The organism is Geodermatophilus sabuli, assembly GCF_900215145.1.
Taxonomy (GTDB): Bacteria; Actinomycetota; Actinomycetes; order Mycobacteriales; family Geodermatophilaceae; genus Geodermatophilus; species Geodermatophilus sabuli.
The window spans coordinates 281756-338853 of sequence record NZ_OBDO01000001.1 but is presented as its reverse complement, the minus strand read 5'-3'; the positions used below and the strand labels follow the sequence as shown (position 1 = coordinate 338853).

At 73.7% G+C, this 57098-nt stretch carries 52 protein-coding genes, 3 tRNA genes and 4 pseudogenes (2 of these 59 running past the window's edge); 21 read left to right on the top strand and 38 right to left on the bottom strand.

The window, feature by feature from the left end:
• The 3 genes from selB to CRP39_RS26575 all read right to left on the bottom strand — a co-directional run.
• Positions 1-876: the 5' portion of a selenocysteine-specific translation elongation factor gene (selB, locus tag CRP39_RS01705; protein WP_097205051.1), read on the bottom strand. The gene continues 888 nt to the left of window position 1, outside the view; only the first 876 of its 1764 coding nucleotides appear in the window; it begins with the start codon at positions 874-876; the stop codon falls past the left edge of the window.
• Positions 877-881: 5 nt separating this feature from the next.
• On the bottom strand, positions 882-2192 hold the full coding sequence (selA, locus tag CRP39_RS01700) for an L-seryl-tRNA(Sec) selenium transferase (protein ID WP_097203800.1): 1311 nt from the start codon (positions 2190-2192) through the stop codon (positions 882-884).
• Positions 2193-2230: 38 nt separating this feature from the next.
• A tRNA-OTHER gene (locus CRP39_RS26575) sits at positions 2231-2326 on the bottom strand.
• 76 nt (positions 2327-2402) lie between these two features.
• Here CRP39_RS26575 and selD point away from each other — a divergent pair.
• The 6 genes from selD (at position 2403) to CRP39_RS01670 (ending at position 6131) form a co-directional block, all read left to right on the top strand.
• Positions 2403-3410 carry a selenide, water dikinase SelD gene (selD, locus tag CRP39_RS01695; RefSeq protein ID WP_216359571.1) on the top strand — a complete coding sequence of 336 codons (1008 nt, stop codon included), beginning with the start codon at positions 2403-2405 and terminating at the stop codon, positions 3408-3410.
• Between the two features lie 83 nt (positions 3411-3493).
• Positions 3494-4459 (top strand): zinc-binding dehydrogenase, encoded by a 966-nt coding sequence (locus CRP39_RS01690; protein WP_097203799.1) that lies wholly within the window; start codon positions 3494-3496, stop codon positions 4457-4459.
• A 35-nt stretch (positions 4460-4494) separates the two neighbouring features.
• A complete protein-coding gene (locus CRP39_RS01685; protein WP_097203797.1) occupies positions 4495-4956 on the top strand; it encodes a YbaK/EbsC family protein in 462 nt (153 codons plus the stop codon).
• Positions 4957-4981: 25 nt separating this feature from the next.
• Positions 4982-5290 carry a hypothetical protein gene (locus CRP39_RS01680; protein WP_097203795.1) on the top strand — a complete coding sequence of 103 codons (309 nt, stop codon included), beginning with the start codon at positions 4982-4984 and terminating at the stop codon, positions 5288-5290.
• A 62-nt stretch (positions 5291-5352) separates the two neighbouring features.
• Complete coding sequence (locus tag CRP39_RS01675) at positions 5353-5586, top strand: helix-turn-helix domain-containing protein (RefSeq protein ID WP_097203794.1); 234 nt, start codon at positions 5353-5355, stop codon at positions 5584-5586.
• Between the two features lie 2 nt (positions 5587-5588).
• The gene (locus CRP39_RS01670; RefSeq protein ID WP_097203792.1) at positions 5589-6131 is read left to right on the top strand and encodes a Clp protease N-terminal domain-containing protein; all 543 of its coding nucleotides are present in this window, start codon (positions 5589-5591) and stop codon (positions 6129-6131) included.
• Between the two features lie 24 nt (positions 6132-6155).
• Here CRP39_RS01670 and CRP39_RS01665 read toward each other — a convergent pair whose 3' ends face one another.
• Both CRP39_RS01665 and lepA read right to left on the bottom strand, forming a co-directional pair.
• Positions 6156-6812: an MOSC domain-containing protein gene (locus tag CRP39_RS01665; protein ID WP_097203790.1), complete on the bottom strand. Its 657-nt coding sequence runs from the start codon at positions 6810-6812 to the stop codon at positions 6156-6158.
• The gene (gene lepA, locus CRP39_RS01660) at positions 6809-8653 is read right to left on the bottom strand and encodes a translation elongation factor 4 (RefSeq protein WP_097203789.1); all 1845 of its coding nucleotides are present in this window, start codon (positions 8651-8653) and stop codon (positions 6809-6811) included. Before lepA ends, CRP39_RS01665 begins: the two co-directional genes overlap by 4 nt.
• 182 nt (positions 8654-8835) lie before the next feature.
• Here lepA and rpsT point away from each other — a divergent pair, with 182 nt between their 5' ends.
• Positions 8836-9102 carry a 30S ribosomal protein S20 gene (gene rpsT / locus CRP39_RS01655; RefSeq protein ID WP_097203787.1) on the top strand — a complete coding sequence of 89 codons (267 nt, stop codon included), beginning with the start codon at positions 8836-8838 and terminating at the stop codon, positions 9100-9102.
• Between the two features lie 102 nt (positions 9103-9204).
• Here rpsT and holA read toward each other — a convergent pair whose 3' ends face one another.
• The 7 genes and pseudogenes from holA to nadD all read right to left on the bottom strand — a co-directional run bounded on the left by holA (position 9205) and on the right by nadD (position 16809).
• On the bottom strand, positions 9205-10197 hold the full coding sequence (gene holA / locus CRP39_RS27330; protein WP_245853489.1) for a DNA polymerase III subunit delta: 993 nt from the start codon (positions 10195-10197) through the stop codon (positions 9205-9207).
• 496 nt (positions 10198-10693) lie between these two features.
• A pseudogene (locus CRP39_RS27325) lies at positions 10694-12067 on the bottom strand (ComEC/Rec2 family competence protein); the annotation flags it as partial.
• Positions 12068-12756: 689 nt separating this feature from the next.
• The gene (locus CRP39_RS01645) at positions 12757-13680 is read right to left on the bottom strand and encodes a ComEA family DNA-binding protein (protein WP_097203785.1); all 924 of its coding nucleotides are present in this window, start codon (positions 13678-13680) and stop codon (positions 12757-12759) included.
• Between the two features lie 140 nt (positions 13681-13820).
• Positions 13821-14723 (bottom strand): DegV family protein, encoded by a 903-nt coding sequence (locus tag CRP39_RS01640; protein ID WP_097203784.1) that lies wholly within the window; start codon positions 14721-14723, stop codon positions 13821-13823.
• A gap of 69 nt (positions 14724-14792) precedes the next feature.
• The gene (locus CRP39_RS01635) at positions 14793-15530 is read right to left on the bottom strand and encodes a histidine phosphatase family protein (RefSeq protein ID WP_097203782.1); all 738 of its coding nucleotides are present in this window, start codon (positions 15528-15530) and stop codon (positions 14793-14795) included.
• On the bottom strand, positions 15527-16063 hold the full coding sequence (gene rsfS / locus CRP39_RS01630) for a ribosome silencing factor (RefSeq protein WP_097203780.1): 537 nt from the start codon (positions 16061-16063) through the stop codon (positions 15527-15529). Before rsfS ends, CRP39_RS01635 begins: the two co-directional genes overlap by 4 nt.
• A complete protein-coding gene (gene nadD / locus CRP39_RS01625; RefSeq protein ID WP_245853483.1) occupies positions 16060-16809 on the bottom strand; it encodes a nicotinate-nucleotide adenylyltransferase in 750 nt (249 codons plus the stop codon). Before nadD ends, rsfS begins: the two co-directional genes overlap by 4 nt.
• 383 nt (positions 16810-17192) lie before the next feature.
• Here nadD and CRP39_RS01620 point away from each other — a divergent pair, with 383 nt between their 5' ends.
• Positions 17193-17762, top strand: a complete 570-nt coding sequence (locus CRP39_RS01620; protein WP_097203776.1) for a dihydrofolate reductase family protein — start codon at positions 17193-17195, stop codon at positions 17760-17762.
• 243 nt (positions 17763-18005) lie between these two features.
• On the opposite strand, the pseudogene CRP39_RS28290 reads toward CRP39_RS01620, so the two are convergent.
• The 4 genes and pseudogenes from CRP39_RS28290 to CRP39_RS01600 form a co-directional block, all read right to left on the bottom strand.
• Positions 18006-18407, bottom strand: a pseudogene (locus CRP39_RS28290) (transposase); the annotation flags it as partial.
• A gap of 136 nt (positions 18408-18543) precedes the next feature.
• Positions 18544-19995 carry a vWA domain-containing protein gene (locus CRP39_RS01610; RefSeq protein WP_172442241.1) on the bottom strand — a complete coding sequence of 484 codons (1452 nt, stop codon included), beginning with the start codon at positions 19993-19995 and terminating at the stop codon, positions 18544-18546.
• Positions 19995-20882, bottom strand: a complete 888-nt coding sequence (locus tag CRP39_RS01605; RefSeq protein ID WP_097203767.1) for an AAA family ATPase — start codon at positions 20880-20882, stop codon at positions 19995-19997. The genes CRP39_RS01610 and CRP39_RS01605 overlap by 1 nt, the downstream gene beginning before the upstream one ends.
• 66 nt (positions 20883-20948) lie before the next feature.
• Positions 20949-22223, bottom strand: a complete 1275-nt coding sequence (locus tag CRP39_RS01600; protein ID WP_172442239.1) for a glutamate-5-semialdehyde dehydrogenase — start codon at positions 22221-22223, stop codon at positions 20949-20951.
• Positions 22224-22297: 74 nt separating this feature from the next.
• Here CRP39_RS01600 and CRP39_RS01595 point away from each other — a divergent pair, with 74 nt between their 5' ends.
• From CRP39_RS01595 to CRP39_RS01580, 4 genes are read left to right on the top strand one after another with little or no spacing between them, the layout of a single operon-like run.
• Entirely contained in the window at positions 22298-23254 is a 957-nt protein-coding gene (locus tag CRP39_RS01595) for a metal ABC transporter solute-binding protein, Zn/Mn family (RefSeq protein WP_097203765.1), read from the top strand.
• A complete protein-coding gene (locus CRP39_RS01590; protein WP_097203763.1) occupies positions 23251-24036 on the top strand; it encodes a metal ABC transporter ATP-binding protein in 786 nt (261 codons plus the stop codon). Before CRP39_RS01595 ends, CRP39_RS01590 begins: the two co-directional genes overlap by 4 nt.
• A 1-nt stretch (position 24037) precedes the next feature.
• Complete coding sequence (locus CRP39_RS01585) at positions 24038-25060, top strand: metal ABC transporter permease (RefSeq protein WP_097203762.1); 1023 nt, start codon at positions 24038-24040, stop codon at positions 25058-25060.
• On the top strand, positions 25057-25464 hold the full coding sequence (locus tag CRP39_RS01580) for a Fur family transcriptional regulator (RefSeq protein WP_097203760.1): 408 nt from the start codon (positions 25057-25059) through the stop codon (positions 25462-25464). Before CRP39_RS01585 ends, CRP39_RS01580 begins: the two co-directional genes overlap by 4 nt.
• A gap of 3 nt (positions 25465-25467) precedes the next feature.
• On the opposite strand, the gene CRP39_RS01575 is transcribed toward CRP39_RS01580, so the two are convergent.
• On the bottom strand, positions 25468-25914 hold the full coding sequence (locus CRP39_RS01575) for a MarR family winged helix-turn-helix transcriptional regulator (RefSeq protein ID WP_097203758.1): 447 nt from the start codon (positions 25912-25914) through the stop codon (positions 25468-25470).
• Between the two features lie 72 nt (positions 25915-25986).
• Between CRP39_RS01575 and CRP39_RS01570 the strand changes: the two genes are divergently transcribed.
• Positions 25987-26646 carry a maleylpyruvate isomerase family mycothiol-dependent enzyme gene (locus tag CRP39_RS01570; RefSeq protein WP_097203757.1) on the top strand — a complete coding sequence of 220 codons (660 nt, stop codon included), beginning with the start codon at positions 25987-25989 and terminating at the stop codon, positions 26644-26646.
• Positions 26643-26948 carry a hypothetical protein gene (locus tag CRP39_RS01565; protein ID WP_097203755.1) on the top strand — a complete coding sequence of 102 codons (306 nt, stop codon included), beginning with the start codon at positions 26643-26645 and terminating at the stop codon, positions 26946-26948. The genes CRP39_RS01570 and CRP39_RS01565 overlap by 4 nt, the downstream gene beginning before the upstream one ends.
• A 10-nt stretch (positions 26949-26958) precedes the next feature.
• Here CRP39_RS01565 and def read toward each other — a convergent pair whose 3' ends face one another.
• The 11 genes from def to folC all read right to left on the bottom strand — a co-directional run bounded on the left by def (position 26959) and on the right by folC (position 39649).
• Positions 26959-27444 (bottom strand): peptide deformylase, encoded by a 486-nt coding sequence (def, locus tag CRP39_RS01560; RefSeq protein ID WP_097203753.1) that lies wholly within the window; start codon positions 27442-27444, stop codon positions 26959-26961.
• Between the two features lie 13 nt (positions 27445-27457).
• Positions 27458-28591 carry a glutamate 5-kinase gene (proB, locus tag CRP39_RS01555; RefSeq protein ID WP_245853480.1) on the bottom strand — a complete coding sequence of 378 codons (1134 nt, stop codon included), beginning with the start codon at positions 28589-28591 and terminating at the stop codon, positions 27458-27460.
• Complete coding sequence (gene obgE, locus CRP39_RS01550; RefSeq protein ID WP_097203751.1) at positions 28588-30075, bottom strand: GTPase ObgE; 1488 nt, start codon at positions 30073-30075, stop codon at positions 28588-28590. Before obgE ends, proB begins: the two co-directional genes overlap by 4 nt.
• Before the next feature lie 152 nt (positions 30076-30227).
• Positions 30228-30485, bottom strand: a complete 258-nt coding sequence (gene rpmA / locus CRP39_RS01545; RefSeq protein ID WP_097203749.1) for a 50S ribosomal protein L27 — start codon at positions 30483-30485, stop codon at positions 30228-30230.
• Between the two features lie 7 nt (positions 30486-30492).
• Positions 30493-30804 carry a 50S ribosomal protein L21 gene (gene rplU, locus CRP39_RS01540; protein WP_097203748.1) on the bottom strand — a complete coding sequence of 104 codons (312 nt, stop codon included), beginning with the start codon at positions 30802-30804 and terminating at the stop codon, positions 30493-30495.
• Between the two features lie 226 nt (positions 30805-31030).
• Positions 31031-34354, bottom strand: coding sequence for an Rne/Rng family ribonuclease (locus CRP39_RS01535; RefSeq protein WP_245853474.1), 3324 nt, complete (start codon positions 34352-34354; stop codon positions 31031-31033).
• A 258-nt stretch (positions 34355-34612) separates the two neighbouring features.
• On the bottom strand, positions 34613-35380 hold the full coding sequence (locus tag CRP39_RS01530) for a TIGR03936 family radical SAM-associated protein (RefSeq protein ID WP_097203746.1): 768 nt from the start codon (positions 35378-35380) through the stop codon (positions 34613-34615).
• The gene (locus CRP39_RS01525; RefSeq protein ID WP_097203744.1) at positions 35380-37329 is read right to left on the bottom strand and encodes a TIGR03960 family B12-binding radical SAM protein; all 1950 of its coding nucleotides are present in this window, start codon (positions 37327-37329) and stop codon (positions 35380-35382) included. Before CRP39_RS01525 ends, CRP39_RS01530 begins: the two co-directional genes overlap by 1 nt.
• 108 nt (positions 37330-37437) lie before the next feature.
• On the bottom strand, positions 37438-37860 hold the full coding sequence (gene ndk, locus CRP39_RS01520; RefSeq protein WP_097203742.1) for a nucleoside-diphosphate kinase: 423 nt from the start codon (positions 37858-37860) through the stop codon (positions 37438-37440).
• Positions 37861-37871: 11 nt separating this feature from the next.
• Complete coding sequence (locus tag CRP39_RS01515) at positions 37872-38276, bottom strand: DUF4233 domain-containing protein (RefSeq protein ID WP_097203740.1); 405 nt, start codon at positions 38274-38276, stop codon at positions 37872-37874.
• Complete coding sequence (folC, locus tag CRP39_RS01510) at positions 38273-39649, bottom strand: bifunctional tetrahydrofolate synthase/dihydrofolate synthase (protein WP_097203739.1); 1377 nt, start codon at positions 39647-39649, stop codon at positions 38273-38275. The genes CRP39_RS01515 and folC overlap by 4 nt, the downstream gene beginning before the upstream one ends.
• Before the next feature lie 42 nt (positions 39650-39691).
• Between folC and valS the strand changes: the two genes are divergently transcribed.
• Positions 39692-42289, top strand: coding sequence for a valine--tRNA ligase (valS, locus tag CRP39_RS01505; RefSeq protein ID WP_097203737.1), 2598 nt, complete (start codon positions 39692-39694; stop codon positions 42287-42289).
• A gap of 84 nt (positions 42290-42373) precedes the next feature.
• Here valS and clpX read toward each other — a convergent pair whose 3' ends face one another.
• The 6 genes from clpX to CRP39_RS01475 form a co-directional block, all read right to left on the bottom strand.
• On the bottom strand, positions 42374-43645 hold the full coding sequence (gene clpX, locus CRP39_RS01500; RefSeq protein ID WP_097203736.1) for an ATP-dependent Clp protease ATP-binding subunit ClpX: 1272 nt from the start codon (positions 43643-43645) through the stop codon (positions 42374-42376).
• Positions 43646-43920: 275 nt separating this feature from the next.
• Positions 43921-44550: an ATP-dependent Clp protease proteolytic subunit gene (locus CRP39_RS01495; protein ID WP_097203734.1), complete on the bottom strand. Its 630-nt coding sequence runs from the start codon at positions 44548-44550 to the stop codon at positions 43921-43923.
• Between the two features lie 19 nt (positions 44551-44569).
• Positions 44570-45205, bottom strand: coding sequence for an ATP-dependent Clp protease proteolytic subunit (locus CRP39_RS01490; protein ID WP_425432540.1), 636 nt, complete (start codon positions 45203-45205; stop codon positions 44570-44572).
• Positions 45206-45512: 307 nt separating this feature from the next.
• Positions 45513-47000, bottom strand: coding sequence for a trigger factor (tig, locus tag CRP39_RS01485; RefSeq protein ID WP_097203733.1), 1488 nt, complete (start codon positions 46998-47000; stop codon positions 45513-45515).
• 136 nt (positions 47001-47136) lie between these two features.
• Positions 47137-47210 (bottom strand) — tRNA-Pro (locus CRP39_RS01480).
• Between the two features lie 83 nt (positions 47211-47293).
• Complete coding sequence (locus CRP39_RS01475; protein WP_216359569.1) at positions 47294-48460, bottom strand: MFS transporter; 1167 nt, start codon at positions 48458-48460, stop codon at positions 47294-47296.
• Positions 48461-48583: 123 nt separating this feature from the next.
• Between CRP39_RS01475 and CRP39_RS01470 the strand changes: the two genes are divergently transcribed.
• Together CRP39_RS01470 and CRP39_RS01465 are read left to right on the top strand one after the other, a co-directional pair.
• Positions 48584-48657, top strand: a tRNA-Gly gene (locus CRP39_RS01470).
• A 260-nt stretch (positions 48658-48917) separates the two neighbouring features.
• Positions 48918-49208: a transposase gene (locus tag CRP39_RS01465; RefSeq protein ID WP_172442237.1), complete on the top strand. Its 291-nt coding sequence runs from the start codon at positions 48918-48920 to the stop codon at positions 49206-49208.
• Positions 49209-49296: 88 nt separating this feature from the next.
• Here the strand turns inward: CRP39_RS01465 and CRP39_RS01460 are convergent.
• The 3 genes and pseudogenes from CRP39_RS01460 to CRP39_RS01450 all read right to left on the bottom strand — a co-directional run.
• Positions 49297-49709: pseudogene (locus tag CRP39_RS01460) on the bottom strand (IS5 family transposase); the annotation flags it as partial.
• A 252-nt stretch (positions 49710-49961) separates the two neighbouring features.
• Positions 49962-51827: an alpha-amylase family glycosyl hydrolase gene (locus CRP39_RS01455; protein ID WP_097203728.1), complete on the bottom strand. Its 1866-nt coding sequence runs from the start codon at positions 51825-51827 to the stop codon at positions 49962-49964.
• 4 nt (positions 51828-51831) lie between these two features.
• A complete protein-coding gene (locus CRP39_RS01450) occupies positions 51832-52863 on the bottom strand; it encodes a DUF3616 domain-containing protein (RefSeq protein WP_097203726.1) in 1032 nt (343 codons plus the stop codon).
• A 254-nt stretch (positions 52864-53117) separates the two neighbouring features.
• On the opposite strand from CRP39_RS01450, the gene CRP39_RS01445 reads away from it, so the two are divergent.
• From CRP39_RS01445 to CRP39_RS26280, 3 genes are all read left to right on the top strand, one after another.
• The gene (locus CRP39_RS01445; RefSeq protein ID WP_097203725.1) at positions 53118-53354 is read left to right on the top strand and encodes a type II toxin-antitoxin system VapB family antitoxin; all 237 of its coding nucleotides are present in this window, start codon (positions 53118-53120) and stop codon (positions 53352-53354) included.
• Positions 53351-53680, top strand: coding sequence for a type II toxin-antitoxin system PemK/MazF family toxin (locus CRP39_RS01440; RefSeq protein WP_097203723.1), 330 nt, complete (start codon positions 53351-53353; stop codon positions 53678-53680). Before CRP39_RS01445 ends, CRP39_RS01440 begins: the two co-directional genes overlap by 4 nt.
• A gap of 586 nt (positions 53681-54266) precedes the next feature.
• Entirely contained in the window at positions 54267-54932 is a 666-nt protein-coding gene (locus tag CRP39_RS26280) for a hypothetical protein (RefSeq protein WP_143426508.1), read from the top strand.
• A 752-nt stretch (positions 54933-55684) separates the two neighbouring features.
• Here the strand turns inward: CRP39_RS26280 and CRP39_RS27320 are convergent.
• Positions 55685-55930 (bottom strand): annotated as a pseudogene (locus tag CRP39_RS27320) (IS3-like element ISAar45 family transposase); the annotation flags it as partial.
• 851 nt (positions 55931-56781) lie between these two features.
• Between CRP39_RS27320 and CRP39_RS01435 the strand changes: the two are divergent.
• A protein-coding gene (locus tag CRP39_RS01435; protein ID WP_097203721.1) for a PGPGW domain-containing protein crosses the window boundary here: on the top strand, positions 56782-57098 show its 5' portion. It continues 133 nt past the right edge of the window; the window shows 317 of its 450 coding nt (coding positions 1-317); its start codon is at positions 56782-56784; its stop codon lies off the right edge, out of view.

The window sequence follows — 57098 nt, the reverse complement described above, 5'->3', positions numbered from 1 at the left end:
GCCGACGTGGACGACCGCCTCGGCCGGTAGCCGCGCCTCGTCCCCGGCAGCCCGTCCACCGCCCACGTCCAGGGTGACGTCGACGTCCACGGTGGAGCGGAACGCGCCCGGGGTGAGCAGCGCGTCGCCGCGTGCCAGCTCCTCCACCGCGACACCGCGCAGGTTCAGCGCCACCCGCGCGGTGGCCTCCGCGCGCTCGACCGGTCGCCCGAGGGACTGCACGCCCCGGATGCCGACCTCCCGGTCCCCCAGCTGCAGGCGGTCGCCCGGCGCGACGGTGCCGGCGGCGAGGGTGCCGGTGACGACGGTGCCGGCGCCCTTGATCGGGAAGGCACGGTCGATCCACAGCCGCACCGGGGCACCGCGGTCCGGCGCGGGCAGGCCGGCCAGCAGGGTCTCCAGCGCCGCCGCGACCTCGGGCACGCCGGCACCGGTGGCCGCGCTCACCGCGAGCCCGGGCACGTCGCCCAGGGACGTGGCGGCCAGCCGCTCCCGGACGTCGGTGAGCACCGGCGCGGGGTCGGCGAGGTCGGCCTTGGTGACGGCGAGCAGGGCGTGCCGGACCCCCAGGGCGTCGAGGACGGCGACGTGCTCGGCGGTCTGCGCCGACCAGCCGTCGTCCGCGGCGACCACGACGAGGGCCGCCGGGACCGAGCCGACGCCCGCGAGCATGTTGCCGATGAACCGCTCGTGACCGGGGACGTCGACGATCGCGAGACGGCGGCCCGAGGGCAGGGTGGTCCAGGCGAAGCCGAGGTCGATGGTGAGCCCGCGGCGGCGTTCCTCCTCCCACCGGTCGGGCTCCATCCCCGTCAGCGCGCGGACCAGCGTGGACTTGCCGTGGTCGACGTGGCCGGCGGTCGCGATGACGTCCATCCCCGTCACGCCGCGTCCTCCGCGACGGCCAGCACCGCGCCGGCCAGCGCGTCGTCGGCCGCGGGCGGCAGGCTGCGCAGGTCGAGCAGGGTGCGGTTCCCGGCGACGTAGCCGACCACCGGCGGCGTCCCGGCGCGCAGCGGCTCAGCGAGGTCGCCGGGCAGGGAGACCGCTGCGCTCGGCAGCGGGTGCTCCGGCGCCCCGCCACCCCCGACGCGGGCCTCGGAGTCGACGGCCACCGCGTCGAGCCCGGCCGCGGCGAGCCGGGCGGCGAGGGCCGCGGCCCGCCGGCGCAGCCCGGCGAGGTCCGCGGCGAGCATCTCCTGCACCGGCGGCAGCGGTCCGCGCAGCGTCGCCTCCAGGGCGGCCAGTGTCGTCTTGTCGACCCGCAGGGCGCGGTAGAGCGGGTGCCGGCGCAGCCGCTGCACCAGGTCGGCCCGGCCGAGCACCAGCCCGGCCTGCGGTCCGCCCAGCAGCTTGTCGCCGCTGGCCAGCACGAGGTCGGCGCCGTCGGCGAGGGTGGTCTGCAGGTCCGGCTCGTCCGGCAGCGCCGGGTGCGGGCGCAGCAGCCCCGAGCCGACGTCGGCGACCAGCGGGACACCACTGCCCGACAGCGCGGCGGCGAGCTCGGCCACCGGCACGGCCCGGGTGAACCCGCGGACGACGAAGTTCGACGGGTGCACCTTCAGCACCGCGCCGGTCTCCTCGTGCAGGGCGTCGCGGTAGTCGTCGAGGGTCACCCGGTTCGTCGTCCCGACCTCGCGCAGCCGGGCGCCGGTGGCCACCAGCAGCTCGGGGATGCGGAAGCCGTCGCCGATCTCGACCAGCTCGCCGCGGGCGATGACCAGCTCCCCGCCGAGCGCGGTGGCCACCAGGGCGAGCGCGGCGGCGCAGTTGTTGACCACGATCGCCGCCTGGGCCGCGGGCACCGCGGCGAGCAGCGCGGTGATCGCCGCCGCACCGCGGGGGCCGCGGCGACCGGTGACCAGGTCGAGCTCGACGTCGGTGGTGCCGCCGGCCGCCGCGATCGCCGCGACCGCGGCCGCGGACAGCGGGGACCGGCCGAGGTTGGTGTGCACCAGCACACCGGTGGCGTTGAGCACCGGCCGCAGGCTGCTCGCCGTCGGCGGCAGGCCGGCCAGGACGGCGGCCACGGCGTCGCCGGGCCCGACCTCGCCGTCCCGGATCCGCTGCTGGACCTCCTGGACGGCGGACTTGACCAGCTCGCGACCGAGCCGGTCGACGGCGGGTGCGAGCTCGGGGTCGGCGAGCAGCGTGTCGGTGCGGGGCACCTGCCGCCGCGGGTCGGCGCTCATCGCTGCGGAGCGTAGGCGCCGACCCGCGTGCAGGTGGATGGCGGAGGCGGACGGGAATCGAACCCGCCTGACCGAGCTGCTCGGCCACGTCGGCTTTAGAGGCCGCGGGGGCCACCAGGCGCCCTGACGCCTCCGCCGGACAGCCTAGGCCCTGGTCGGGAGGCCCACGCGGTGGCGCGGGCCCCGTCGGCGCGGGGATACGGTCGGGCCGTGACGACCGCGCCCGCCCGCATCCGGCTCACCCAGTACGCGCACGGAGGTGGGTGCGCCTGCAAGATCCCGCCCGGCGAGCTCGAGGCCGTCGTCGCCGGGCTGACCGCCACCGGGCCGCGCGACCCCGCCGCCGAGCTCGTCGTCGGCCTGGACGACGGCGACGACGCAGCCGTGGTCCGCATCGCGGGCGGGCAGGGTCTGGTGCTCACCACCGACTTCTTCACCCCGGTCGTCGACGACGCGTACACCTTCGGCCGGATCGCCGCGGCCAACGCGCTCTCCGACGTCTACGCGATGGGCGGCACCCCGGTCGTCGCGGTCAACCTGCTCGGCTGGCCGCGGGACGTGCTGCCCGCCGAGCTCGCCGCGGAGGTGCTGCGCGGCGGGCTGGAGGTCGCCCAGGAGGCCGGCTGCCACGTGGGGGGCGGGCACTCGATCGACGACCCCGAACCGAAGTACGGGATGGCCGTCACCGGTGTTGTCGACCTCGACCGGCTCATCACCAACTCCGGCGCCGTCGCCGGGACGCCGCTGTCCCTGACCAAGCCCCTCGGCGTCGGCGTGCTCAACAGCCGGATGAAGGCGACCGGCGAGGTCTCCGACGAGGCCGTCGCCGCGATGACCACGCTCAACCGGGACGCCGGGCGGGCCGCGGTCGCCGCGGGCATCCGGGCCGGCACTGACGTCACCGGCTTCGGTCTGCTCGGCCACCTCTACAAGATGGCGCGCGCCAGCGGGGTGACCGCGGTGGTCGACGCCGCCGCCGTCCCCTACCTGGCCGGGGCGCGGGAGGCCCTGGCCGACGGCCACGTCTCCGGCGGGACCCGCCGCAACCTCGACTGGGTGCGCCCGCACACCGACCTGTCCGCGGTCTCCGAGGACGAGGCCCTCCTGCTGGCGGACGCGCAGACCTCGGGCGGGCTGCTGCTGGGCGGCGAGGTGCCGGGAGCGCCGGTGATCGGCGAGTTCGTGCCCCGCGGGGAGCACGTCGTCATCGTCCGCTGACCTCCCAGCTGCCGGTTCCCGCGGGAACCGGCAGGTGGGAGGTGCCGTCGCAGCCGTCGGTGACCTCGGTTACGTTGCGGGGCATGCTCGCTGCCTTCGTCTCGACGCCCGCCCCGAAGGACCCGCTCTCCGTACTGGAGATCGGTGAGCGCCCCGAGCCGGAGGCGCCCGACGGCTGGACGACCGTGGCGGTCAAAGCCGCGTCGCTGAACCACCACGACCTGTTCAGCCTGCGCGGGGTCGGCCTGCCCGAGGAGCGGATGCCGATGATCCTCGGCACCGACGCCGCCGGGCTGGACGAGGACGGCAACGAGGTGATCGTGCACGGCGTCGTGGCCAGCCCGGGCTGGACCGGTGACGAGACGCTGGACCCGAAGCGCTCCCTCTTCTCCGAGCTGCACCAGGGCACCATGGCCGAGCGGGTCGCCGTGCCGCGGCGGAACCTGGTGCCCAAGCCCGCCGGGCTCTCGTTCGCCGAGGCCGCGTGCCTGCCCACGGCCTGGCTGACCGCCTACCGGATGCTGTTCGTGAAGTCGGGGCTGCGCCCGGGGTCGACGGTGCTCGTGCAGGGCGCCAGCGGCGGCGTCGCCACGGCGCTGGTGAGCCTCGGCCGGGCGGCCGGCTACCGGATGTGGGTGACCGGGCGCAGCGACGCGAAGCGGCAGGCGGCGCTCGCCCTCGGCGCGGAGCAGGCCTTCGAGACCGGCGCCCGGCTGCCCGAGCGGGTGGACGGCGTCATGGAGACCGTCGGCGACGCCACCTGGAGTCACAGCGTCAAGTCGCTGCGGCCCGGCGGCGTGATCGTCACCTCCGGCGCCACCACCGGCTTCAACCCGGGCGCCGAGCTGAACCGGGTGTTCTTCACCCAGTTGTCGGTCATCGGCTCCACGATGGGCACCCGCGAGGAGCTGGAGTCGCTGGTGCGGATGTGCGCGGTGACCGGCGTCCGCCCCGTCATCGACGTGGAGGTGCCCCTGGCCGAGGCGCGCGAGGGCTTCGCGCGGATGCTGGAGGGCCGGACCGCCGGCAAGATCGTCTTCACCCTGTGAGCGGAGCGTCCCCCGGGAGCGGATCGGATGACGCGGTGACGCCGGTCCAGCGGGTGGTCGCCGCCCTGCACGCGGCCGGCGTCGACGCGGGGGTCCGCCGCCTCGACGTCCCCGTGCCGACCGCGGCGGCCGCGGCCGAGGCGCTCGGCTGCGACGTCGGCGCGATCGCCAACAGCCTGGTCTTCGACGCCGACGGCGAGCCGCTGCTGGTGCTCGCCAGCGGCGCGCACCGCGTCGACACGGCGAAGGTGGCGGCGCTGGTGGGCGCGACCCGCGTGCGGCGGGCCAGCAGTGCGTTCGTCACCGCCGCCACCGGCCAGGAGGTCGGCGGGGTCGCCCCGACCGGTCACCCGGCTCCCCTGCGGACCGTCGTCGACGTCGACCTCGCGGCGTACCCGTTGCTCTGGGCCGGCGGCGGCGACCACCACACCATGTTCTCCGTGAACTACGCCGACCTGCTCCGGCTGACCGGCGGCGAGGAGGCGGCCGTCGCCTGAGCGGTGACGGAGGGAGGAGCCCGAGGTGATCGCCCGCATCTGGCGCGGCTGGGTCCGGACCGAGGACCGCGCCGCCTACGCCGACTACATCGAGGCCACCGGCATCGCCCACTACCGGCGGACGCCCGGCAACCAGGGCGCGCACATGCTGCTGCGCGATCTGGACGACGGCCGGACCGAGGTGGTCACGCTGAGCTTCTGGACCTCCTACGACGCGATCCGGGCGTTCGCCGGCGAGGACGTCTCCGCCGCCGTCTTCTACCCCGAGGACGACCGCTACCTCGTCGACCGCGAGGTCACCGTCACCCACTTCGACGTGCACGGCGCCGCCTGAGCGGGACCCTGCTCGTCAAAGTGGGTTGACAGGCGCCCGGTATGTCAACCACAGTTGACGCCATGGCCGACACGACGCAGGTGGCCTCCGCCGCCAGCAGCCGAGACCCCGCCGTGGGACTGAAGGCGGTCCGCGCGCTGCGGGTGCTGGTGGAACGGCTGGAGGCCCTCCAGGTGGACAACGCCCGCGACCAGGGGTGGACGTGGGAGCAGATCGCCCAGCTCCTCGGCGTCACCCGCCAGGCGGTGCACAAGAAGTACGCAGGCGGCCGCGGGCCGCTCCGGCGGAAGGACTGACGATGTTCGAACGGTTCACCTCCAGCGCCCGGGACGTCGTCGTCCGGGCCCAGGTCGAGGCGCGCGACCTGCGATCCGAACAGATCGGGACCGAGCACCTGTTGCTCGCGCTGCTCGCCCAGCCGGACACCGCGACCGCCGCGGTCCTCCAGCGGCACGGGCTGACCCACCGGGACGCGGTCGAGGCGCTGGCCGGCCACCTCGGCGGGAACGACCTGGACGCCGACGCGCTGAGCACCCTCGGCATCGACCTGGACGCGGTCCGGGAGAGCGTGGAGGCCACCTTCGGCCCCGGCGCGCTCGAGGGCGGACGGCGCAGCGCGGGCGGACCCCGGTGGCACATCCCGTTCAGCCCGCGGGCGAAGAAGGTGCTGGAACTGGCCCTGCGCGAGGCGATCGCCCTCAAGCAGAAGTCGATCTCCGACCCGCACATCGCACTCGGCCTGCTCCGCGAGGGCCAGGGGCTGGCGATGAAGGTGTTGCACGACCGCGGCATCGACGTCGGCCTCATCCGCGAGGACCTCGTCGCCGCGCTGCGGTCCTGAGGCCGGACGCGCGGATCGCCGTCGTCAGAGGACGGCGGCGGTCCGCGCGGCGATGCGCGCGGCGATCTTCGGCTGGTCCTTCAGCGGCAGGTACCGCAGGGCCGGCTCCAGCTGCGGCAACCGGTACTTCTGCGTGGTGTAGGCGCGGAAGACCAGGCCGACGCTGACCTCGTGGTCGGGCCGGTCGACGACCTCGACCTCGTCGCCGGCGCCCACCTCGCCGGTCTCCAGCACGCGCAGGTAGGTGCCGACGGTGCCCCGGGCGGTGAACCGCCTGACCAGGTCCGGCACGTCCCAGAAGCGGGCGAAGTTGGCACACGGGATCCGCGGCGCGGTGACCTCCAGCAGCGCCATCCCCACCCGCCAGCGCTCGCCCAGCAGCGCCTCGGTGAGGTCCAGGCCCGAGGTGCGCAGGTTCTCGCCGAACCGGCCCGGCGGCAGCTCACGGTCCAGCTCGGCGACCCACCAGTCGGCGTCCTCCTGGGCGTAGGCGTAGAGCGCCTGCCCCTCGCCGCCGTGGTACTTGCGGTTGACCTGGACGTCGCCGTCCAGACCGAGCTCGCCGACGGCCACCCGGCCGGCCACGGGCTTCTTGTCGATGCCGCTGCGACCCGGCCGGCGTCCGGGCAGCGGCAGCAGCTCGCTGCCGGACACGCAGACCGCGTCGAGCCGGCCGATCACTTCTTGGAGGCGGTGGACTCGTTGGTGGAGAGAGCGGCGACGAACGCCTCCTGGGGGACCTCGACGCGGCCGACCATCTTCATCCGCTTCTTGCCCTCCTTCTGCTTCTCCAGCAGCTTCCGCTTGCGGGTGATGTCACCGCCGTAGCACTTGGCGAGGACGTCCTTGCGGATGGCGCGGACGGTCTCGCGGGCGATGACCCGCGAGCCGACGGCGGCCTGGATGGGCACCTCGAACTGCTGGCGCGGGATGAGCTCGCGCAGCTTGCCGGCCATCATCACGCCGTAGCTGTAGGCCTTGTCCTTGTGCACGATCGCGCTGAACGCGTCGACCGCCTCACCCTGCAGGAGGATGTCCACCTTCACCAGCGAGGACTCCTGCTCACCGGCCTCGGCGTAGTCGAGGGAGGCGTAGCCGCGGGTGCGGGACTTCAGCGCGTCGAAGAAGTCGAAGATGATCTCGCCGAGCGGCAGCGTGTAGCGCAGCTCGACCCGGGACTCCGACAGGTAGTCCATGCCGCCCAGCTGTCCCCGGCGGCTCTGGCACAGCTCCATGATCGCGCCGGTGTAGTCGCTGGGCGCGATGATCGTCGCGCTGACGACCGGCTCGAAGACCTTGTCGATCTTGCCCTCGGGCCAGTCGCTGGGGTTGGTGACGGTGATCTCCGAGCCGTCCTCCATGACCACCCGGTAGACGACGTTCGGCGCGGTGGAGATGAGGCTGATGCCGGCCTCGCGCTCCAGCCGCTCGCGCACGATCTCCAGGTGCAGCAGGCCGAGGAAGCCGACGCGGAACCCGAAGCCCAGCGCGGCGGAGGTCTCCGGCTCGTAGGTCAACGCGGCGTCGTTGAGCAGCAGCTTGTCCAGGGCCTCACGCAGCAGCGGGTACTCACTGCCGTCGATCGGATAGAGCCCGGAGTAGACCATCGGCTTGGGGTCGCGGTACCCGCCGATCGACTCGGTGGCCGGCTTGTGCTGCAGGGTGACGGTGTCGCCGACGCGGGACTGGCGGACGTCCTTCACCCCGGTGATGAAGTAGCCGACCTCCCCGACGCCGAGGCTCTCGACCGGCTTGGGCTCCGGGGAGATGACGCCGATCTCGAGCAGCTCGTGGGTCGCGCCGGTCGACATCATCCTGATCCGGTCACGGGCGGCGATCCGGCCGTCGACGACACGGACGTAGGTGATGACGCCGCGGTAGATGTCGTAGACGGAGTCGAAGATCATCGCGCGGGCGGGAGCGTCGGCGTCCCCGGTCGGGGCCGGGATCTGCGCGACGATCGCGTCGAGCAGCTCGGGCACGCCCTCGCCGGTCTTGCCGCTGACGCGCAGGACCTCGTCCGGGTCGCAGCCGATGATGTGGGCGAGCTCCGCGGCGTACTTCTCCGGCTGGGCGGCCGGGAGGTCGATCTTGTTGAGGACCGGGATGATCGTGAGGTCGTTCTCCATGGCCAGGTAGAGGTTGGCCAGGGTCTGCGCCTCGATGCCCTGCGCGGCGTCGACGAGCAGGACCGCGCCCTCGCAGGCGGCCAGCGACCGGGACACCTCGTAGGTGAAGTCGACGTGCCCGGGGGTGTCGATCATGTGCAGGACGTGGTCGGCGCCGGCGTGCGTGCCGGAGCGCGGCGTCCAGGGCAGGCGGACGTTCTGCGCCTTGATGGTGATGCCGCGTTCGCGTTCGATGTCCATCCGGTCGAGGTACTGCGCCCGCATCTGGCGCCCCTCGACGATCCCGGTGACCTCGAGCATCCGGTCGGCCAGCGTCGACTTGCCGTGGTCGATGTGGGCGATGATGCAGAAGTTCCGGATGATGGCCGGGTCGGTGGCAGCAGGAGTCGTCACAGTGCCCCCATCGTCCCACGGGTCGGCGCGAGGTCCAGCCATTGCCCGGACCTGCGCGGGTGTACCCGCGGGTTGGGCGCGCGCGGGCGACGCTGGTATCTTGGCAGACCGGTCCGCTGGCGCCTGTCGTCCGGACGCACTGTCAGAAGTACTCCCTCCCGAGAGACACCCGAGGCTCACGCGTGGCGAACATCAAGTCCCAGATGAAGCGGATCAAGACCAACGAGAAGGCGCGTCAGCGCAACGTTGCCGTCAAGTCCGCCCTCAAGACGGCCGTCCGGCGTTTCCGCACCGCCGCTGACGCCGGGGACGCCGCGGCCGCGACCGCCGCTCTCCAGGTGGCCAGCAAGGCGCTGGACAAGGCCGCCAGCAAGGGCGTCATCCACAAGAACCAGGCCGCCAACCGCAAGTCGGGCATGGCCAAGCAGGTCGCCAAGCTCGGCGCCTGACACTCCTCGCAGAGAGCCCCCCTCCCCTCGCGGGACGGGGGCTCTTCGCGTTTCCGGCGGGTACGCTCCGCTCGCGTTCGGGCGGGTGCGCTCCGCGGTCGCTCAGCCGCGGACGCCGCGGCCGGTGGCGGCGCGGATCGCGACGATGCGGCGGACCGCTCGCTCCAACGCGTAGTCGGGGCTGGCCGCCGCCCCCTTGACGTCGGCGTTGAGCTCCGCGGCCACCCCGATCGCCTGCTGCAGCCCCTCGATGCTCCAGCCGCGCGCCTGGCTCTGGGCCTTCTTGACCTTCCACGGCGGCAGCTTCAGCGTCCGGGCCAGCTCCCCGAGGTTGGTGGTGCGCAGTGAGGAGACCCGTGCCGCCGTCCGTACGCCGTCGGCGATGGCGTCGGCGATCAGGACGTGCGCGACCCCGCCCTGCAGGGCCCACCGCAGCATCTCCAGCGATCCCTGCCGGTCCCCCACCAGCACGCGCTCGGCGACGGTGAAGCCGGTGACCTCGGCCTGACCCCGGTGGAACCGCGCCACGGCGTCGGCGTCGACCGTCCCGCCGAAGTCCGACACCAGCTGGCCCGCCGCGGACGACAGCTGGCGCAGGTCCGCCCCGATCGCCTCGACCAGCGCGCTCGCGGCGTCCGGCGTGATGCGCCCACCGGCCGAGCGCACCTCGTTGCGCACGAAGGCGATCCGGTCCCCCACCGAGCTGACCTTCGGGCACTCGTCGACGGCCGCACCGGCCGCGGTGAACGCCTTGAGCAGTGCCTCGTTGCGCTTGCCCCCCGAGTGCACCACCACGAGCGTGAGGTCGGGGTCGGGGTCCTTCGCGTAGCCGGTGAGGGCGTCGACGAGCGCGGACGCCGCCTCGTGCACACCGGTGACGACGACCAGCCGGTGCCCGCCGAACAGCGACGGCGCGAGGACGTCGGCGAGCTGGCCGACCGGCAGCCCGAGGGCGGGCAGCTCGTACAGCTCGGCGTCCGGGTGGCGCTCGAGGACGGCGGCGCGGACGGCGGAGACGGCGCGGGCCCGCAGGAGCTCCTCCTCGCCGACCACGGCGCGCAGGCGTGAGGTCGGGGCGGGGGGTGCTGCTGCCACACCGGCATGGTGCCACGCGCCGGGGACGGTCCGGCCGGCCCGCGCCGGGAGCGCCCACCGCTCGGCGGGCCCGCGCCGGCAGCGCCCGGCCGACGTCCACCGGCGCCAGGGCCGCGTCGTCGGAGCCCCATGGCGCGCTCGTGGGCGGGAGCCCCGGGCCGGAGCGGCCGACGGCCGTTCCGGCGGGGAGCCCGGTGACGGGACGGCCGGTGCCGGGGCGGCCGGCCGCCGTCCCGGCGGGTGCGGCGCCGCGTCCGGCGACGCCCCACCGGCCGGCCCCCCCGGCGACGGCGAGGTCACCCTCCCCGTCGGTCCGGTGCACCCGCATCCCCTCCCGGGCCAGCCACGACAGCACGCGCGACGTGGGGTGGCCGTAGGGGTTGTCGGCACCCACCGAGACCAGGGCCACCCGGGCACCGGTGGCGGCGAGGAAGCCGCGGTCAGCGTCGGCGCTGCCGTGGTGCGGCACCTTGAGCACGTCGGCGCGCAGGTCCACGCCGCGCGCGACGATCCGCGCCTGCGCTTCACCGCCGAGGTCCCCGGTGAGCAGCACCCGCACCCCGTGGCGGGTGACCCGGACGACGAGCGACAGGTCGTTGGGCTCGGCCGTGGCCGAGGCCAGCTCCGGAGGCGGTGCGAGGACCTCCACGGTTGCGTTGCCGATCGTGCGCAGGTCGCCGGGGTGCAGCTCCGAGCGCGCGGCACCGGCCCGCCGGGTGAGCTCGTCCAGCCGGTCGACGCGGTCGTCGGCCGGTGAGAGCGCACCGGTGGCGACGGTCCCGACGGCCCGCCCGGCGAGCGCCCCCGCGAGGCCCTCGGCGTGGTCGGCGTCGAGGTGGGTCAGGAGGACCAGCGGCAGGCGGTCGATGCCGAGGCGGTCCAGACAGCGGTCGACGGCGCCGACGTCCGGCCCGGCGTCGACCAGCACCCCCTCGCCCGGGCCGGTGGGGACGACGAGGGCGTCGCCCTGGCCGACGTCGCAGGCGACCAGCACGGTGTCCGACGGGGGCCACCCGCGGGTGACCTGGCGGATCGGCCAGCCCAGGACGACCACGCCGACGAGGGCGGCCAGCGCCAGGGCCCGCGACCTCGGGAAGCGCCAGAGCAGCCAGCCGACGGCCAGCAGCAGGACGGTCAGCAGCATCGCCCCCCGTGTGCCGGCCGGCCAGGCCGTCGCGCCGTCCGGGAGCGCCGCGGCCAGCTCGGCCACCACGACCAGCCAACGGACCGGCCACCCGGCCAGCCACACGAGGGGATCCCCCAGGGCCGGCACGACCACCCCGACCAGGGCCGCCAGCAGGCCGAGCACGGTGGCGACCGGCACGACGGGAGCGGCCAGCAGGTTCGCCGGCAGCGAGACGGGGCTGACCAGACCGGACAACCCGGCCACCAGCGGGGCGGTGGCGAGGCCGGCCGCGGCGGCCACGGCCACCGCGTCGGCGAGCAGCTGCGGCCAGCCGCGGGCTCGCAACCGGCGCGACCAGCCGGGAGCCAGCAGCACGATGGCCGCGGTGGCCAGCACGGAGAGCGCGAAGCCGGCGTCCCTCGCGAGCTGCGGGTCGAGCAGCAGCAGGACGACGACGGCGGCACCGAGCGCCGGCACGGCGGCGCGTGGCCGGCCGCCGGCCAGCGCGAGCAGCGTGACCGCACCCATCGCCGCCGCCCGGACGACGCTCGCGCTGGGCCGGGCGAGCAGCACGAACCCGACCAGGGCCAGGACACCGACGAGCGCCTGGACCCGGCGGTCGACCGCCCGCCGCCGCAGCGGGACGAGCACGCCGGACAGCACGATCGCCACGTTGGCCCCGCTGACGGCGGTGAGGTGCGCGAGCCCGGCGCGCCGGAAGTCCTCCTCGAGGACGGGGTCCATCGCCCGGGTGTCCCCCATCACGAGGCCCGGGAGCAGCCCACCCGCCTGCGGGCCGAGCACCCGCACGGCGGACGCGGAGAACGCGTCCCGGATCGTCCCGGCCACCCGCTGACCCCAGGGCGCACCGCCCAGCGGGGTCGGTGGCGCGCGGGCCGCCACCCGGGCCACCAGCCCGTCGCCCGGGTCCGCCGGCGTGACCGTGGCCCGGAGGCGCACCGCCTGCCCCGGCAGCAGCCCCCGCCACTCCTCGGCGGGCGCGAAGAGCACCACGTCGTCGGCCAGCCGGGTCCGGGTACTGCCGTCGTCCAGCCGGGTGACCGTGGCCTCGACGACCACCCGCGGCGGGCCGGCACCGCGCACGGTCCGGGGGTCGCCGTCGAGTTCCACGTCCAGCAGCACCGTCCGCCGCGCCTCGGCCACCGCGACCAGGGGGGAGGACTCCCGTGCCGCGGCCCGGACCGCGGCGGTGCCGGCGGTGACGGCCACCGCGGCGAGGACCCCCAGCAGCACCACCGCCGCGGCGGAACGGCGGCGGCGCGCGGCCGGCACCGCCGCGACCGTGGCCGCCAGCGCGGTCGCGGCCAGGGCGCCCGGGGACAGGAGTCCGGCGACGAGGGTGGTCGCCCAGACGGCGGCAGCGGCGGGTGCCAGCCGCAGGTCGACCCACGTCCAGCGCCCGTGCGGCACCGTCACACGGTCACCAGCTCGGCCAGCTCCGCGTAGGTGGCCGGCCCGATGCCCGGCACGTCGTCCAGTTGCTCGACACTGGTGAACCGCCCCTGCTGCTCCCGATGCTCGACGATCCGCTGGGCGAGGACCGGGCCGATGCCGGGCAGCGCGTCGAGGTCGGCCGCGGTCGCGGTGTTCAGGTCGACCCGGCCGGGGGCCGCCGGACCGGGCGCGGCGGCCCCGCTCCCGGCCGCACCCGGCACCCCCACCGCGACCTGCTCGCCGTCGGACACGACCGCCGCCAGGTTGACCGAAGCGATGTCGGCCTCCGGCAGCAGGCCGCCGGCGGCCGCCACGGCATCGGCGACCCGGGCGCCAGCCGGGACGACGACCAGGCCCGGCCTCGCCACCAGGCCGACCACGGCGACGACCACGGTGGCGGAGCTGTCCGCCGCGACCCCGACCGACGGGCTGGCCGGCGCACCGGCGGACGAGGCGTCGGAGGGCGAGGCACCGGCGGACGGAGCGTCGGGCGGTGGGGCGTCGGTCGCCGGTGCCTCCGCTGAGGTGCCGGCCGACGCCGACGTGCCGGGAGCCGGCTGCACCCGGGGACGGTCGACCCAGGTGAGCACCGCGACGAGCACCGCGGCGAGCAGTCCGGCCACCCAGAGTGCCCACGCGCCGCGCCGGCCCGGGTCCAGGCGCACCGCGCTGCCCGGTGCGCGGTGCCGTCCGATGCCGTCGGGGAGCTCGGCGGCCCTCCCCCGTTCCTCGTACTCGTCCGGCGCGGAGGGCGTACCGGCCTCGTCGGCCCAGGCCTCCTCCTCGTCGACCGGTTCGTCCGCGGGCACCCAGCCGGTCGGCCCGCCCCGCTCGTCGAGCAACGCACGCAGCCGTGCGCGGATCAGGTCGGCGTCGTCGCTGCGACGGGAGGAGAGGCGCACCGGCCGGACGCTAGGCAGCGCCCGGCCCGCGCACGGCGGTTGCTGCGCGGCTGTGGACGGGGGCCGTGGCTGTGGACGACGGAGGGAGGGCGAGCGCGGTGGTGCGCGACGCTGCGCCGGTGTCCGCGCAGCGCCGTTGCTCAGTCCGGCTGTCCGTCCTCCTCCTCGCCGGTCTCCGGACGGTCCCACGGCTGCGACGACGCCGGCGCCACGACCAGCCCCACCGCTCCCGGCCCGACGTGGGCACCGATCGCCGCGCCCAGCTCGCTGACGTGCAGCTCCCGGAGGAGCGGCAGCCGCTCGCGGAGCTCGGCGGCGAGCCGCTCCGCCCGCTCCGGGGCCGCCAGGTGGTGGACGGCCACCGACACCGCCCGGCCGTCGGCTGCCTCGACACCCCGCTGCACCAGCCGGGCCAGCGCGCGCGCCGACGTGCGCACCTTCTCGAGGGGGACGACGCGCCCCTCGGAGACGTGCAGCACCGGCTTGACCGCCAGCGCGGTGCCGATCAGCGAGGCCGCCGAGCCGATCCGGCCTCCGCGCCGCAGGTGCTCGAGGGTGTCCACGACGAACAGGGTCCGGGTCGCCGCGGCGGTGTCGCGCGCCGCTGCAGCGACGGACGCGGCGTCCGCGCCGGCAGCCGCTGCGCGGGCGGCAGCGAGCACGGCGAACCCGGTACCCATCGCCGCGGAGCGGGAGTCGACGACCGTGACGACGTGCTCGCCGACCTGCGCAGCGGCCAGCCGGGCGGCGTCCACGGTGCCCGACAGCTCGGCGGACAGGTGCACCGAGACGATCCGATCGGCGCCGGCGGCCAACCGCCGCCGGTAGGCGGTGACGAAGTCCCCGGGCGTGGGCCGGGAGGTGGAGACCCGCTGACCCCGGGTCGCCAGGGCGCGGGCGACGTCGGCGGGGCCGATCTCCTCACCCTCGCGCCCGGAGTGTCCGGCCATCACGACGTAGAGCGGGACCACCTCGACCGAGTACTGCGCCACGAGCTCGGCAGGCAGGTAGGCCGTGGAGTCGGTGACCACGGCGACAGGCATCCGGCGAGGCTAACCGCCAGCGGCGGACCACCGGACACCGTCCGCCCCGCGGCCCTCCGGTCGGGGGACTCAGGCGACGGCGTCGGCGTCCTGCACCGGTGCCGGCGCCTCCTCGGGCGTGGCCCCGGCCTCCAGGGGGGCAGCGGCCCGGGCCGGGCCCGCGGCCTCGGCCGGCGGATGGGGCGCGGAGCTGTTGTGCCGCAGCAGCCGCCACCGCTCCCCCTGCACCGCCAGCTCGCTCCAGGCGCAGTTGCCCAGCGGGCCGAACACCCGGCGGTGCTCGACGCCCAGCCCCAGCAGCGCCTCGATCAACCGTCCTCCGGTACCGCCGTGGGTCACCACCACGGCGGCCGGCGCCTCGGGCAGGTCCTGCAGGGCGGCCAGCGCACGCTGCGGAACGGTCGCGGGGTCCTCCCCACCCCGGCCGCGGATCGGGCGGCCGGCCAGCCAGTCCGCGTACTGCTCGGGATGGCGCTCGGCGACCTCGTCGCGGGTGAGCCCCTCCCAGGAGCCCATGCCCACCTCCCGGAGCCGCGCGTCCAGCCGCAGCTGCACCCCCAGGAGGCCGGTCAGCGTGGCCGCCGTCTCCGCGGCCCGGCTGAGGTCGCTGGACACCACGACGGTGCCCTGCGGCAGCGCTCCGGTCATCACCAGCTGCGGTGCGTTCCGGGCGGCCTGCCGGCGGCCCTCCTCGTCGAGCGGCGGGTCGAGCTGGCCCTGGAAACGCCCGACGGCGTTCCACTCGGTCCGTCCGTGTCGCCAGATCAGCAGGCGGGGCACCGGCAACGACGGGACGGGTCCACTCACCGGCCGGCCGCCTCCGGACCCGGGACGCCGTCGCCGGCGGGCTCGGGGGCCAGCGGGGTCGGGTCGGCGCTCATCGGGTCGACGTCGTCGGCCGACAGCGTCTCCCGGGTCGTGCCGGGGGCGTCGTCCCCGGCCGCGGCGACCCCGGCCGGCGGGACGTCGGCCGCTGCCACCGAACGGTCGACGAAGGGGATCGTCGGACAGTCCTTCCACAGCCGCTCGAGGGCGTAGTACGCGCGCTCCTCGGCGTGCTGCACGTGGACGACGACGTCGATGAAGTCCAGCAGCACCCAGCGGGACTCCGCGACCCCCTCGCGCCGCACCGGCTTCACGCCGTGCTGGCGCAGCCGCTCCTCGACCTCGTCGACGATCGCCTGCACCTGGCGCTCGTTGGGCGCCGAGGCCAGCACGAAGGCGTCGGTGATGGCCAACCGCTCGCTGACGTCCACGATGGAGACGTTGGTGGCGAGCTTGTCGGCGGCGGCCTGGGCGGCCAGCAGTGCGGTCTCCCGCGCCTCGGTCGAGGCGGTCATCGGGGTACCTCCTGGAGATGGGGGGACGGTGGCTCGGTCGAGGGTCCACCGGGATCACCCGTGGCCGGCGGCCGGTCGTAGGTGGGGCGGTCTTCCGACGGCGGCGCAGAGCCACCCCCGTGCCCGGCCACCGCCCGCGGCGCGGGGCGGGCGGCGCCGGACACGCGGTAGAGGCCGCGCTTCTCGATGTACTGAACGACGCCGTCCGGGACCAGGTACCAGACCGGCATGCCCCGGCCCACCCGCTCACGACAGTCGCTGGAGCTGATGGCCAGCGCCGGCACCTCGACGAGGCTCACCGAGCCCTCGGGCAGGTGCGCCGCCCCGAGGTCGAAGCCCGGGCGGGTCACACCGATGAAGTGGGCCAGCTCGAAACAGCGGTCGCTGTCGCGCCAGCTGAGGATCTGGGAGAGCGCGTCGGCCCCGGTGATGAAGAACAACTCGTCGCCCGGGCGCTGGTGCTGGAGGTCGATGAGCGTGTCGATCGTGTACGTGGGGCCACCACGGTCGATGTCGACCCGGCTCACCGAGAAGCGGGGGTTGGAAGCGGTGGCGACGACGGTCATCAGGTACCTGTCCTCGGCCGGGCTGACCTCGCGGTCGCCCTTCTGCCACGGCTGACCGGTCGGCACGAACACGACCTCGTCGAGTCCGAACAAGACCGCCACCTCGCTGGCCGCCACGAGGTGCCCGTGGTGGATGGGGTCGAACGTCCCACCCATCACCCCGACTCGCCGACCTGCCACCGATCGAGCCTATCCGGGCGCTCCGACACCGGCCCGCGAGGACCGGTCCGCCGCCCGGGCCGGCGGGCCCGACGCAGCACCCACTGCCCCGGGGAGCCCGTCCACCGGTCGCGCGGCGCCTCAGTCCCAGTCTCACCGGGTGTGTCCCATGTCCTAGCGCCGCCGGCCCTGGGAGCCGGGTGCGCTGTCATGCCGAGATGCGGATGTCGTACCTGTCGCTGCTGCTCGGCCGGGTTGTCACGCGTGGACGTGCTGGAGCGGCAGTCCCCGACTGGCCCGATCGACGGGAGATCTGAACCGTGACACCGCGCGCTAGGGTCTCGCAGGCGTCCGCTCGGGAGAGGTCTGACGTGCGGTGATGACCCAGGGATGGCGGTCGTGAGATGAGCGGCAAGGTCGTCGTGAACCGGTGCATGTCGCTGGACGGCTTCATCGCCGGGCCCGGCCATTCCATGGACTGGGGGGATGATCGCGCTCTCGCCGACTTCGTGGCACCGGACGACTTCGCGGAGATCGCAGCGGCCACCGGCGCCATGCTCGTCGGCCGGCGGACGTGGGAGGTAGGCGACCGGATGGAGACCGAGAAGCCGGGCAGCGTCGACTACCCCTTCTCCGGACCCATGTTCCTCCTCACCCATCGGCCGCTGGAACCGCCGAACCCGAACGTCACGATCCTCACCGGCGACATCGGCGAAGCGGTCGCGACGGCACTGGACGCTGCCGGCGGCAAGAACCTCGAGATCCTCGGCGCCGACGTGGCCGGCCAGTGCCTCCAGCGGGGGCTCGTCGACGAGATCCTGGTGTATGTACTGCCGGTTCTGCTCGGCGACGGCATCCGCTTCTCGTCCCCGGGTCTTGTGAGGACAGGTTTGGAACCAATCAGCAGCACGCGGTCGGGCGACGCCACCATCCTCCGCTTCCGCGTCCGCAAGCAGTCCGACCAGACTGTCTGACAGCGCCGGATCTCGCGCACCGGGGTCACCCCGGCCGACGCGCTGCAGAGATCACTACACGATGCTCGGGGACTGGCGGATGGGTCGGAACACCGGCTGCTCGTCGTCCACCCGACCCGCCGCACCTCAAGGCCCTGGCGTCGGCCGAGCGTGCGGGCGCCGGCCTCGGTGACGCCACGGTTCACCAGGACCAGCTCGAGACGTTCGGTGACGCCCTGACGAGTCAGGTGCTCCAGCACCACCTCACTGGTCCGGTTCTCGTGAGTAGAGGCCGGCACGACCAGCGCACCCACCGGCAGCCCGGTCACGTCCACGGCCACGACCCGTTTGGCTCCCTTCGTACGGCCGTAGGGGCCACCGCGGTCGTGGAAGGTGAACCCGCCGTTGGACGCTCCGCGGGCGAGGTGGGTGTCGATGACCACCATCGAGGGCGTCGCCTCGGTGCGGCCATCCGCCTCCCGTGCCGCCTCGTGCAGCACGGTCAGTGCCCGCGCCCAGGTGCCGTTGCGCGACCAGCGGCGGAACCGCGACCACACGGGTCCAAGGGCCGAACGACTCGGGTAGAAACCTCCACTGGCAGCCGGTGTGGGAGATGTAGCGCATCGCGTCCACCACCCGCCGAAGGTCCGGCGCGTGCTCGGGTTCTTGCTTGCCCCGGAGCGTTGAGCAGCGGTTCCAGCAGCGCCCACTGCTCGTCGGTCAGGTCACTGGCGTACGACATGCCGTGCACGGTGCCGACCGACCCTGCTACGGCAGTCGCAGCCGGATGGGACACACCCGGTCAGAGGGTGGTCACGAAGTCGGCGAGCTGGGCGGCGGTGCGGCACTCGACCATGTCGACCACCTCGCCGTACCGCAGCGCGGCGGAGTCACCGCTGCCCCACAACCGGTGCGGCTCGGGGTTGAGCCAGTGCGCCGTCCGCGACCGGCGCACCAGGTCGGCCAGCACCGGCAGCCCCGGCTGGCGGTGGTTGGTGCGACCGTCGCCCAGCACGAGCAGCGACGTCTTCGGTCCGACCGCGGACGGCCACCGCTCGGCGAACACCTCGAAGGCGGTGCCGTAGTCGCTGTGCCCGTCGAAGCCCACGACGTCGGCCTCGCGGCCGATCCGGGCGACCGCGTCGGTGACGTCGGCGCCGGGGCGGAAGAACCGGGTCACCTCGTCGGTGGAGTCGACGAACGCGAAGGCGCGCACGCCGGAGAAGTGCTCGCGCAACGCCTGGGTGAGCATCAGGGTGAAGTGGCTGAACCCGGCCACCGAGCCGCTGACGTCGCAGAGCACGACCAGCTCCGGCTTGTGCACCCGGCGCGGCCGGTGGTGGGTCACCACTGGCACGCCACCGGTGCCCAGGGAGGCGCGCACGGTCCGGCGGAAGTCCAGCCGGCCCTCACGGCCCATCCGGCGGCGGGCCGAGAGCCGCACCGCCAGCCGCCGGGCGAGCGGGGCCACCGTCCGGCGCAGCTCGGCGAGGTCGGCCTGGTTGGCCCGGAGGAAGTCGATCTGGTCGGCCAGCGGCCGGACGGCGCTCTTCGCCACCTTGTCCCGGCCCCGCTCGGCGGCCGCCCGCCGCCGGACCTCGGCCTCGACCGCCGACTTGAACGCCGCCAGCCGCTCCCGGACCGTCTGCCGGGCCACCTGCTCGGCCAGCCCGCCACGCTCGCCGTCGCCGAGCAGTCCGGCCAGCAGCTGGGCGACCAGCGTGTCCGGCGACAGCGCCCGCATCACCCGGTAGCTGAAGAACGACTGCCCGGACGGCGACGGCGTCGCGCGACCCAGCCGGTCGACGGCCTCGCGGGCGAACCGGCGCAGCGCCTCGGGGTCGCCGTCGAGCAGCAGCTGGGCCAGCCGGTCGCGCAGCAGCCCGGCCAGGTCGACGCCGTCGGGCACGTCGAGCGTCGACTCCCCCGGCTCACCCGGTTCTCCGTCCACGTCCCCGTCGGCGTCGTCCGGCGCGACCACCGGCCGGTCCGACAGCGGCCACCACAGGTCGAACAGCACGTCGTAGGCGGGGCGCTGGGCGGCGCGGCGCAGCAGCACCGCGGCCAGCCCGTGCCGCAGCTGCTCCCGGTCGAGCAGGTCGACGACGGTGAGGATCTCGGCGGCGTCCACGGCCTGGGTGATCCCGACCGGTATGCCGGCGTCCCGGACGGCGCGCACGAAGCCGTCGAGGTGCCCGGCCAGACCGCCGGGCGCGGTCGTCCCGCCCGTCCCGCCCACCCCCGGCCCGGACATCAGTTCAGCCGCAGCTCGGCCGCGGCCCGCTCCTGGTCGCTGGCGTGCTTGAGCACCACACCCAGCGTCGCGCGCACGGCCGTCTCGTCGAGGGTGTCCAGGCCCAGCTCCAGCAGGGTCTGCGCCCAGTCGAGGGTCTCGGAGATCGACGGGGACTTCTTCAGCTCCAGGGCCCGCAGCGCCCGGATGGTGCGCACCAACTGCTCGGCCAGCCCCGGGGCGAGATCGGGCACCCGGGAGAGCACGATCTCCCGCTCGCGTGCGGCCGACGGGTAGTCCAGCGCCAGGTACAGGCAGCGGCGCTTGAGCGCCTCGGACAGCTCCCGGGTCGCGTTGGAGGTCAGCACGACCATCGGCCGGCGTGCGGCGGTGACGGTGCCCAGTTCGGGGATGGTCACCTGGAAGTCGCTGAGCACCTCCAGCAGCAGACCCTCCACCTCGACGTCGGCCTTGTCGGTCTCGTCGATGAGCAGCACGGTCGGCTCGGTGCGCCGGATGGCGGTCAGCAGCGGCCGGGAGAGCAGGAACTCCTCGCCGAAGATGTCGTCGTGGACGGTGTCCCAGTCCGCGCCCCCGGTGCCCTGCGCCGCCTGGATCCGCAGCAGCTGCTTCTTGTAGTTCCACTCGTACAGCGCGCGGGCCTCGTCCAGGCCCTCGTAGCACTGCAGCCGGATCAGCTCCGAGCCGGTGGCCGCCGCCAGCGCCTTGGCCAGCTCCGTCTTGCCGGTGCCCGCCGGGCCCTCGACCAGCAGCGGCTTGCCCAGCCGGTCGGCGAGGAAGACCGTCGTGGCGATCTGCGCGTCGGGCAGGTACCCGGCGGTCGACAGGCGCTTGCCGACGTCCGCCACCGAGGAGAACTGCGGGGACTGCGAGGGCGGGCGGGGCATGCGACTCCTCGGGCGGCGGGATGGCCGGTGACCTGACGGCGGGATGGCCGGTGACCTGAGGGCGGGTCAGCGGCGGGTGTGCCCGCTGCCGGTCACGACGTAGGTGGTGGAGGTCAGCTCGGGCAGTCCCAGCGGCCCCCGGGCGTGCAGCTTCTGCGTGGAGATGCCGATCTCGGCGCCGAACCCGAACTCGCCGCCGTCGGTGAACCGGGTGGAGGCGTTGACCAGCACCGCGGCGGCGTCCACGCCGGCGGTGAACGCGGCGATCGCGGACGCGGAGTCGGCGACGATCGCCTCGCTGTGCCCGGTCCCCCACTGCTCGATGTGGTCCAGGGCCTGCGGGAGGTCGTCGACGACCCGCACGGCCATGTCCATCGACAGGTACTCGGTGCCCCAGTCCTCGTCGGTCGCGGGGACGACGGCAGCCGACAGACCGGAGCGGGCGGCTTCCTCGATGGTCCCGGCGTCCCCGTGCAGGGTCACCCCGGCGTCCACCAGCGCCGACAGCAACCGCGGCAGGAACGGGACGTCGCGGTGCACGAGGAGCGTCTCGGCGGAGTTGCAGACGCTGACCCGGTGGGTCTTGGCGTTGAGCACGACCGCCTCGGCCATCGCGGGGTCGGCCGACGGGTCGACGTAGACGTGGCAGTTGCCCTCGCCGGTCTCGATCACCGGGACCCGGGACTCGCGCACCACCCGCTGGATCAACGACGCCCCGCCGCGCGGGATGACGACGTCGACGACGCCGCGGGCGTCGAGCAGCTCGCCGACGGAGGCGCGGTCGGCCGGCAGCAGCTCGATCGACCCGACCGGCAGCCCCGCCTTCTCCGCCGCCTCGGTGAGGACGGCGACCAGCGCGGTGTTGGTGCCGAACGCCGACGCCGACCCCCGCAGCAGGGCCGCGTTGCCGCTCTTGAGGCACAGGCCGGCGGCGTCCACGGTGACGTTCGGGCGGGCCTCGTAGACGATCCCGACGACGCCGAGGGGCACCCGGACCTGGCGCAGCTGCAGCCCGTTGGCCAGCGTCGACCCGCGGACGACGTCCCCCACCGGGTCGGGCAGCGCGACCAGCTGGCGCAGCGCGTCGGCGACGCCGGCCACCCGGGACCGGTCCAGCCGCAGCCGGTCGAGGATCGCGGCGGGGGTCCCCGCGGCCGCGGCGGCCTCGACGTCGGCGGCGTTGGCGGCGAGCACCTCGTCGGTGCGCTCGACCAGCGCGTCGGCCATCGCCCGCAGCGCGGCGTCCTTGGTGTCGGTCGGGAGAGTGCGCAGCACCCGGGCGGCGGCGCGGGCACGCTGCGCCGCGGCGCCGATCAGCGGCAGGCCGGAGACGTCGGACACGCCCGCGAGGGTACGCGGGCCAGCCGCCGGACCTCGCCGTCCCACCCCGTCCTGCTTATGCGAGAATGATTCTCATGAACACGTCGACGACGCGGACGGCCGCGACCGCCGCGGCCTGCGCCGCCGCCCTCCTGCTCGCCGGGTGCGGAGGCGGGGACGAGGCAGCAGGGGCCTCGGGCGGGCTCACCGTCGTCGCCGGCTTCTACCCGCTGCAGTGGGCCGCCGAGCGCGTCGGCGGGGACCGCGTCGACGTCTCCTCGCTCACCCCGCCCGGGGCGGAGGCGCACGACCTGGAGCTGGCGCCGCAGGACGTCGCCGCGGTCGGCGAGGCCGACCTGCTCGTCTACCTCGACGGATTCCAGCCGGCCCTCGACGAGGCCGCGCGGTCGGAGGCCGGCGACGCCGCCTGGGACGCCGGCGCGGCCGCCGACCTGATCGCCGGGGAGCACACGGACGGGGACCACACGGACGGGGAGCACGCCGACGCCGAGCCCGCGCACGGCGACGAGCCCGTCGACCCGCACTTCTGGCTGGACCCGGTCCGGCTGGCCGCCGTCGGCGACGCCCTGGCCGGGGAGCTCGGCGAGCTCGACCCGGACGGCGCGGCCACCTTCGAGCAGAACGCGGCCGCCCTCCGGGCCGACCTGGAGGCCCTCGACGCCGAGATGCAGACGGGCCTGGCCGGCTGCGCCGTGGACACCCTGGTGACCAGCCACGACGCCTTCGGTTACCTCGCCGGCCGCTACGGCCTGGAGGTGGTGGGCATCAGCGGCCTGAGCCCCTCCCAGGAGCCGAACCCCGCCCAGCTGGCCGAGATCTCGACGCTGGTCCGCGAGCTCGGCGTCACGACCGTCTACACCGAGACCCTCGTCGACCCGGCCGTCGCCGAGACCGTCGCGGAGGAGGCCGGGGTGCGCACCGCCGTCCTGGACCCGCTCGAGGGCCTGACCGACGACGAGGCCGGCGCGGACTACCTGTCGGTCATGCGCGACAACCTGACCACGCTCCAGGACGGCCAGGACTGCTCGTGACCGCCGCCATCCGCCTCCGGGACGCCAGCATCGGCTACGGCGACGTGCCGGTGGTCTGCGGCGTGGACCTCACCGTGCAGCCCGGCGAGTCGGTCGCCGTCCTCGGCTCCAACGGGTCGGGGAAGACGACGCTGGCGCGCGGCCTGCTCGGCCTGGCCGCGGTGCTCGGGGGCGAGGTCGAGGTGCTCGGCGCCCCGGTCGGGCGGCTGCGCGAGCGCGGGCGCATCGGCTACGTGCCACAGCGGCACACGGTGAGCGGCGCGGTCCCGGCCACCGTGCGTGAGGTGGTCGGCGTCGGCCGGCTGGCCCGCCTCGGGCTGTTCCGGCGGCTGCGCCCGGCCGATCGCGCGGCGGTCGCGGACGCCGTGGCCGCCGTGGGGCTCAGCGACCGGATGGGTGACCCGGTGGCCTCCCTCTCCGGCGGACAGCAGCGCCGGGTGCTGGTCGCCCGCGCGCTCGCCGCCCAGCCCGAGCTGCTGATCATGGACGAGCCGACCGCCGGGGTGGACGCCGCCAGCCAGGACGCGCTCGCCGCCGTCCTCGCCGGCGTGTCGGCGAGCGGCACGACCCTGCTCGTCGTCACGCACGAGACCGGGCCGCTGGCCGGGGTCCTGACCCGCGCGGTCGTCGTCGACCACGGACGGATCGGCTACGACGGCCCGCTGGCCGGCGCCGAGGTGCACTCCGACGGCGGCCACCACCACCCCGACGACTCCGGCCAGCCCCCGGTCAAGGGGTACCGCATCGACCAGCCGCGGGTGACCAGCGACGGAGGCCGCTGACGTGGAGATCCTCGAGTACGGCTTCATGCAGCGGGCCCTGCTCGCCTCGCTGATGGTCGGCCTGGTCGCCCCGGCGGTCGGCGTCTTCCTGGTGCAGCGCAAGCTGTCGCTGCTCGGCGACGGCCTCGGGCACGTCGCGCTCACCGGCGTCGCCGTCGGCGTGCTCACCTCGACCGCCCCGGTCGGGACGGCGCTGGTGGCCGCGGTCCTCGGCGCGGTGGTCATCGAGCTCGTGCGGGCCCGCGGCCGCACCAGCGGGGACGTCGCCCTCGCCGTCCTGTTCTACGGGGGCATCGCCGGCGGCGTGGTGCTGCTGAGCCTCGCGCCCCGGGGACAGGCGACCAACCTGGAGTCCTACCTGTTCGGCGCGATCACCACGACCAGCGCCTCGGACGTCGCCGTCTTCGCCGTCATCACCGTCGTGGTGCTGGGCGCGGTGTGGCTGCTGGGCCAGCGGCTGTACGCGGTCAGCGACGACGAGGAGTACGCCCGGGCCGTCGGCCTGCCGGTGCTCGCGCTGAACATCGTGCTCGCCGCCCTCGTCGCCTCGACCGTCGTACTGTCGATGCGCGTGGTCGGCCTGCTGCTGATCAGCGCCCTGATGATCGTGCCGAGCGCGGTCGCCCAGCTGCTGGCCCGCAGCTTCCGGCAGGCGCTCTACCTGGCCTGCGCCATCGGCCTCGTGGTCAGCGTCTCCGGCACGACGGCGTCCTACTACGCGGGCACGCCGTCCGGCGGGACGATCGTGCTGCTGGCGATCGCACTGTTCCTCGTCGTCACCACTGCCAGCTCCCTGCGCGACGCCACGGCCCGGCGCCGGCACCAGCGGCGGGCGGAGGTCCACGCCGCCCATCCGCACGAGCACGGCGCGGGGTGCGGACACCAGCCGGTGCCGCACGGGGACCACGTCGACTACGACCACGACGGCCATCTGCACGCCCCGCACCGCACCGGGGCGGGCACGCACTACGACGAGCACGGCCAGCACGCGGCGCCGGCTCCCGGACGGGGAGGCCGTCCGTGACCGCCCCCGAGGTGCCCGGCCGCCGGCAGACCCGGCAGCGCAGCGCCGTCCTCGCCCTCCTCGACGAACTCGACGGGTTCCGCACCGCGCAGGACCTGCACGCGCTGCTGCGCGAGCGCGGCGACGCGGTGGGGCTGGCGACGGTGTACCGGGCCCTGCAGGCCCTGGTGGACGACGGCCTGGTCGACGTGCTGCGCGGCAGTGACGGCGAGGCCGCCTACCGCCGGTGCTCGCCGGTGCACCACCACCACCTCGTGTGCCGGTCGTGCGGCCGCACGGTGGAGGTGGCCGACCCGCCGGTCGAGCGCTGGGCGACCCGGGTCGCCGCCGAGCACGGGTTCGCCGACGTCCAGCACCAGCTGGAGGTCTTCGGCACCTGCTCCTCCTGCACCGCGGCCGGCTGAGGCTCAGCGGAAGGGGTCGGTGATCTCCCGGAGCCGGGTGAGCGCGGCGCGGAGGGCCGCGGTGGCCTCCTCCCCCAGGTGGGCCGTCCACTCCGCCTCGACCTCTGCCTCCACCTGCCGGGCCAGTGCCACGACCTGCTCGCCCCGGCCGGCCATCTGCACCAGCCGCGCCCGCCCGTCCGTCGGGTCGGGCACCCGGCGTACGTAGCCGGCGCGCTCCAGCTGGTCGACGAGGTGACCGGCGGTCTGCTTGGTCACCAGCGCCTGCTCGGCGAGGTCGGTGAGGCGGGTACCCCCCGGGCCGATCCGCGCGGCCAGCCGGCCCTGGGCGGGGGTGATGTCGTCGAACCCGGCCGCGGCGAGGGCGGCGAACAACCGGGCCTCCATGGCCCGGTGCGGGTAGAAGCACAGCAGGCCCAGGTTCTGCCGCTCCTCCGCTGCCTCGGTCACACTCCCCCTTGACGGTGGTCAGATCCTCTGACGAAGATGGTCAGAGCATCTTACCAACTCGCGGGAGGCGTCGTGGACGTCGACGAGGTGTGGCGGACGATCGACGCCGAGCGGGACGGCCTGGCCGGTCTGCTGGAAGAGCTCTCCCCCGCCGAGTGGGAGGCGCCGTCGCTGTGCACGGCCTGGCGCGTCCGGCACGTCGCGGCGCACCTCACGCTCGCGCACATGGGCGCCGGCCCGGCTCTGGTCGAGGCGGTCCGCGCGCGCGGCAGCTTCGACCGGATGATCCGGGACACCGCCCTGCGGGCGGGCGGCCTGCCGGTCGAGGAGTACCCGCGGCGCATCCGGGCGATGGTCGGCTCGCGGCGCCGGGCTCCGTTCATCAGCCCGATGGAGCCGCTCACCGACGTCCTCGTGCACGGCCAGGACGTCGCGCTGCCGCTCGGCCGCACCCGGCCGATGCCGACCGCGGCCGCCGCCGCGGCGGCCACCCGGGTCTGGGAGACGGGGTTCCCGTTCAACGCGCGCCGGCGGCTGCGCGGGTACCGGCTCACCGCCACCGACACCGACTGGTCGGCCGGCGAGGGCGCGGCCGTCGAGGGCCCGATCGCCGCGCTGCTGCTGCTGCTCACCGGCCGCGACGCCGCCCTCGACCAGCTCGCCGGCACCGGAGCGCAGCAGCTGGCGGCGGCCCGGGGCCGTCGCGACGACCCGACGAGGCGGACGTCGTGACGTGGGCCGTCACCATCGACGTCCCGGCACCGGTGGAGCTGTACGCCGCCGTGCACGCCGAGCTGCTCCGGCGCACCGGCGGGGCCGTCGATGGCCTGCTGGTCCACCTGGCCCGGGCGACCGGCGAGGGGTTCCAGGTGGTGGAGGTGTGGGAGTCCCGCGAGGCCTGCGAGCGCTACACCCGCGACGTCGTCGGGCCGGTGGTGGCCGAGCTCTCCGGCGGGCAGGCGCTGCCCGCCGACGACGCCACCGCCTTCGAGGTCCGCGGCCTGCTGCTGCCGGGAGCCGGCGTCGCCGTGTGAGCCGACCCGCTCAGACCCGGTCCCGCAGCGCCCGCAGCGCGGCCTTGCGCGCCTCGCCGGTGAGCCGGTCGAGGAAGACCTTGCCGTCGAGGTGGTCGACCTCGTGCTGCAGGGCACGGGCCATGAGGCCGGTGCCCTCCAGCCGCAGCGGCGCACCGGTGACGTCGAAGCCCTCGACGACGGCGTGCATCGCCCGCACCGTGGGCGCCCAGATGCCGGGGATCGACAGGCAGCCCTCGTCGCCGTCCTGGGTCTCCTCGGACAGCTCGACGATCCGCGGGTTCACCAGGTGCCCGATCACGCCGTCGACGTTGTAGGAGAACGCCCGCAGCCCGACCCCGATCTGCGGCGCGGCGACACCGGCCCGGCCGGGGTTGTCCACGGTGTCCTCGAGGTCCCGGACCAGCGCGGCCAGCTCCTTGTCGAAGGCGCGCACCTCGTCGGCGGGGGTGCGCAGGACCGGGTCACCGAGTTCGCGGATGGGGCGGATCGTCACGGCACCGAGTCTCTCAGCCCAGGGACGGACGCCGGACCAGCACCATCTCGTCGCGGTGCACGAGCTCCCGCTGGTACTCCGGGTCCAGCTCGCTGGTCTTGCGGCCCAACAGCGGCGGCAGCTCCCGGGCGTCGAACGCGACCAGGCCCCGCGCGACGACGACGCCGTCCGGGCCGACCAGCTCCACCGGGTCGTCGGCGAGGAAGTCCCCCACCACACCGGTGACGCCCGCGGCCAGCAGCGAGGCGTTGCGCTCCCGCACCGCCCGCACCGCGCCGTCGTCGAGCACCAGCCGCCCCCGGGGACGGGTGGCGAACCGCAGCCAGAACTGCCGGGCCCGCGGGCGGGGGCCCATGACGGCGAACCGGGTGCCCACCGACTCCCCCGCCAGGGCCGCGGCGGCCTGCGTCGTGGACGTGACGACGACGGGGACGCCGGCGTGCGCCGCGATCAGCGCGGCCTCGACCTTGGTGGCCATGCCGCCGGTACCCACCCCGTTGCGGCGGGCCGTGCCGAGGGTGACGACGTCCAGGTCGGCGGGGTCGCGGACGGTGTCCAGCAGCTCGGCGGGGCCCTTGCGCGGGTCGCCGTCGTAGACGCCGGCGACGTCGGAGAGCAGCAGCAGGGCGTCGGCGTGGGAGACGTGGGCGACCAGGGCGGCCAGCCGGTCGTTGTCGCCGAAACGGATCTCCTCGGTGGCCACCGTGTCGTTCTCGTTGACGATCGGCAGCACCCCGAGGGTGAGCAGCCGCTCGACGGTGCGCTGCGCGTTGCGGTAGTGGCTGCGCCGGGTGAGGTCGTCGGCGGTGAGCAGCACCTGGCCGACGGTGACCCCGTGGCGGGCGAAGGCGTCGGCGTAGGTCTGCACCAGTCGCAGCTGCCCGACGCTGGCGGCGGCCTGGGCGGTCGCCAGGTCCCGCGGGCGACCCTCGATGCCCAGCGGGGCCAGGCCGGCGGCGATCGCCCCGGAGGACACCAGCACGACCTCCCGCCCGGCGGCCCGCGCGGCGCCGAGGACGTCGACCAGTGCCGAGAGCCGCCCCTCGTCGAGCCCGCCGGGCAGCGTGGTGAGCGACGACGAGCCGACCTTGACCACGACCCGGCGTGCGCCGCCGATCTCCGGCCGGGCGCTCACGAGCTCGCTCACGTGCCCTCCTCGGTGGGGAGGTCCTCCTCGGTCCAGGTGTCGCCGAGCTCGTAGGGCACCCGGCGGGCCCGCTTGGCCGCCAGCCGCTCCTCGGCGCGCACCCGGTGCGGGGCGTCGATGCGGGCGTCGGTGCCGCGGCCGCCGAGCCCGGCGCTCTCCTCGACGGTGAGCGTGCCGGCCGGCAGGGTGGGCGCCCAGTCGAAGGTGACGCCGCCGATGGTGACCGCGTCGCCCTCCCGGGCCCCCGCCTTGGCCAGCTCCTCCTCGACGCCGAGTCGGTTGAGCCGGTCGGCGAGGAAGCCCACCGCCTCGTCGTTGGTGAAGTCGGTCTGGCGCACCCAGCGCTCGGGCTTCACGCCGCGGACGACGAACGCCTCGTCGTCCTCCGGGTCCCGCTCGACGGTGAACCCGCTGTCGTCCACCGCGCGCGGGGTGAGCGTGATCCGGGCCGCCTCGGGCTCGGGCAGCGCAGCGCGGTGCTCGTCGACCGCCGTGGCCAGGGCGAAGCCGAGTTCGCGCAGCCCCTCCCCCGTGGCGGCGCTGACCGGGAAGACCGCCAGCCCGCGCTCCTCCAGGGTGGCCCGCACGAGGTCGACCAGCTCGCGGGCGTCCGGGACGTCGATCTTGTTGAGGACGGCGATCCGCAGCCGGCCCACCAGGTCGATCTCCTCGCCGCTGTACTCGGCGAGCTCGTGCTCCAGCGCCTCGATGTCGCTCTCGGGGTCGCGGCCGGGCTCCATCGTCGCCATGTCCACGACGTGCACCAGGACGGCGCAGCGCTCGATGTGGCGGAGGAACTCCAGGCCGAGGCCCTTGCCGGTGGACGCGCCGGGGATCAGCCCCGGGACGTCGGCCATCGTGAAGGCGACGTCACCGGCGCGGACCACGCCGAGGTTGGGCACCAGGGTGGTGAACGGGTAGTCGGCGATCTTCGGCCGCGCCGCGGACATCGCCGCGATCAGCGAGGACTTGCCGGCCGAGGGGAACCCGACCAGGCCGACGTCGGCGATGCTCTTGAGCTCGATGACGGCGTCGAAGGCCTCGCCGGGCTCACCGAGCAGCGCGAAGCCGGGGGCCTTGCGGCGGGAGTTGGCCAGCGCGGCGTTGCCGAGGCCGCCCTTGCCGCCGTGCGCGAGCACCACGCGGGTGCCGGCGCCGACGAGGTCGGCGATGACCCGCCCGTCGGGAGTGCTCACCACGGTGCCGGCGGGGACGCGCAGGACGCGGTCCTCACCGCGGGCGCCGTGGCGGTTGCTGCCCTCGCCCGGGCGGCCGTTGCCGGCCTTCTGGTGCGGGCGGTGGTGGAAGTCCAGGAGGGTGTGGACGCTGGGGTCGACCTCGAGGACGACGTTGCCGCCGTCCCCGCCGTTGCCCCCGTCGGGCCCGCCGAGCGGCTTGAACTTCTCGCGGTGGATCGACGCCACCCCGTGGCCGCCGTTGCCGGCCGCCACGTGCACGACCACGCGGTCGACGAAAGCGGCCATGTCCGCGCCGCCTCTCAGTTCTCGGGGATCAAGCACCACGAGCGCACGGGCCGGTGGCCCGTGCGCTCGTGCGCATGGTGAGTGTGCGCTCGGCCCGCCCCGTCCAGAGGCTCACTGCGAGCTCGCGAGCGGTGAGGGGGACGAGGTGTTCTTCAGGCCTCGACGGCGGAGATGGAGATGGTCCGACGACCACGCCGCGTGCCGAAGGTGACCGCGCCGGCCTCCAGGGCGAACAGCGTGTCGTCGCTGCCGCGGCCGACACCCAGCCCCGGGTGGAAGTGGGTGCCGCGCTGGCGCACGATGATCTCGCCGGCCTTCACGACCTGCCCGCCGAAGCGCTTGACGCCGAGGCGCTGCGCGTTCGAGTCGCGGCCGTTGCGGGAGGACGAGGCGCCCTTCTTGTGTGCCATGTCGTCGTCAGCCCTTCGTGATGTCGCGGACCACGACGTCGGTGAGGGGCTGACGGTGCCCCTGACGCTTGTGGTAGCCGGTCTTGTTCTTGAACTTGTGGATGCGGATCTTCGGACCCTTGGCGTGGCCGACGATCTCGCCGGTCACGGTCACACCGGCCAGCGCCTGCGCGTCGCTGGTGACGGTGTCCCCGTCGACCAGGAGCAGGGCCGGGAGGGTGACGGTGTCGCCCGCCTCACCCGCGAGACGGTTGACCGTGAACCGGTCGCCCACGGCCACCTTGTGCTGCCGGCCACCGGCCTTCACGACTGCGTACACCACTGACTCCTCGATCGCTTCTACGTGTCCTGCGTGCACCCCGACGACGGGCGTCGGGTGCTGGACGGGCTGCGCGCCTGCCAGGCGACACCGTGCGGTGCCCGGCCCGTGGCGATGCAACCCGACCAGCGTACCCGAGGGATCGGGACCGGGTCGAACCGGGCGACGACCCCCTGTCCAGGCCCTCCTCCCGGGCCCGCGGGGGCCGGGAGGAGGGTCGTGCTGCTCAGGAGGCCGGCGGACCCGCCGGCCGGCTGGCGGCCCGGCGGCGGCGCGGCCGGGTCGTGGCCACGGCCACACCGGCGTCGTCGCCGGCCGCGGGCACCTCGGGCGAGGGCTGGTCGGCCGGCTCGTCCACGGGCCCGGCGTCGTCGGGGCCGGCACCGGCCGGCACCGCCTCGTCGTCGGTCGCGCCAACCGGAGCGGGCAGCGGCGCCTCGAACGGCGTCCCGGCGTCCGGCTGGGCACCGTGCTCCGCCGACTCGTTCGCCGGGGCCTCGGCCGCGGCCGGCTCGGCCGCAGCCGGCTCGGTCCCGGCCGCCTCGACGGTGCGCTCGGGGGCCTCCTCGGGCGCCGAGAGCTGGTCGAGGACCGCGACCCCGACCGGGACCGGCGCCTGCTCGGCGGCCGCGCTGCGGTCCGGGGCGGGGGCCTCGTCGCCCGCCGTCCCGCCCGGGGTCGTGGCGCCGGGCGCGGCGAGCACCGCGGCGTCCTCGGCGGCCCGCTCCTCACCGGCCTGGTTGCGGCCGCGCCGGCCACGGCCGCGGCGCCCGCCGGGACGCTGGCCGTCCCCCTCGCCCTCCGCGGGAGCCGCCACCTCGACGGCGACGGTCCCGGGCGCCACGGGCTCCGGCGCCTCGGCGGGGCCGGGGTCCTTCGTGCCGGCGTCCTTGGTCTGCTGGCCGTTGTCCCTGCCGCGCTCGGGGCGCCCCTGGTCGCGACGGCCGTTGCCGCCGCCCGGGCTCCCGGGGCCGCCGGGGGCGCGGCGCCGCTCGTCGACCGGGTCGGTGTTCACCAGCACCCCGCGCCCGCGGCAGTGCTCGCACGGCTCGGAGAAGACCTCCAGCAGGCCCTGTCCGACCCGCTTGCGGGTCATCTGGACCAGGCCCAGGGACGTCACCTCGGCGACCTGGTGCTTGGTGCGGTCGCGGCCCAGGCACTCGGTCAGCCGCCGCAGCACGAGGTCGCGGTTGCTCTCCAGCACCATGTCGATGAAGTCGATGACGATGATGCCGCCGATGTCGCGCAGCCGGAGTTGGCGGACGATCTCCTCGGCCGCCTCCATGTTGTTGCGCGTGACGGTCTGCTCGAGGTTGCCGCCGGAGCCGGTGAACTTGCCGGTGTTGACGTCGACGACGGTCATCGCCTCGGTGCGGTCGATGACCAGCGAGCCGCCGGAGGGCAGCCACACCTTCCGGTCCAGGGCCTTGGCCAGCTGCTCGTCGATGCGCAGGTCCCGGAAGACGTCGCCCTCGCCGGTGTAGCGCGCCAGCCGGCCGGTGAGCTCCGGGGAGACGTGGGCGACGTAGGCCTCGACGGTGTCCCAGGCGTCGTCGCCCTGGACCGTGAGCTCCTTGAAGTCCTCGTTGAAGACGTCCCGGATCACCCGGATGGCGAGGTCGGGCTCGCCGTAGAGCAGGGTCGGCGCGTTGGAGGTCGACTCGGCCTTCTTGGAGATGACCTCCCACTGCGCCTGCAGGCGGGCGACGTCGCGGGTCAGCTCCTCCTCCGACGCCCCCTCGGCGGCGGTGCGGATGATGACGCCGGCGTCCTCGGGGACGATCTTCTTCAGGACGTCCTTGAGCCGCTGCCGCTCGGTGTCGGGCAGCTTGCGGCTGATGCCGGTCATCGACCCGCCGGGCACGTAGACCAGGAACCGGCCGGGCAGGTTGATCTGCTGGGTGAGCCGGGCGCCCTTGTGGCCGATCGGGTCCTTGGTGACCTGCACCAGCACCTTGTCGCCGGACTTCATCGCCTGCTCGATCGAACGCTGCTTGCCCGACAGGCCGGCGGCGTCCCAGTTGACCTCGCCGGCGTACAGGACGGCGTTGCGGCCCTTGCCGATGTCGACGAACGCCGCCTCCATGCTGGGCAGCACGTTCTGCACCCGGCCGAGGTAGACGTTGCCGGCGAAGGACGTCGCCTGGGCCTGGGTCACGTAGTGCTCGACCAGCACGTCGTCCTCGAGGACGGCGATCTGGGTGCGCTCGCCCCGCTGCCGGATGACCATCTTGCGGTCGACCGCCTCGCGGCGGGCGAGGAACTCGGCCTCGGTGAGGATCGGCGCCCGCTTGCGGCCACTGTCCCGTCCGTCGCGGCGGCGCTGGCGCTTGGCCTCGAGCCGCGTCGAACCGGTGACCCCCTTGACGTCGTCGTCGCTGGTGGTGCGGCCGTTGCGGCCGGCCCGCTCGGGGCGGTCGTCGTCGGCCTCCGCCGCGGCCTCGCCGTCGCCGGTGCTCCCCCGGCGGCGGCGCCGGCGCCGGCGGCGGGTGCTGGAGCCGCCCTCGGCCTCGTCGCCCTCGGTGGTGTCCTCGCCGCCGTCGGTGTCGCCCTCGGTGTCGTCCTCGTCGGACTCCTCGGCGCCCTGCTCGTCGCCGGAGTCCTCGTCCTGGGTCTCGTCGGAGTCGTCGGCGTCGCCGGAGTCCTCGCCGCTGCGCCCGCGCCCGCGACCACGGCGGCCCCGCCGCCGGCGACGGCTGCCGGCGGAGCCGCTGTCGTCGCGGTCCTCCGACTCCTCGTCGGTGTCGGTGTCGGTGTCGGCGTCGGCCGGGGTGGTGTCGTCCTCGTCGGTGTCGACCGTCTCGGCGGCCGTCGCCTCGTCGGCGCCGCTCCGGCGGCGGGACCGTCCCCGCCGCGAGCGGGGCGCCGTCTCCTCCTCGTCGCGCTCGTCGCGGTCCTCGGCCGGCTCGGTATCGGTGTCCTCTACCACGGGGGACTCGGCGGGACGACGGCTGCGCCGGCGAGGCGCCGGCGGGACGTCGTCCTCGGCCGGGGCAACGAAGCTGACGAAGGCCGGCATGGCGGGCGCGACCGGCGGGGCGGCGGTGTACGCGCCGGGGTCGGCCGCACCGGCCGGCCGGGTGGCCCGGCGGCGGGGCCGGGCGATGACCGCCGTGGGCTCCGGCGAGCTGAACTGGGCACCGAAGCGCGAGGCCGGGTGCTCCTCGTGCTCGGGGTCGGGCAGGGCCGCCGCCGGGGCCTCGGTGACCGCCGGGGTCTCGGTGACCGCCGGGGTCTGGGCGACCGCCGGATCCGGTGTGGGCTGCGGCTCCGGCGCGACCTCGGGCTCCGGGCGGGCCTCGGCCTCGGGAGCGGCCTCGGGTGCGGGCTCGGCCTCGGCCTCGGGTGCAGGCTCGGCCTCGGGAGCGGGCTCGGCCTCGGCGGTCGCCGGTGCCACGGCGTCCTCGGGGTCCTCCGCACCGGGCTCCGCCGCGTCGGCGTCCTCCGGCAGGACCGCGGGGTCGAGGCCCTCGTCGGCCGGCGCCGCGCCGTCGGGGGCCGGCGTGGTGTCCACGCTGGTGGGGGTGGTCTCGTCGTTCTGGTCGGCCACGAGGGCTCGCCTCCTGTGTGGTGCTCCCGGGCGCCGATCACGTGGACTGGCGGCCGCGCAGGAGCACGGGTTGGGCGGGTCGAGCGGCCGCACCGGGTGCGGCGGCGAGCTCGACTCGCGAAGTCTGTGGCCGGCTCCCGGGCCGTGGTTGCCGCGGCCGGGTGCCGGGTGGTGCTGGTCTTCGGTCCTGCGAGAGCTCGGGGTGCGTCACGTCTGGCAGCCGTGCCGCTCGACGTCGCGAGGCTCCGGCCCCACCGGTCAGACCGCCGCGTGCTCCCCCTGGCAGCGGGTGCGCGCTGCGCGGTCCGGTCCGAGCGGGTCGGCCACGATCCCGCTGTCGTCGAGCCGGCCCTGCGCCTCACGCACGGCCCGGGGGGGCGACGGCGGGCGCAGGTCGGCGACGGCAGCAAGAGCGGCCAACACGTCGTCGGGTCGAACGGCGGGCGTCACCTGCCGGACGACCATGGTCAGTATGGCACAACCTGCTGTGCCCGCCGACGCAGCGGAGGCCACCGGCTCCCGCGCGTCGACGTCCTTGAGGCCGTTCTTCGTGCGCTTGGCGACGGTCACCACGTCGCTGGCAAGGAAGGCCGCGACGGCAGCCGCCAGCTCCTCCGGCTCGACGCCGGGCAGTTCGACGCGCCAGCGCGCGGCGTCGATCCGGTCGGCCAGCGAGCCGCCCCCCTCGGCGGCCTCGACGCACTCCAGGACGTCGACCCCCGGGGGCAGCGACGCGTCGAGCGCGGCCCGCACGGCCTCGGGGTCCCGCCGCTCGGCGAGGCCGATCTCCACGTACTCGGCCTCGCTGGCCGCACCCGTCGGCGCGGCGCCCACGTAGGAGATCTTGGGGTGCGGGCTGAACCCGGCCGAGAACGCCATGGGCACCTGCGCCCGGCGCAGCGCGCGCTCCAGCGCCCGCGCGAGGTCTCGGTGGGAGGCGAAGCGCAGCGGTCCGCGCTTGGCGTAGCGCAGCCGCAGCTTCTGCACCGTCGGCGGCGGGGGCGGCCCCTCGGGCTGGCGGGCCACTAGCGGCCGACGACCGTGAGCGGGAGCAGGCTGCGCCCGGTCGGCCCGATCTGGATCTCGGTGCCGTTGGTCGGGCAGACGCCGCAGTCGTAGCAGGGGGTCCACCGGCAGTCGGCGACCTCCTCCTCGCTGAGTGCCTCCTGCCAGTCGTCCCAGAGCCACTCCTTGTCCAGCCCGGAGTCCAGGTGGTCCCAGGGCAGGACCTCGTCCTGGGTGCGCTCCCGGGTGGTGAACCAGTCCAGGTCGACCCCGAAGGCGCTGAGCTCCTCGGCGGCGGCCGCCGTCCAGCGCTCGTAGGAGAAGTGCTCGCTCCAGCCGTCGAACCTGCCGCCCTCGCGCCACACCCGCTCGATGACCCGGCCGACGCGGCGGTCGCCTCGGGAGAGCAGGCCCTCGACCACGCCGGGCTTGCCGTCGTGGTAGCGCAGGCCGATGGAGCGGCCGATCCGGCGGTCGGCGTTGATCGCCTGGCGGAGCACGCGCAGGCGGTGGTCGATCGTCTCGGCGCTGGCCTGCCCGGCCCACTGGAACGGGGTGTGCGGCTTGGGCACGAACCCGCCGATGGACACCGTGCAGCGGACGTCCTTGGAGCCGCTGGCCTCGCGGCCGGCGCGGATCACCTCGACCGCCAGCTCCGCGATCTCCAGCACGTCCTCGTCGGTCTCCGTCGGCAGACCGCACATGAAGTAGAGCTTCACCTGCCGCCAGCCGTTGGCGTAGGCGGTGGTGACGGTGCGGACGAGGTCGTCCTTGGACACCGTCTTGTTGATCACCCGGCGGATCCGCTCGCTGCCGCCCTCCGGGGCGAAGGTGAGGCCGGAACGGCGCCCGTTGCGGGACAGCTCGTTGGCCAGCGTGACGTTGAAGGCGTCCACGCGGGTGCTGGGGAGGCTCAGCCCGGTGTTGGTGCCCTCGTAGCGGTCGGCGAGCTCCTTGGCGAGCTGGCCGATCTCGGAGTGGTCGGCGCTGGACAGCGACAGCAGGCCGACCTCCTCGTAGCCGGTCGCCCGCAGCCCCTGGTCGACCATCGAGCCGATGCCGGTGATCGTCCGCTCGCGCACCGGGCGGGTGATCATCCCCGCCTGGCAGAACCGGCAGCCGCGGGTGCAGCCCCGGAAGATCTCCACGCTCATCCGCTCGTGCACCGACTCGGCCAGCGGCACCAGCGGGGTCTTCGGGTACGGCCACTCGTCGAGGTCCATGACCGTCCGCTTGCCGACCCGCGCCGGGACGTCGTCCCGCGTCCGGGTCACCGCCGTGATCGCGCCGTCCGGGCCGTAGCCGACCGCGTAGAAGCGCGGCACGTAGACGCCGTCCACCCGCGCGAGGCGGGCGAGCAGCTCGACGCGGCCACCGGGCCGGCCCTGCTCCTTCCACGCCGCGACGACGTCGGTGATGTCGCCGACGGCCTGCTCGCCGTCACCGAGGACGGCGCAGTCGACGAAGTCGGCGATCGGCTCGGGGTTGAACGCCGCGTGCCCGCCGGCGACGACCACGGGGTGGCTCTCGTCGCGGTCCAGCGCGTGCAGCGGGATGCGGGCGAGGTCGAGGGCCTCGAGCAGGTTGGTGTAGCCGAGCTCGGTGGCGAAGCTGACCCCGAGCAGGTCGAAGTCGCCGACGGCGCGGTGCGCGTCGACGGTGAACTGGGGGACGCCCTGCTCGCGCATGAGCCCGGCGAGGTCCGGCCAGACGGCGTAGGTGCGCTCGGCGAGGGCGTCGGGGCGCTCGTTGAGCACCTCGTAGAGGATCATCAGCCCCTGGTTGGGCAGCCCGACCTCGTAGGCGTCGGGGTACATCAGCGCCCAGTGGACGGCGACGTCGTCCCAGGCCTTCACCTGCGCGTTCAGTTCACCGCCGACGTACTGGATCGGCTTCTGCACCTGCGCGAGGAGCGGTTCGAGGCGGGGGTAGAGCGTCTCCCCCGAGGCATGGCGCGTGGTCCCAGTCATGACCCGTCCAGGGTAGACGCGCCCTCTCCCGCGGTCCCCGTCCGAGGTGGCCCCCTTGCAGGGTCCCGCCACGAGCGTGCGAGTGGCGGGGGGCAAGGGGGTCCTCTTTCAGCCCAGGTCGGGGAAGAACAGCGCGATCTCGCGGGCGGCGGACTCGGGCGAGTCGGAGCCGTGCACGATGTTGTTCTGCACCTCGAGGGCGAAGTCGCCGCGGATCGTGCCCGGGCCGGCCTGGACCGGGTCGGTGGCGCCGGCCAGCGCGCGGAAGGCCTCGATGGCCCGCGGGCCCTCCACGACCAGGGCCATGAGCGGGCCGCTGGTGATGAACTCGACCAGCGAGGCGAAGAACGGCCGCTCCCGGTGCTCGGCGTAGTGGGTCTCGGCGACCTCGGCGGTCAGGGTGCGCAGGTCGGCGGCGACCAGGCGCAGGCCCTTGGCCTCCAGGCGCGAGATCACCTCGCCGACCAGGCCACGGGCGATACCGTCGGGCTTGACGAGGACCAGGGTGCGGGCGGGAGTGGCTTCAGACACGAGCGCGGAGCCTACGCGGCGGGGTCGCCGTCCTCACGGGGCGTGGGCTGGCGGGGTGCCGGCTCGCGGAACGGGGAGCCCAGCAGCTCCTTGCGGATCTGCAGCAGGTACAGCCAGATCAGCAGGAACACGCCGGCGACGAACCACATCACGCTGTTGAGCAGGCCGGTCGCCAGCAGCGGCACCTGCAGGGCGGTGGCCACCAGGAGGCCGCCGGGCCGACGCTGCAGGCCCGCGGCGAGGATCAACAGCACCGCCAGCACGAGCAGCGCGGTCAGGCGGGCGCCGGTCAGCCCGGGCCCGCTCTGCGCGATGCCCCGCGGCACGAACAGCACCGCGATGCCCTCCAGCACGAGGATGCCGGCGGCCGCGCCGCGCAGCGCCCGGGCGGCGCGGACCGGGTCCGGAGCGGTCACCGGCTCGCCCCGCCCATCAGGGTGCGGGCCTCCCCCGCGGTGATCACGCTGCCGGTGACGAGCACGCCGGAGCCGCCGAGGGCGTCGTCCGGCCCGGCCTCGGCCAGCTCGATCGCCTCCGTGAGGGCTTCGGGGAGGCGCGGCGAGACGCTGACCCGGTCGGCGCCGAAGACGTCGACGGCGAGGGCGCCCAGCTCGTCGGCGGGCATCGCACGCGGGGAGCTGTTCTGGGTGACGACCAGCTCGGCGCAGACCTCCTCGAGCGCGGCGAGCATCCCGGCGACGTCCTTGCCGCGGACGGCGCCGACCACGCCCACCAGCCGGGTGAAGTCGAAGGACTCCCGGATCGCCTCCACCGTCGCGGCCATGCCGGCGGGGTTGTGCGCGGCGTCGACCAGCACCGTGGGGCTGGTCCGCACCCGCTCCAGCCGGCCGGGCGAGCGGACGGCGGCGAACGCGGCGCGGACCGTGTCGGCGTCGATGGTGCCGGTGCTCGCGCCGGCCCCGAGGAACGCCTCGACGGCGGCCAGGGCGGTGGCGGCGTTCTGCGCCTGGTGGGCGCCGAACAGCGGGAGGAAGACGTCCTCGTACTCGCCGCCGAGGCCCTGCAGCCGCAGTTGCTGCCCGCCGACGGCGACCTTCCGCTCCAGGACGCCGAACTCGGTGCCCTCCCGGGCGACGACCGCCTCCACCTCGACCGCGCGGCGCACCAGCGCGTCGAGGGCGCCGGGCTGCTGGCGGGCGAGGACGGCGATGGCGTCGCGCTTGATGATCCCGGCCTTCTCGCCGGCGATCGTGGTGACGTCCGGGCCGAGGTACTCGGCGTGGTCCAGCGCGACCGGGGTGACGACGGCGACGCGGGCGTCGACGACGTTGGTGGCGTCCCAGGTGCCGCCCATCCCGACCTCGATGACCGCGACGTCGACCGGGGCGTCGGCGAAGGTCGCGTAGGCCATGCCGACCATGACCTCGAAGAAGCTCATCGGGTGCTCGCCGGCGCTGTCGACCATCTGCACGTAGGGCGCGATGTCGTCGTACGTCTCGACGAACCGCCCGGCGCTCACCGGCTCGCCGTCGAGCACGATCCGCTCCCGCATCGACTGCAGGTGCGGGCTGGTGAAGCGGCCCACCCGCAGCCCGAAGCCGCGCAGCAGCTCGTCGACCATGCGGGCGGTCGACGTCTTGCCGTTGGTGCCGGCGACCTGCACGACGGGGTAGGCACGGTGCGGGTTGCCCAGCAGGTCGACCAGGGCCGAGATGCGCCCGAGGGAGGGCTGGAGCCGGCTCTCCGGCCAGCGGGCCAGCAGTTCCTTCTCGACACGGGCGAGGTCGACGTCCTCGGGCCGGCGGCCCTCGGAACTGCTGCTGCTCATCCTCCCCAGGATGCCAGCAGCCCACTTCTTAGGATGAGGTACATGGTCACCGACACCCGCACCCCGGACACCCCCGCCCCGGGAGGCTCCGTCGGCGTACCGGAGAAGCCGTCGCTGGACGGGCTCGAGGAGAAGTGGGTCGCCGCCTGGGCGGACTCCGATGTGTACGCGTTCGACCGGGCTGCGGCGCTGGCCGGTCCGCGCGACCAGATCTGGGCGATCGACACCCCGCCGCCGACCGCCTCGGGCTCGCTGCACGTCGGGCACGTGTTCAGCTACACCCACACCGACATCGTCGCCCGCTACCAGCGGATGCGCGGCCGGCACGTCTACTACCCGATGGGCTGGGATGACAACGGGCTGCCCACCGAGCGCCGGGTGCAGAACTACTACGGCGTCCGGTGCGACCCGTCGTTGCACTACGACCCGTCGTTCTCGCCGCCGTCGTCCCCGGGCAAGGACCAGCTGCCGGTGTCGCGGCGCAACTTCGTCGAGCTGTGCATGCAGCTGACCGAGGAGGACGAGCGCGCCTTCGAGCAGCTCTGGCGCCGGGTCGGGCTGTCGGTCGACTGGTCGAACGTCTACCGGACGATCTCGGAGTCCTCCCGGGCCACCGCGCAGCGGGCGTTCCTGCACAACCTCGCCCGCGGCGAGGCCTACGCCCAGGAGGCGCCGACCCTCTGGGACGTCACGTTCCGGACGGCGGTCGCCCAGGCCGAGCTCGAGGACCGCGAGCGTCCCGGCGCCTACCACCGGATCTCCTTCCACGCCGCCGACGGTCCGGTCTTCATCGAGACCACCCGTCCCGAGCTGCTGCCCGCCTGCGTGGCGCTGGTGGCCCACCCCGACGACGAGCGCTACCAGCCGCTGTTCGGCACGTCCGTGCGCACGCCGGTGTTCGACGTCGAGGTGCCGGTGGTCGCGCACCGCCTGGCCGAGCCGGACAAGGGCTCGGGCATCGCGATGATCTGCACCTTCGGCGATCTCAACGACGTCACCTGGTGGCGCGAGCTGCAGTTGCCCACCCGGGCGGTGATCGGCTGGGACGGCCGCCTGGTCCCCGACCCGCCGACCGGGCTGTCCTCCGACGGCGCCGCGACGGCGTACCGCGAGCTGGCCGGCAAGACCGCGCACGCCGCCCGCGAGCGCATGGTGGAGCTGTTGCGCGAGTCCGGTGACCTGCACGGCGACCCCACGCCGATCACCCACCCGGTGAAGTTCTACGAGAAGGGCGAGCGGCCGCTCGAGATCGTCACGACGCGGCAGTGGTACATCCGCAACGGCGGTCGGGACGACGACCTGCGGGCGGCGCTGATCGCCCGCGGCCGGGAGATCCAGTGGGTGCCCGAGCACATGCGGTACCGCTACGAGAACTGGGTCGAGGGCCTCAACGGCGACTGGCTGATCAGCCGGCAGCGGTTCTTCGGCGTCCCGTTCCCGGTCTGGTACCGGCTCGACGAGTTCGGGGACCCGGACTACTCCGACCCGATCCTGGCACCGGAGTCGGCGCTGCCGGTCGACCCGTCCTCCGACGTGCCGGAGGGGTTCACCGAGGAGCAGCGCGGCAAGCCGGGCGGCTTCATGGCCGACCCCGACGTCATGGACACCTGGGCGACGTCATCGCTGTCGCCGCAGGTGGCCTCGGGCTGGGACACCGACCCGGAGCTGTTCGCCAAGGTCTTCCCGATGGACCAGCGGCCGCAGGCACACGACATCATCCGCACCTGGCTGTTCTCCACCGTCGTCCGGTCGCACTTCGAGTTCGGCACCGTGCCGTGGACGCACGCGACGATCTCCGGCTTCGTCGTCGACCCCGACCGCAAGAAGATGTCGAAGTCGAAGGGCAACGTCGTCACCCCGATCGACGTGCTCGAGCGGTTCGGCACCGACGCCGTCCGGTGGCGGGCTGCCGGTGCGCGGCCGGGCGCGGACTCGCCGTTCGACGAGGCGCAGATGAAGGTCGGCCGCCGGCTGGCCATCAAGATCCTCAACGTGGGCAAGTTCGTCCTCGGCCTCGGCGCCTCGGCCGGGCTCACCGCCGAGCAGGTCACCGAGCCGATGGACCTGGGGCTGCTGGCCGGGCTGGCGGCCGTGGTCGACGAGGCGACGGCGGCGATGGAGGCCTACAACTACACCCGCGCCCTCGAGGTGGCCGAGGCCTTCTTCTGGTCGTTCTGCGACGACTACGTGGAGCTGGTGAAGTCCCGGGCCTACGGCTCCGACGACGCCGCCCGCTCCGCCCAGGCCACGCTGGCGATCGCGCTGTCGGTGCAGCTGCGCCTGTTCGCCCCGGTGCTGCCGTTCGTCACCGAGGAGGTCTGGTCCTGGTGGCAGACCGGGTCGGTGCACCGCGCCGCCTGGCCGGCCGCCACGGAGCTGCCAAGCGGGGGCGACCCGTGGGTGGTGACGGTCGTGGCCGCGGCGCTGGCGGGCGTGCGCAAGGCGAAGTCCGACGCCAAGCAGTCGATGCGGGCCGACGTCGAGTCGGCGACGGTCACCGCGCCGGCCGAGCAGGTCCCGCTGGTGGAGGCCGGTCGCCGCGACCTCGCCGAGGCCGGCCGGATCGCCGCGCTGGAGATCGTGGCCGGCGAGGGCCCGCTCTCGGTCGACGTCGTCCTCGCACCCACCGCGGAGGCCTGACCGACCGCACGGACGCACCGGACCCGGAATGCGCGACGGCCCGCCTCCCATCGGGGAGGCGGGCCGTCCTGCGGGCGGGGTGTGTCAGGCGCTCTTCTCGCGGGGGGCCCGGGTGGGCTTGCGCGGCACGATCGTCGGGTTGACGTGCTCCAGCACGACCTCCTTGGTGATGACCACGGAGGCGACGTCGTCCCGGCTCGGGACGTCGTACATGACCGACTGGAGGACCTCCTCCATGATCGCCCGGAGGCCACGGGCGCCGGTGCCACGCAGGATCGCCTGGTCGGCGATGGACTCGAGCGCGTCCTCGGTGAACTCCAGGTCCACGCCGTCGAGCTCGAACAGCCGGCGGTACTGGCGCACCAGGGCGTTCTTCGGCTCGGTGAGGATGTTGATCAGCGCCTCGCGGTCGAGCTTCTCGACGCTGGTGATGACCGGGAGCCGGCCGATGAACTCGGGGATCATCCCGAACTTCAGCAGGTCCTCCGGCATGACCTCGGCGAAGGTGTTCGCCGCGTCCATCTCCTTCTTGCTGCGCACCTCCGAGCCGAAGCCGATGCCCTGCTTGCCGGCCCGCTGCTCGATGATCTTCTCCAGCCCGGCGAAGGCGCCGCCCACGATGAACAGCACGTTCGTCGTGTCGATCTGGATGAACTCCTGGTGCGGGTGCTTGCGGCCGCCCTGCGGCGGGACCGACGCCGTCGTCCCCTCGAGGATCTTCAGCAGCGCCTGCTGCACGCCCTCGCCGGAGACGTCGCGGGTGATCGACGGGTTCTCGCTCTTGCGGGCGATCTTGTCGACCTCGTCGATGTAGATGATGCCGGTCTCGGCGCGCTTGACGTCGTAGTCGGCGGCCTGGATCAGCTTGAGGAGGATGTTCTCGACGTCCTCACCCACGTACCCGGCCTCGGTGAGGGCGGTCGCGTCGGCGATGGCGAACGGGACGTTGAGCATCCGCGCCAGCGTCTGGGCCAGGTGCGTCTTGCCGCAGCCCGTCGGGCCCATGAGCAGGATGTTGGACTTGGCCAGCTCGACCGCCTCGTCGCGGCTGCCCCCGCCGCCGGCCTGCACCCGCTTGTAGTGGTTGTAGACCGCCACCGAGAGCGCGCGCTTGGCCTTGTCCTGGCCGATCACGTACTGCTCGAGGAAGTCGTGGATCTCCTTGGGCTTCGGCAGTTCGTCGAACTTCAGGTCCGACGACTCCGAGAGCTCTTCCTCGATGATCTCGTTGCAGAGGTCGATGCACTCGTCGCAGATGTAGACCCCGGGGCCAGCGATGAGCTTCTTGACCTGCTTCTGGCTCTTGCCGCAGAACGAGCACTTGAGCAGGTCACCGCTCTCACCGATTCGTGCCACCTGCTGACCTCCACCTCGGGGAATCAGGCCCTGGTCTCAGGTACCTGCGTGTGAACTGGTGCTGATCTCCCGTACACGGCCCCGCACTCCGCGAGGCTCTCCTCCCGGCGCTTTCGGGCCGGGGATCGGGCGCTCGCCGACGGTACCTGCCGGCGTCCGTCCCGGAGGGCGATGACTCGCCCGGCCGAGCCGATGCCGAACCACATGCGTCCCGCGTCCCCCGACGGTACGGGTCGAGGGCGCGACACGCGCGCCCTCGACCCGCCGCACGGGGATCAGACCGCGGGGAGTGCGTTGAGCTTCCGGCTCTGGATGACCTCGTCGACGATCCCGTAGGCCTTCGCCTCCGGAGCCGTCAGGATCTTGTCGCGCTCGATGTCGGCGCGGACCTGCTCGAGGGTGTTCCCGGTGTGGCGCGCCAGGATCTCCTCCATCTGCGACCGCACGCGCTGGATCTCCGCGGCGTGGATCTCGAGGTCGGACACCTGGCCGCCGGACTCACCCGAGGGCTGGTGGATGAGCACGCGGGAGTACGGCAGCGCCAGCCGCTTGCCCGGCGTCCCGGCAGCCAGCAGGACGGCGGCGGCCGAGGCGGCCTGGCCCATGCAGACGGTCTGGATGTCGGGCCGGACGAACATCATCGTGTCGTAGATCGCCATCAGCGAGGTGAACGAGCCACCGGGCGAGTTGATGTAGATCGTGATGTCGCGGTCCGGGTCGGCCGACTCCAGCGTGATCAGCTGGGCCATCACGTCGTTGGCCGAGGCGTCGTCGATCTGCACCCCGAGGAAGATGATCCGTTCCTCGAAGAGCTTGTTGTAGGGGTTGGACTCCTTCATGCCGTAGCTCGTGCGCTCCACGAAGGAGGGCAGGATGTAGCGGCTGGAGGGCATCTGGAAGCTCATGGTCGGTCTCCTCGGACCCTCAGTTGTCGGTGACCGGGTTGGTGCTGTCGGTCATGGCGGCCCGGCTCACCACGTGGTCGACGAAGCCGTACTCGAGGGCTTCCTGCGCGGTGAACCAGCGGTCGCGGTCGGAGTCCTTCTCGATCTGCTCGATGGGCTGCCCGGTGTGCATCGACTGCAGCTCGTTGAGCTCGCGCTTGGTGCGGCGGAACAGGTCGGCCTGGATGGCGATGTCCGACGCGGTGCCCCCGACGCCGGCCGAGGGCTGGTGCATCATGATCCGCGCGTGCGGCAGGGCGTAGCGCTTGCCCTTGGTGCCGGCGGTCAGCAGGAACTGGCCCATCGAGGCGGCCAGGCCCATGCCGTAGGTGGCGACGTCGCAGTCGATGAACTGCATCGTGTCGTAGATGGCCATGCCGGCCGTCACCGAGCCACCGGGCGAGTTGATGTAGAGGTGGATGTCCTGCTTCGGGTCCTCCGCAGACAGCAGGAGCATCTGGGCGGCCAGCTGGTTGGCGATGACGTCGTCGACCTGGCTGCCCAGGAAGATGATGCGCTCGCGGAGCAGGCGCTCGTAGACCGAGTCGTTGAGGTTCATCCCCCCGGCGGCGCCACGCAGCAACGGTGCGCTCGCCAGGTTCGGGTTGGTGCTCACGGGTGTGGTGACCTCCGTAGGACTGTCGGGCAGTCGGTCTCGGTGGGCGGGTGGGTGCAGGCACGGCGGGTGGTGCGGGCCCGGGGAATCCGGTGCGCAAGGTCTGCGTCGACCCTAACGCGCAGGTGTCGGGGAGCAGTCCCGGCGCGGGCGGTGTTCGCCGTGGGCGCAGCGACCCGGCCCGGGGGTCCGTAGACGAGCGACGCCGCCCCTCCCCGGTGAGCGGGGCGGGACGGCGTCGGTCGTCGGTGGCCCGTCCAGAGGCTCGCCCCGAGCTCGTTCGGGGCGAGGAGGACGGGGTCCTCTCTCAGGCCTTGGCGGCGTTCCCGGCGTCCTCGGTGTCGGCCTCGGTCGAGACCTCACCGGCCTCGGTCGTGGCGTCGGCGTCCTGGGCCTCGGTCGTGGGGTCGGCGTCCTCCGTCGCGGTGTCGGCGTCCTCGGCCTCGTCGCCGTCCTCGGTCCCGGCCTGCACGGTCCGCGGCCGGAGCGCCTCGAGGTCGACGACGTTGCCCGAGGCGTCGGTGATCGTCGTCTGCTCGAGCAGCTGGGCCAGTGCCTTGGTGCGGCGGACGTCAGCGACGAACTCGGCGATGTTGCCGCCCTGCTGCAGCTGCTGGGCGTACTGCTCGGGGCTCATCCGGTTGCGCTGGGCCTGGGCCATGATCTGCGCCGACAGGTCCTCGTTGTCGACGGTGATCTCCCGCGCGTCGGCGATCGCGTCCAGGATGAACTGCGTCCGCACCGCCTCCTCGACGTTCTTGCGCTGGTCGGCGTCGTAGGCCTCGCGGTCCTCGACGCCCGACATCTGCAGGAAGCTGTCCCAGTCCATGCCGGCCTGCTGCAGCTGGCCCGCCATGGTCTGGTTGCGCCACTCGACCTCGCGCTCGACCAGGTTCTCCGGGATCGGGACCTCGATGGTCTCGAGCAGGTGCTCGACCAGCTTGTCGCGGGCCTGCGCGCCCTGCTGCAGCACCTTGGTGCGGGCCAGGCGGGTGCGGACGTCCTCGCGGAGCTCCTCGAGGGTGTCGAACTCGCTGGCGGTCGAGGCGAACTCGTCGTCGAGCTCGGGGAGCTCCTTGGTCTTCACCGAGCGGACGGTGACGGTGACGTCGGCCTGCTGCCCGGCGTCCGGACCGTTGAGCAGCGCGGTCTGGAAGGTCTTCGACTCGTCGGCCGACAGGCCGCGGACGGCGTCGTCCAGGCCCTCCATCAGCGAGCCGGTGCCGACCTCGTAGGACATGCCGGTGGTCGAGCCGTCCTCGAGCACCTCGCCGTCGAGCTTGGCCTCGAGGTCGATGGAGACGAAGTCGCCGTCCTCGACCGCGCGGTCGACGGCGGTCAGCATGGCGAACCGCTCGCGCATGACGGAGATCTGCTGGTCGATCTCCTCGTCGGTGACCTCGACGTCGTCGACGGCCACCGACAGCTCGTCGAGCGAGGGCAGCTCGACCTTGGGGGCGACGTCGACCTCGGCGGTGAAGGCGAGGGTGTCGTTGTCGTCGAGGCGGGTGACCTCGATGTCGGGCTGGCCCAGGACGCGGACCTGGTTCTCCCGCACGACCTCGGAGTAGACCTCCGGGATGGCGTGCTGGACGACCTGCTCGAGCACGACCGGACGGCCGATGCGCTGGTCGAGCACCCGGTTGGGCACCTTGCCGGGGCGGAAGCCGGGCACGCGCACCTGCCGGCCGAGCTCCTTGTAGACCTCACCGAAGGCGTGGTCCAGGTCCCCCCACGGCACCTCGATCGCCATCCGGACCCGCGTGGGGCCCAGTTCCTCGATGGTGCTCTTCACAGCGGCAGTGCTCCTCGATCGAAAGACAGGGACGGGCGCCATGCCGGTTCGACGGCGCCGGGTGTCGACCCACGAGCATAGAGACGTCGCGGGAACGGCCGGGGCGGCGGGCGAGAGACCCACACCCCACCCGCGGTCGGGGTGGCGGGATTTGAACCCACGGCCCCCCGCTCCCAAAGCGGGTGCGCTACCAAGCTGCGCCACACCCCGTGGCGGACCGAGTCTAGGCGGGCCGGGGCCGGAGCCCGCGCCGGCCGCCGTCCACAGCGACCCGGCACCCCCGGCGGGGCCGCTCAGGCGGGTGGCCGCCACCGCGACCGGCCCCACACGGCGACGACCCCGAGCGGGACGGCGATGATGCAGGCGGCCAGGAAGATGGCGCGGTAACGGCCGGCATCGGCCAGGTCGGCGACGGCTACCGACGCGAGCGCGCTCCCGCAGAACAGGGCCCCGGCGAACAGCGAGACGATCGTGGCCCGCGCCGCCGGCAGCACCTCGGTCGCCCACGTCTGCAGCGACGAGTGCATGGCGGCCCACGCGAGGCCGAGCAGGACGGTGACGGCGATCGCCGCGGGGGCCGCCCGCGACAGCGACAGCACCAGGCAGGCGGCCACCGCCGCCGCGGCGCCGATGGCGATCAGCCGCGACGGGTGCAGCCGGCGGGACAGCCTGCCTACCGCGGTCGCGAAGACGAGGACGGCGGCGCCGTAGACCGCCGTGACGGCCCCGGCGAGGGCGGCTGTGGCGCCGGCCGCCTCGATCGCGGAGGGCAGCAGGGTGAGGACACCGATCAGCACGCCGCCCTCCACGAAGGCCAGGGCCAGCACGAACAGCGCCGTCCGGGACCGAGCCACGGTGAGGAACGGCGCCAGCGGGTGGCGGTGCACCCGGGTCCGCGGCGGCTCGTCGAGATACCGCAGCGCGAACGACAGGGCAAGCGCCCCCAGCCCCGTGATGACGAAGACCGCCCGCCAGGTGAGCTGCTGCCCGACGACGCCGGCCCCCACCGAGGCCAGTGCGGTGCCGAAGGCCACCCCGACCATGAGCCGGGTGAGCTCCCGCTGGCGGCGGTCCGTGGGCACGGTGTCGCCGACGTAGATGAGCCCCGCGGGGTAGGCGGCACCGAAGAAGGCGCCACCCACCCCGCGGGCGATCCCGAGGGCCAGGGGGCTCCAGGCGAACGCGGCGGCCACGGCGGCGAGGCCGGCGACCACGAGGGCCAGCCGCATCGTCCGCACCAGGCCCAGGGCGTCCGACACGACTCCCCAGAGCGGCTGACTCAGGCCGTAGGCCAGGAAGTACGCGCCCGCCGCCTGCACGATCGCCGACAGCGGGACGTCGAGGCTCGCGGCGATCGTGATGAGCAGCGGGGGCATCGCGAAGCGGTCCAGGATGCTGACGAACGCGTTGGCCTGGAGCAGCCGGATCGGGCTCGTCCGCCGGGGCCGGGTGCTCCGCACGAGCGGACGGTATCGGGACGAGTGCGGGCCATGCCCTGGCCTCATCGAGGGCTCGCAGGGCCGAGGCGCTACCCTCGACGCGGACTGCAAGCGGAGGGGGTCACCCCTTCTCCGCCCGGTCTCGCGGGTGTAGCTCAATGGTAGAGCCCCAGCCTTCCAAGCTGGCCATGCCGGTTCGATCCCGGTCACCCGCTCCACGTCCTGACCAGCTCATAAGCCCGTCTGTGCAGCTAAATGGGGCAATGGGGCCAACCTCCTGCCGCGCCTGTCCTGCCCGCTGTTGACTGCTGACCACCGGTCTTGACCGGTGCTTGAGGCACGGCCTTGAGGGGCCCCAGTTCGCCACGGCGGCGGATCGACGCCAGCCACAGCGTCCGGCCGGGAAGTCCAAGTGAAGTGACCCCCGTTGGCTGAACACCTCCAGACTTGGCACCAGCCAAGGGAGGGAGGGCCCCGGGTGGGCCGACGGAGCAAGTACCCCGAGGAGTTCCGGCAGCGAGCCGCGCAGCTGGTGTTGGACAGCCGTCGCAGCGTCCGCGAGGTCGCCGGCGAGCTCGGAATCAATCACGAGACGCTGCGCAACTGGGTCGCCGCCGAGCGCCGCCAGCGGGCCGATGGGCCGGCCGCGCTCAGTGCCGATGAGCGGATGGAGCTGGGCCGGCTGCGGCGCAAGGTGGCCGAGCTGGAACTCGAGCGGGAGATCCTGAAAAAAGCCGCGGTCTTCTTCGCTCGGGAGACGGGCCGGTGAGCCGCGGACTGGTCTGCGAGTTCATCGCCGCGGAGACGACCAGCTACGGCGTGCGCCGTCTCTGCCGAGTGTTCCGGCTCAGCCCCACCAGCACGTTCAGCGGCAGCCCGTGGGCGTCGACGAGCAGGTGGCACTTGCTGCCGGCCTTCCCGCGGTCGGTCGGATTCGGGCCGGTCAGCGCACCCCCCTTTTCGCCCGGACGCTCACCGAGTCCAGGCTGGCTCGTGACCAGTCGAGTCGACTCTCCTCGCCCAGGCGGTCGAGCACGCCTGGTGCACCCGGGCGAAGACGCCGGCCTCGGCCCACTCGTGCATCCGCCGCCAGCAGGTCCAGCCCGACCCCGTAGCCCAGCTCGCGGGGCAGCTTGGTCCAACCGATTCCGGTGGTGAGCACGAAGGCGATGCCCTCGAGTACGTCTCGGTCGGAGACCCGCGGGCGACCGGTGCGGCCATGCACTGCTGGCCTTTGCGGCGGGATCAGCGGCTCGAACAGCGCCCACAACTCATCGCTGATCAGCCGGGGCGCCGGGCGCGACCTGCTGCACGACATCGGCGACGAAGGCGCCGTACCCGGCCGCGAGGTCCGGGTACTCGTCCACCGGGACGACATCCAGGAGGTGCAGGTCGTCCGTGCACGCCAGGCCGACCAGCCGGCCGCCGGCGCTGCTCGGCGCTCACGTCGAGACCGGCCGCTCAAGAGGGCGCTCGGGCGACGCATCTGCAACGCATCTGCGACGCATCTGCGACGCCGGGCCTACAGCAGGTAGACACCGCCGTAGTTCGACGACACGGTCACCTCGCGCGACTCCCAGGCCACGCCGACGACGACGTCGGGCTGCGGCTGCGCCGTATCGCGGTCGAGCTGCTCGATCCACCGTCCCGCCTGCGGCCACCAGACGGGGACGGTCCGCGGCACGTCGGAGAAGTTGAGCACCACAACCGCGGCCTCCGCGGGCGCGACGCGGCGGAAGACGATGATGCCGTTCCGGCGGTGCTCGCCACTCGGCTCCAGGTAGAAGTCACCGCGGCTGCCGAACACCGGATGTGTGCGCCGGAGGTCACCGAGGATGCGGTACAGACGGACCAGGGCCCTCCCCGCGTCGTCGTAGAAGTACTCCCAGTGCAGCGGGCGGCTGAAGGTGATCCGGCGGGGATCGGTGCCACCGGGGAGGTTCCAGTTCTCGGCGAACTCCTGGCCCTGCCAGAGCATCGGCACGCCCTTGGCGGTGTACTGCGCGATCGCATAGGGCTGGGTGCGGGCCCACAGGCTCCGGTCGCCGAACGGCAGCTCCAGCTGGTCGACCGCCGACTCGACGCCGAGCCGGGTGACGAACCGCGCGTGGTCGTGCGACTCGATGTACTGGAAGGGGGCGACGGGGAAACGGTCGGCCTGGTTCACGAACACACTGGGGTACTTCTGCTGCGGGCCTAGCTCGGGGTCCAGCCGGTGGGCGTATTCGTCGGTGGCGCCGGCGCCCCGCGCCTGGGTGATCGCGGCGTCGAGCAGCTGGTTCTGCCAGGCCGTGTTCGAGTACGTCGCGGTGAGGGCGAGCACCGGGGCCTCGAGGAACTCCGCGCACTGGATGATGCGGCTGCGCGCGCCGTCCCCGGCGAAGAACCGGGGGAACGAGCCGAAGTCCTGACTCAGCCGGTAGGTGCGGTAGACCAGGCCGGCGTAGCCCTCGCCGGCCACGCCGTCCCAGAAGCCGGGCACGTAGTCGTACCGGAAGCCGTCGACGTGGAACGCGGTCAACCAGTAGCGGTTCACTGCGTCGAAGAACTCGCGCGTGAACTGCCGATGGTAGTCCCATCCCGGGGCCAGTCCCCCGAACTCACCGCCGAACGGCCCCATCACCGGATTCGGCAGACCGGACCGGCGGTACACGAGGTTGTAGGCGAACTCCGGGTGCGCGTGGGCGTACACCGCGTCCAGGACGACGGCGACGCCGGCCGCGTGGCAGGTCTCCACCAGCCTGCGGAACGCGGGGGCGCCGCCGTACCGGTCGTCGGGCGCGAAGTAGCCGAGCGGGGTGTAGCCCCACTCCACGTCCTCCTTGACGTTGGTCACCGGCATCAGCTCGAGCGCGTTCACGCCGATCCCCGTGAGATAGGGGATGCTGTCGGCCACCGCGGCGAATCCGCCGCCGAACTCGCCGACGTGCAGCTCGTACACCACCAGGTCGTCGACCTCGGGCACGGTGAAGGCGTCATCGGCCCAGCCGTGGTCCGGGTCTGCCCGCGTCGAGAACGCGGACAGCGTGCCCGTGCCGGCGGCGCGGCCGAAGGGGTCCGCGAAGAACCGCACGACGACCTCCTCGCCGAGGCCGGCCTGGCGCAGGAGCTGATAGCGGTACAGGTGGTTGCCCGGCTCGCCGAGGTGGCCGGGACCGCCGGTGAGCTCCACCTCGGCAGACCACAGGTCGTAGGCCGAGCCCTCCTGCCAGTCCAGGTAGTACTCCCGCGGCGGGACGTCGCGGACGAACTGATCCCGCTCGTGGATGACGAGGACCTTGACCCGGTAGCCGGCGGTCCAGGTAATCGTCGGGAGATGCAGCCCGAACTGCACGCGCGGCGGGGCGTCATCGACGACGTGCGCGCCGACCTGCGCCAGGTCGATCATCGGCTCAGCGGGGCAGCGGCACGACGTCGGCGAGGACGGTCCGGCCGTCGTCCCGCCGGCGGGCAGCGGCCGGGGTGTCGTAGACGACCAGCACCGCGGGCACGGCGGCATCCGGGACCAATGTGATGCCCTCGGCCTTGTCGCGTCCCTCCTCCGGTTCCGCCCCGTCTAGGTGCAGCGGCAGCGGCACGTCCAGGCGGGTGAGCTGCTCGTCGCGGACCACCGGGAGCTTCCGCTTGCGGACCGCGCCGTGCCAGCGGTAGAGCCGGGTCGGCCCGTCGGGGTCCATCGTCGGGCCGGCGAGCACCAGGAGGTCGTCGCCGTCCCGGCACAGGTCCCGCACCCCGAGGCCGTCGAGCCGCAGGAAGTACTTGTCGTAGTCCCGGAGGGCCAGCCGGTCCGGTCGTCCGGGAACCTCGTCGAGCCGCAATTCCAGGACGACGGCCCAGCCGCGCAGCACCGGTCCCCGCAGCCCCACGAGCACGGTGCCGTCGTCGATGACGGCCAGGCCCTCGACGTCGAGGCCGTTGTCCTTGCTCGGGACGGCGAGGAACGGGGCGAGGTGCTCGTCGGTGGACAGCGCGTCAGCCAGTCCCCCCACGCTCCCGAGCAGCGCGCCCCGCCCGGGCGTGCCGTCGTCGACCCGGAGCCGGAGCACGACGTGCCGGTTTGGATGGGACCGCACGGTGCGCAGGTTCGTCACCGCCTCGGCGTCGTCGTCGGTCTTCTCCACCCGCTTGCGCGTCCGGCTGTGCGAGCCCACCAACCACAGGTGGTTCCCGGCGCAGTCCAGCCCCTCGACGTCGACCTCCTTCTCCGGGCCCTCCGGCAGGTCCACCAGGTCCCCCAGGAGGAACGACCGGCGATCGCCGTACCCGCCGTCTCCCGATGTGCCGAGTCGCTCCAGGCGGGGCTCCTCGTCCCCGGCGATCCACAACCAGTCCCCGTCGCGGCAGACCGCCGAGAGGTCCTTCAGGGCCTCGTCGGAGCCGGCGCCCGCCCCGAACCGCAACTCGACCTGACGTCCAGCCGCCATGATGCCCTCCTTCCGCGTGCTGGCTCCCGGTCATGCCTGGTCCAGGCTGCTCGCTCCGCGTCACGGGAGCGTCAAAGCGTGCGGCGCCGTGGGGGCCGAGGTCGACGTGAGGTCCGTCATCGGACGTCTCGCCGGTGTCCTCTCGTGCGTGCAGGCGGGGGCCTCGGCAGGGGGGTCGAAGGATGCAGCGCACGTGGCACCGGGGGCGGACGTCACCGTGGTGCCACAGAGACCTGCAGTGGCATGATTGTGGCATGAGTAGAACACGGCTCAGCACGACCGTCGACGACGATCTCCTCCAGGCCGCTCGACGGGTGCGATCCGGTGACACCGATGCCGCCATGATCGATGAGGCGCTGCGCGCGCTGGTGGCGCGCCACCGTTCGGCCGAAGTCGAGGCGAGCTACACCGCCTACGATGAACACCCCCTTGACGAACCGGACGAGTGGGGTGATTTGGCGTCGTTTCGCGAAGCCGCCGGACGGTCGTGACTACGCTGCCCGCGCGCGGTGAGGTCTGGTGGTGCGAGATGGCCGAGATCGGGCGCCGCCCGGTCGTCGTCCTCTCCCGCGACGCGGTGATCCCCCGACACCGGCGCGCACTCGTCGCACCATGCACCACCACGATCCGCGGCCTCGTCAGCGAAGTCGGCCTCGAGCCCGGCGAGGACCCGGTACCCCGCCGCTGCGTGGTCAATTTGGACTCGGTCGAGAGCGTCTCCGTCGCGATCCTGGTCGAGCGACTCGGACGGTTGGCCGACACGCGCATGCGGGAGATCTGCGAAGCCCTGGCCGTCGCGGTCGACTGCGCGGACTGATGCTGTCTCGGTGCTGTCTCGGCGGAGGAACCCACCCGAATTGTCGCGCGACGGTGGCCACGCCGTCGGCCACCGTCCCGCATGACCGGCCCGGCAAGCCGTCCCGGACGGGGAGGAAACAGGCACTCGCTCCTCCCGGCCGGCGTGGGCAGCAACGGCGCCGCGAACCGCAGCACTCGGCCGGCCGCTGACCGCGCTACAGCGAGGAGCCGCTCCTCCGGCCGGCTGTTTGGCGCTGAGGCACGTGGAAGGCACGGCCCGGGGCCTATGTCCGTCTGACCAGCAGAGAAGTGCGCAGAGAGCCATCGCCTTCCAAGCTGACTGTGCGGGTTCGATTCCCGTCACCCGCTCCACGTTCTAATCAGCTCGTACGCCTGGTGTGGCTAGGGCCAGCGTTGACGGACGCCGAGGCTCACCCTGGCCCGCGGGAACGCGGTCGCCCAGCGCGGTCCGGCAGATCATCGGATGCTGCATCCGGCGAGCCGCGGTCGATGACGTGTGGTTGACGAGCGAGTGACGGCCGCTTCCTACCCTCCGTCAGCAAAAGACAGTCCGGCTACGAGACGCCGCCTGAGGAGGCGCTGCGATGAGTAGTCTCGGTCCTCTCCTCGCCGCCGCGGCGGCACTGGCCGCCGTCATCGGTGGGTACCTCCAATTTGTCGTGAGACGATCGCTGCTGCCGTGCATCGAGTTCGATGTCGCCTTGACGCTCCTCCAGCCGTCTGCCGCCGCCACAAGAGTGGCGGAGGTGACCTTGTCGATCAAGAACGTGGGCCCAGGTGTCGGATTCGTGAAAAACGTGCGCTGCCGCGTGCTATATCGGCTCGTGGGAGAACTCGACCTGCACCCGAACGGTGTTGAGCCGCAGTTCGCACATCGCCTTGCGGATATCGCCAATCGCTTGAGTAACGGGGACGCGGGTAGCGACACAGCCGTGCGAAGTGAGCCACCGGACCGTGCTGCAGAAGCAGGAAAGATTGTGCGACTGACCAACCCGGGCGACGATCCCAGGTTCATCCAGGCAGGGGTAACGCAATGGTATCGCCGGCCGCTGACCTTCCCTGCTGATGCCGACCTGGTTCGGATCCGTGGCGAATTCGACTACGCAACTGGCGCCGGACCGATACGCCGCGCCGTCGCAAAATTGGCATTGCCCGAGCTCGCCGCTCAGAAGGGCTCCCTTAAGCGGGCTGTTCCTTACACGGTGAGGCGAACATTCGCGGTCACAACGACCCCGTCGACGGGGTCGTGAAGCCGAGCCTCCGCGGCCTGGAGTTGTCCTGAATTCCGCCGATCAGCCAACGGGCCGAGCCCCAGTCCTGGGCCCAGGTACTCGAACTCGCTGATCGCCAGGCCGTTGGTGCAGCTCGCCAATGTGGTGCAGCGGTCGGGTGACCGGAAGACCCCCATCGCAGCCGGCGTAGACCATGTTCGGGTTCCCCGACTCGAACGCGATGCTGTGCTGGTCGGGATGGATCGACTGGCCCGTCGTCCCGGGTTGCTGATCCGTCTGCCAGTCCACGTCGTCCCGGAGAGGTCACCGCGGTGCACCTCGTGGAGCCGCAGTAGACCTGTGAGTCCCGGTCGGGTGCGGCGGGCGTCGTACCAGTCGTACCAGGACTGCACGGTGGCCAGTCCCGGCGGCAGGGCCAGCGCCGTCCAGGTACTGCCCACCCGGCGCCACAGGTAGCCGCTGGGGATCTGGCTGCAGTCAGGCTGCGGGATCCAGTTGCGCAGCGTCTCGCGGTTGATGCAGTTGCTCGCCGATCCGCGTCACGCCCCGGGTCGCCGGGTCGCGCCGGGCGTCGACCGCCATCCGGGTCGCCCGCTGCCGCAGCTCGTCGGGGCATTTCCTTGGTGCCGCCATGACTCTCATCCTCACGTGGATTGAGAGCCTCCTGAGACCCGGCACCGAATAACCTGCGACAGCGGCGGGCGGGTCAACGCCGAGTTTTCCCTACTTCGAGGGCTACTACAACCACGCCGCCGGCACTCCGCTCTCGGTTACCTCAGCCCCGCTGACGACGAAACCGTCTGTGTCTCGTATTCGACCGGGGTGAGCCGTGCCAGGCGCCGCTGGTGGCGTCGAAGTTGGCGGGTGACTGAATCCAGGTGATGATCGACAGCCGTAGTTCGTCCCTAGTCGCCCAGCGCTGCCGGTCGTGCACGTTCTCCGACAGCAACGCGAAGAACCGATCCAATCGCGGCGTTGCAGCCGCAGGCGCCGACCCGGCCCATCGAGCCGGGGAGGACAACCGGGACTCGCTCTCTGGCCAGCGTGGATGCAATGGCGCGGACCGTGGCGGCGACGGGGCAGAGCAGCTCGCTCATCGGACAAGCACGTTGCGGCGCAGCGCGGTCACGGCCGCGGTACTTCGGCCGTGTCCGCCGCGCCGGCGCGGCCGCAGTTGCCTCCGCGAACCGCGGCACTTGACTGGAACGGGCCGAGCGACAGCACGGAGCCGCCCTTCCTGCCGCCCAATTTTGAGGATGAGGCACGCAGAAGGCACGGCATCCGCCTGACTGGGCGCTGACCAGCCAACGGGGGTCACTTCAAACAGTGGCGCGGCCTGGCTACCCGCTACGACAAGCACGCCCGCAACTACGCCGGCGCGCTCAACCTCGCCGCGCTATTGACCTGGCTCCCCATGATCCGCCAGACACTTCCTAGCGGGCCCCTTGGACTCCCAAGCCGGTCGACCCGATGCTGGCATAATCCCAGCCGTCGGCAGCGCGTTCAGTCTTGTTCGCCGCAGTACGTCTGCGCAGCTCAGGCGCCATAGGGAACCAGCGCGGACGGAGGCGGACGACTCGAACGGGGCCAACGGTGGTCACAACACACTGCCCGACCTGTGCGGACGTCGCCTCGGCCAACCTCAGGTCGGTACGCAGCAGCGCGCTGAATTGCGTGTAGTCCAGCCGCACCGTCCAGGTGCCGGGGGCGCGGGCACCGGCGCGGGCGCCCCGCGCAGCGCCTCGTCGAGCCCGGCACGGCCGGACAGGTCCTCCGGCTTGGGCATGCCACCGACGCTGAGGGCGGAGTTCGACACGCGGCCGGGCGATGCCGCATGCCGACTCGATGAGTTGGGCACCACCCAACGGTGAAAACCGCTGTCGTCGCCGTCCTCGGCGGCTTGCTGACCCTCGCCGGCATCGCGCTGCTCGTGCTGCCCGGTCCCGGCTTCGTGCTGATCGCCGCCGGCCTGGCGGTGCTGGCCACGCGCTTCTCCTGGGCGCAGAAGCCGCTGGACTACGCCAAGGACAAGGCGCAGGAGGGCGTCGAGGAGGTCGCCAAGAGCCCGTGGCGCGCCGCCGGGGCGGTGCTGGCCGCCCTGGTGCTGGTCGCGCTCGGCGTGCTCGCCCTGGCCGGGGTGGACCTGCCGTTCATGAACGCGTTCACCGCCGTCGTGCTCATCCT

Excerpts from the sequence above, each read along its gene's own strand:
- rpmA (WP_097203749.1), bottom strand. The coding sequence starts at position 30,485 with ATGGCACACAAGAAGGGCGCCTCGTCCTCCCGCAACGGCCGCGACTCG.
- CRP39_RS01675 (WP_097203794.1), top strand. The coding sequence starts at position 5,353 with ATGGCCGACACGACGCAGGTGGCCTCCGCCGCCAGCAGCCGAGACCCC.
- CRP39_RS01495 (WP_097203734.1), bottom strand. The coding sequence starts at position 44,550 with ATGAGCTTCCAGATGCCCTCCAGCCGCTACATCCTGCCCTCCTTCGTG.
- rsfS (WP_097203780.1), bottom strand. The coding sequence starts at position 16,063 with ATGACCGCCTCGACCGAGGCGCGGGAGACCGCACTGCTGGCCGCCCAG.
- CRP39_RS01525 (WP_097203744.1), bottom strand. The coding sequence starts at position 37,329 with ATGACTGGGACCACGCGCCATGCCTCGGGGGAGACGCTCTACCCCCGC.
- CRP39_RS01620 (WP_097203776.1), top strand. The coding sequence starts at position 17,193 with ATGAGCGGCAAGGTCGTCGTGAACCGGTGCATGTCGCTGGACGGCTTC.
- CRP39_RS01610 (WP_172442241.1), bottom strand. The coding sequence starts at position 19,995 with ATGTCCGGGCCGGGGGTGGGCGGGACGGGCGGGACGACCGCGCCCGGC.
- CRP39_RS01690 (WP_097203799.1), top strand. The coding sequence starts at position 3,494 with ATGCTCGCTGCCTTCGTCTCGACGCCCGCCCCGAAGGACCCGCTCTCC.
- obgE (WP_097203751.1), bottom strand. The coding sequence starts at position 30,075 with ATGGCCGCTTTCGTCGACCGCGTGGTCGTGCACGTGGCGGCCGGCAAC.
- CRP39_RS01450 (WP_097203726.1), bottom strand. The coding sequence starts at position 52,863 with ATGGCGGCTGGACGTCAGGTCGAGTTGCGGTTCGGGGCGGGCGCCGGC.
- folC (WP_097203739.1), bottom strand. The coding sequence starts at position 39,649 with ATGAGCAGCAGCAGTTCCGAGGGCCGCCGGCCCGAGGACGTCGACCTC.
- CRP39_RS01640 (WP_097203784.1), bottom strand. The coding sequence starts at position 14,723 with ATGCCTGTCGCCGTGGTCACCGACTCCACGGCCTACCTGCCTGCCGAG.
- CRP39_RS01605 (WP_097203767.1), bottom strand. The coding sequence starts at position 20,882 with ATGCCCCGCCCGCCCTCGCAGTCCCCGCAGTTCTCCTCGGTGGCGGAC.
- selA (WP_097203800.1), bottom strand. The coding sequence starts at position 2,192 with ATGAGCGCCGACCCGCGGCGGCAGGTGCCCCGCACCGACACGCTGCTC.
- valS (WP_097203737.1), top strand. The coding sequence starts at position 39,692 with ATGGTCACCGACACCCGCACCCCGGACACCCCCGCCCCGGGAGGCTCC.
- CRP39_RS26280 (WP_143426508.1), top strand. The coding sequence starts at position 54,267 with ATGAGTAGTCTCGGTCCTCTCCTCGCCGCCGCGGCGGCACTGGCCGCC.
- CRP39_RS01445 (WP_097203725.1), top strand. The coding sequence starts at position 53,118 with ATGAGTAGAACACGGCTCAGCACGACCGTCGACGACGATCTCCTCCAG.
- CRP39_RS01595 (WP_097203765.1), top strand. The coding sequence starts at position 22,298 with ATGAACACGTCGACGACGCGGACGGCCGCGACCGCCGCGGCCTGCGCC.
- CRP39_RS01455 (WP_097203728.1), bottom strand. The coding sequence starts at position 51,827 with ATGATCGACCTGGCGCAGGTCGGCGCGCACGTCGTCGATGACGCCCCG.
- CRP39_RS01670 (WP_097203792.1), top strand. The coding sequence starts at position 5,589 with ATGTTCGAACGGTTCACCTCCAGCGCCCGGGACGTCGTCGTCCGGGCC.